Genomic DNA, 48542 nt, shown 5'->3' on the forward strand with positions numbered 1-48542 from the left:
GTATGTGACACAATTCACAAACCAATTAAAACCAATAGCGACCAAATTCAGAGATAGCCCATACCCGCCTGAATATCCAGGTCCATGATGTTATGTAGAGATTGTGACACAATTCACAAACATCCGCATGCTGAGTGCCCAAATAGGTGACCCGGCCAGCCTTCTTCGGGCCAGCCAAATGGCGGTCGAGGCTTTTGGGGAAACTCAAGTTTGCATTTTCCGGCTCGATTTGCTACCTTCGCCACATGCCCATTCCAACCCAAAAGGACATCTTATGAACGATACGCTCATAACTTCGGCGGCCGGAATTCTGGCCATTTTGGCCGGTGTAACCTCGCTGTTTTTCTTCCTTGAGAAAAAGACACAGTGGACGTTTTTCAACTATTTCCCGCCGCTGATTTTTATTTATCTGATGCCGGTCGCCTTCTCCAATTCGGGCATTATCCCGACTCAGTCGCCGGTCTACGATTTCATGGGCAGCACTATTTTGCCGATGTTTTTGCTCATTATGCTTTTGGAGGTCGATATCCTGGCCACAATTCGGGTCATGGGGAAGGGCGTATTCGTGATGCTGATTGGGACGCTGGGTGTTGTGATCGGCGCGCCTATTGGATTCATGCTGGTGAAACATGGCCTGGGACCCGAAGCCTGGCGAGCCTTCGGCGCGCTGGCCGGGAGTTGGATTGGCGGGACCGGAAATATGGCGGCGGTGGCCATTGCCTTCGATCTTGATGAAAGCACGCTCGATTTTGGCTACGCGGTGATTGCCGACAACGGCGTATATCTGGTTTGGCTACCGATTATGCTGGCCTCGAAAAGCCTGGCCGGCAAGTTCAACAAGTTCACCGGCGTCTCCAAAGGGCGACTGGAGCAGATGGAAAAAGCCGCCGCCGAGCTGACCGCCGATAAAGGGAAAGCTGAAATGAGGCACTATCTCTATCTGGCCTTTTTCGGGTTCGGCGTGACCGCAATTGCGACCTGGTTGGGGCAGATGCTGCCGCCGGTGCCGCCTGTGCTTTCGGCCAATACCTACAAGATTTTGATTGTGACCTTTGCCGGGATTGGCTTGTCGTTTACTCGGGCCAGCCGGATTCCCGGTTCTCACGCTTTGGCTATGGCGCTGGTCTATTTGTTTGTGGCTCGGATGGGGGCCAAAGCTGACTTGTCCAGCCTGGATGAGTCGGTTTTCTGGTTCTTGCTGGGGGCGTTTGTCTGGATATTCATTCATGGTGGTTTTTTGGTTGGAGCGGCGAAATTGTTCAAAGTCGATGTCCACACGGCGGCCATTGCTTCGGCGGCTAATATTGGTGGAGCGGCCTCGGCGCCGATTGTGGCGGCCCACCATAAACCGACTTTGGTACCGGTCTCAATTCTGATGGCCTTGCTGGGTTACGCAATCGGCAATCCGATGGCGATCCTGGCCGGGACACTTTGCAGGCTGGTGGGGTAGGGGGGGATTCAGTTAGTGTGGCGTCAATAAGAGAGCTTAGATTGCCGCGTCGGACACAAGGTGCCCTCCTCGCAATAACGGAGCATAGCATGTCGAGGTTTATTAGACAACAAAACACGCCAGAGTCGTCATTGCGAGCGAGTCCGCCCACGGCGGATGAGCGCGGCAATCTCATGCTAATCCTCAACTGGGAGACTACATGCCCAAAAAATACTGGCTGTTAAAATCTGAACCGGACTGCTTCTCAATCGATCATCTGGCCGATGAGCCGAACCAAACCACCCACTGGGACGGCGTCCGCAATTATCAGGCCCGAAACATGCTCCGCGACGATATCAAAAAAGGGGACGAGGCGTTCTTTCACTATAGCGGCTCCAACCCGCCCGGAATCGCCGGGATCGTGAAAGTTGTCAAAAGCGGCTACCCAGATCACACCGCCATGGACCCCTCAAGCCAACACCCCGACCCCAAGCACACCAAAAACAACCCGATCTGGTACATGGTCGACGTTAAGTTTGTCCGCAAGTTCTCAGAAGTAATCTCACTCGCTACGCTCAAACAGACGCCCGGTCTGGAAGAAATGGAAGTGTGCAGGCGAGGGAGTCGGTTGTCGATTCAGCCGGTGCGTCCGGAGGAGTGGAAGATCGTGCTGAAGCTGGCCAGGGGTTTCGACCTACAAGACTGAAGTTCATCCTTCGACTCCGCTCAGGATGACACGGGCAAGCCGTGGTTTGCGCGCTACGCGCGGTGGCATCTACAGAAGTGTCAACCAGTGGTCTCGATCTCCAAGAATCTCTACTCAAGTGATCTGTAAGGCATGTGGAGCTCTGAAAGGTGGTTTGCCTAACAAGGCTGTCCGCAGCACTTTTTGAACTTCTTGCCGCTACCGCATGGGCAGGAATCGTTGCGACCGATTTTCGGGGACGGACGTACAAACGGCTCAGGTTCATCCGGGAGTTCAGACGGCCAAGGATCTTTTGTGGTCAATAACTCATCATCAAGAGCATCCACTCGCGCGCCGAATTCCGGGTGATCAAAATCGATATCCTCACGGAGTCGGACCAGCACTTCGCTACTATCAATGTAAGCGCCGACCATCGGGTCTCTCAGGCGGGCATAGAGCCCCCGTGGGTAGATTTCGAACTCGTTCAGATGTCGCGCAGTACTTCGGACATAGCGGTCAACCAAGGGCAGGAGTTCACGATCACCGTAACTGCCGATATAAATCAGGGCTAAGACTGTGTTGTAAGAAAAGAAACGTTGAAGGGCTTTTGTGATTCTCGGGTCACGCACTTCTATCTGCGACAGGATGTCCAGCCAGGCCGATGCCCGATCCGGATCGCTTTGATCCTCTTCGTATTTGGCATAGACGGGCTCAAACACCGGGGGACCGATCTTGGCCAGAGCCAGGAGAGTGGAGTCATACATGTCCAGCTCATCATTCTCCCTCACGCTATCGAGAATCTTGACGAGTATGTCGATGGCGGCCTCGGCCTTCAGCGCGCCGAGAATGCGACATCCCTGAATGCACCCTCTTTCAAGAGCAGAATCCCACGGTTCGTTTTTAATGGCCATCCGATGACACGCCTGTAGTTTGGCGATTAGAAACTGGATACAATGATCCCGCTCCGGGTACTCTCTCAGCTTCCTCAGGGATGAGTCTTTCGGGTCCTTGACGCTGACTGCTCGGAACAACTGCTCGAGCTTGGTGTTTTTTGTATCTGTCATAATGGTTCTGTCCTCACAAATTCTCGACGCCCAGTGCGCAATCTAATCAGATCAGATGCGCCCAGCAACCGTCAATTCACTCCTCAACCTGGCCGACCATGGGGACGAAGCGGACCTCATAGAGCGTGCTGCGCTTGAGGCCGTCTGATTCCCTGGTCAACCTGGTCAGAAACTGGCGGCCATAGGCATCGGTGGTCAACGGAATAATAATGGTGCCGCCAACCGCCAATTGCGCTATCAGAGGTTCTGGTAGTTTGGGCGCTGCGGCCGTGACGATGATGCCGTCATACGGTGATCTCTCCGGCCAGCCGAGAAAACCATCGCGAACGTCGGTGTGCACGTTGCGACAGCCGAGTTTTTTCAGGATACGTCGCGCCTTGTCGGTCAACTCGGGAATGACCTCGACCGAGTACACTTCCTTGGCCAGGTCGGAGAGTATTGCCGTCTGGTAGCCACAACCGGTGCCGATTTCCAATACTCGTGACGTATCTCTTAGCCTCAACGCCTGGGTCATCGAGGCAACGATGTATGGCTGGGAGATTGTCTGGCCGTGTCCGATCTGCAACGGACCGTCCGAGTATGCTTCGTCCTGTCGTTTGGGCGGCACGAAAAGATGACGTGGAATCCTGAGCATGCTGTTCAGCACGTTCGTGTCCGTGATGTCACGGCTCTTCAGTTGGTCATCGACCATTCGGCGACGCTGTTCGTCGAAGGAGATACTGCTGTTGTAGCTTCGTCGTTTTTTCATGTCTTGCCTGCCGGGTCATTATACGTGATGCAGGCTGGAGTTGTCAGGTGGAAAAATGGAGGCAGGCACCAATCGTGATTTCGACCTGCTCAAGACTAAAGAAGAGCTTGACTGATTCCGAAAACGGCATTACTTAGGCTGATACTGCTGGGGTAGTTCAGTTGGTTAGAACGCCTGATTGTGGATCAGGAGGTCGGCGGTTCAAGTCCGCCCCCCAGTACTTACTTATCCTGAGAATCAGCCCCCTACCCACCCTGGGATAAGTCCGCCGGCCTTCACTTTAGCCGCTTCTTTGCTGCTCCAGAAGGATCAGTCGGGCAGTCAAGGAATCGCCGCACCAGCCGATAAATCCCAGTGTAAACTATTTCGCGATATCGCGATACACGCATGCGGACAACATGACAATAGACAACCAGGCCCAACGCAGTGCTCACCATTTGCAGCAATCCGGTTTTGTGCCGACCTGTTGTGCTTCAGATGAAGCTCAGGCTGCATCTTCTTCAATCGAAGATCTGGAGCATTACCTGGCAAGCATGTCGGTGCGTTTGGCCAGAATCGATCACAATCTGGCCGGGGACCACTTCCGGTCGGATATTGAGGCCATCGGCCGAATCGTTGGCGCCGATGCCGCCTATCTGACCTGGCTTGACGACAAGCAATCTTCAGTCTCTGAGAGTTCCGTTTGGTCAAGTGATGACCGCTTGCCGTTCTCGGCGGAAGCGGGGATGGCGATCGACGATCTTCCGTTCTCACTGACGAAATTTCGATGGTTCGACCGACAGCACGAGCAGGAAGCAATCGAGTTAATGACCTCGGGAATGAAGGATCGTGAACGACTGTTCCAACAGACCGCAGTTAACTCGCTGGTCAACATTCCGCTGGTAAACATCAGGGGTGCAGTCGGTGCTATCGGCTTTGTGACCTGGTCACCGTCTGAACCGTGGTCGGAGAGCACCGTGTCCCTTCTGAGGCTGGCCGGTCAGACCCTGTTGGTTACACGTGAACAGATACTCCTCCACGGGAACCTGACCCAAACCGCAGACAACTTCCGAGCCATGGTGGACTACGCCCACGACTGGGAGGATTGGATAGGCGCAGACGGTCGTCCCCAATATATCAATCCAGCCGTCGAACGGGTAACAGGGTATACACCCGACGAGTGTATGTCCATGAAGGGCTATCCGATGCCACTGATTCACGAGGAGGATCGTGGCAAAGTTGCGACTGAGTTCAGTACGGCCATCGACGGGTCTTCGGGCACAGATTACAGATTTCGCATACGCAAAAAGGACGGAACCGAATGGTGGATGACGGCATCCTGGCGACAGATTTCCGACAAAAACGGAACTGCCTGCGGTTTTCGCGTGAGTCTCCGGGACGCATCGCGGCAGGTAGAAAAAGAGCGGCAACTGGCTGACAGCGAAAAGACGCTGCGAACGCTGATTGACTCGATGGTTGATTCAGCCGTTCTGTTCGATACCAAGGGGTCGATTAAGGCAGTTAACGAGGTTTTCTCCGGACATTTCGACACCACCCCGGCCGACATGATCGGCAAAAATCTCTTTTCACTACTTCCGGCTGAAATAGCAGAAGATCGCCGTCGCCTGGCCGATCAGGTCATTCGTACCGGGCAGAGGGCTCATTATGAGAGCAATGTTTTCGGCGTGTGTCTAATGGTAACCGCCGTTCCGATCCTGGATGTCGAGGGAGGAGTGACCGGGCTGGTGGTTTTTGCTCGGGATGTGACGGAATTCAAGGCAATTGAAGAAGAACTCATGAGGTCGCAGGATCGTTTGGAGAGGCTGGTCGAAGAGCGCACATCGGAACTGGCTGCCGCCCACGAAGCACTTTGTGTCGAACGAGCGAATCTCGAACAGAAAAATCTGGCCCTGCAGGAATTGCTGTCGCACATTAAGAACGGACGAACCGAAGTCGTGGATCAGATTCGCACCAATATCGACAAGATAGCCGTGCCGATTCTGGAAGCTGTGGAAGCGTGCAGCAATCCCTCCACCTGCCATTCGATCTCCTTGTTGAGAAACTGTCTGGATAACATCACCTCTCCTTTCATCAGTGAAATAGAAAAGTCATGTTCACGACTTACGCCCAGAGAGCTGGAAGTATGCAACATGGTCAAAAACGGTTTCTCCAGCAAACAGATAGCATCTGTGTTACATATTTCCCCGCAGACAGTCCTCAGACAGCGCAAGCTGATACGCAAGAAACTGAGCATATCGGGTAAAAAGATCAACCTGGAAACATTCCTGAGATCACAATCGCCCGAACTACCCGCTGTCGGCGACGAAGAGCTCACCTCAACTGCCTGACACACATTCTGTTAGTCTCCTTTGGGGTACGTCGCTTGCCCCAAAAACACCCTTCTGTATACCCTCAAGCGGAAACAGCCTGTTTCGATAACCCCAGCAAAGGGAATCGAACATAGAAACAATCTGCACACGCCGAAGACGGCGGTGTCTACGCGGACAACAGGAGGTACGAATCATGAGAGCAAAGCATTGTATGACGATCAGTCTGCTCTGCCTGCTGGCCCTGGCCACGACGGCGATGGCCGAGAAGCCTTCGATTGACTTGGATTGGTACGGGTATGTCAAACTTGATGCATCCTATGACCAGAATCCGACCAGTCACGGCAATTTTGTCATGTGGGTTAAGCCCCAATCACTTCAACAGGATAACTCGCAATTCAACATGACCCACAAGTCGACTCGCTTTGGGTTGAAAGCAGCTGGCAAAGGTTACGAGCGCGTAACCGTAGGCGGTAAGTTGGAGTTCGACATGTATGGAAGCGGCGGTACGGAAAACAAAGCCATGTTGCTCCTGCGTCATGCCTACTTCACGGTGAAGGCGGGTCGTGTTATGTTGTTGGCCGGGCAGAGTTGGGATTTGATCTCACCGCTGAACCCGTCCACGCTCAATTACCCTGTCATGTGGGGTGGCGGCAACATCCAGTATCGACGCCCGCAGGTCAGCCTTTTCTACACCATGGCGTCTAACGAATCGACCAATGTGACTGCCGCGGCCGGTTTTTTCCGCACCATCGGCAGCGACTTGACGCCAACCTTCTCTCTGGCCACGGGCGAGGCGGCTGATGGCATCGATGACGGCACCGATGCAGCCGTGCCGTCCTTCCAGGGTCGGTTGGACGTTAAACATAAGTTCGAGTCCGGCACCTCCCTGCGTGTAGGCGTTTCGGGCCTCTGGGGTCAGTTGAAGTCGGAGACCAACCAAGGCAACTCCGAAAAATATGAATCTTCAGGATTGATGGGCCACTTGATGGTCAGTCTGGCCAACGGCGCAGGTTTTTCAGGTGAGTTTTTCTCAGGTTCCAACCTCGGGTCCTACTTCGGTGGCGTGTTGAACGGCAATCGGATCGATGGTCTGAAGGCCAAAGGTGGTTGGGTATCAGCTTGGGTCAAGCCGCACAAGAAAGTGAAACTCACCAGCGGATTCGGTATGGACGATCCGGACGATGCCGATCTCGGTCCCGGTAACCGTTCCAAGAACCAAGCCTTTTTCGGCAACCTGAAGTACACGTTGGTGCCGGCAGTCACGCTGGGCGTTGAAGTGTCACAATGGGAAACGAGCTATCTGGATGCCGACGCAGCCAAAGCGACGCGCGTTGAATCATCCTTCATTTTGAATTTCTAAGGACGACAAAGTCCTGTTTGAAGACATGTGAAAAGAAAGGTAAGACTGATGACTCCTACAAAATGCTTTCTGATTGCAATTGCCGTGATATCCCTGGTTGCCATTCCGGTATTCGGCGGCGAATCCGTGAAGCTGGGATTGAACTATCCCAAGACCGGTCCCTACCATGTACAGGGTCTTGATCAGTGGCGGGCCGCCAATATGGCCGTCGAAGAGATTAACGCAGCCGGTGGGATTCTCGGTAAGCAGGTCGAGTTGGTCTGGACGGACTCAAAGTCCAATGCCGACGATTCCAAAGCCCATGCCGTCGATCTCATCGACAACCAGGGCGTCAAGATGATCTTTGGCGGCTCGTCCTCGGGCGTGGCCTGCGCTGTGGGTGACGTCTGCCAGGAAAAGGGTGTGCCTTTCTTCGGTACCCTGACCTATTCGACCGCGACAACCGGCAAAAGGGGTCATCGCCACACCTTCCGTGAATGTTACGACGCCTGGATGGGTGCCAAAGCTATTGGCGATTACCTGAACTCGAAGTTCGCCGGAAAGAAATACATGTACATTACGGCCGATTACACCTGGGGTTGGACCACGGAATCGTCGGTACGTAAGTTCACCAACACCGATGACAAAGATGCGCACAAGGGTGTTCTGACACCCCTTGGCACCAAGGATTTCGCCAAGCAGCTTTCACTGGTCAAGATGATCAAGCCGGACGTACTGGTGCTGGTGCTGTTCGGTCAGGATATGGTTAACGCCATCCGGCAGGCAACCTCGATGGGGCTTAAGAACTCGACCCAGATCGTAGTTCCGAATCTCACACTTGGTATGGCCGAGGGTGGTGGCCCGAAGGTCATGGAAGGCGTTATTGGAGCTCTTCCCTGGTGCTGGCAGGTTCCTTACAAGTATGGATACGACAAAGGCAAGAAGTTTGTCGAGGCTTTTGCGGCCAAGCACAACAGGTATCCGAGTACATCCGGAGCCTCGGCCTATACTATCGTTCATCAGTACAAAGAAGCCTGTGAGCGGGCCGGTAGTTTCGATGCACCCAAAGTTATCACCGCCTTGGAAGGACACGAGTATACTTCGCTGAAGGACAAACAGTGGTGGCGGAAATTCGATCATCAATCTGTTCAAGCGGTTTTCGCAGTAAAATGCAAACCGCAGGTTGACGTCATGAAGGATAAATTCCACCTGGATTACTTCGAGATTCTCAGTCGGGTCGAAGGTGCCGAGGCCGCCATCTCCAAAGCGGAGTGGGAAGCGGTCAGAGCCCAGAACAACCTGCCGAGCAACCTGGAGCCTCTAAAGTCCATGGCCACTCGGTAAGACTCCCCGCGCCCTCGGAAGCCGGCAGCATTTGTCTCCTCCCCGCGATGCTGCCGGTTCCTGAGGCGCAAACGAGATGATAGGACTGTACGCGGTCACACACCCTGCAGGAAAGAGGAAGAACAAGATGAATATTCTGAATATTCGCAATCAGATACTTGGAACCGGTTTGGTGAGCCTGGTTGTGCTTGTGGGCGTGATTGCGTACTTCTATGGCTTTGCCAAAAGTGAATTCACCGGAAGTAGCCAGGACCTGGTCGGACTGATAAACCAGCGTTTCGCCGACGAAATGGATCGTGGCTTTGCGACCGATGCCAAAACTTTCAATGACTGGACCAAGGACGACGTCTTTGGTATTGCTATTGAATTCAGCACCACAAAAGAACTGACCGGCGAGTTCGAACGTTGGCTCATGAACGCCCCCGGCTTTTCTCTGATTGTCCTGGTTGACCAAGCCGGCGTGGTACTTGAGGCGACCGGATCAAGCGCTCTTTCCACGTCGGCAAGCACGTTGGCCGGGAGTGCGCTGTCGGACTACGCCTGGGCAGGCAGACAGACCAAAAAACGATCGACATTCGGTACCAGCACGGTTCTGGCCAACCTCGGCTCTGATGCCACTAAGACCTGGTCGTTTTATTGTCCGTCGTACAGTAGCTCGGGAGAGCGCAACGGTGCCCTGGTTGCCTTTACCGATTGGTCCAAGACTCAGGCGCAAGTAAGACGCTGCACCGAGGCTTTGGCCGACAAAGGGTATTCAAGCGCCAGGTCGGCCATCATTTTCCCGGGCCAAAGCGGCTCTCTGGCCTCCTACGAATCGGCCAACTCAGAAAGTGCAAGCCAGGATGAGACCTCTATGCTCACAACCTGGGCGGACAACGCCGCCGGTTTTGCAGTTAACACCGGCAGCATCTCAGGCGAGGATGTCTTTGTCGGTCAGAGCCCGTTGTCGGGACCGACTTTGTCGGATGACGACGTATCGGCGACCGGACCGGTATTGCTGACAGTCGTCCCCGAAGAAGAGGTCATGGCCCAACTGAACAGTCAGCTGATAAAGATCCTCCTGTTAAGTATGTTGGGAACGGTCCTACTGATTGGTATCAACTATTTCATAGCCCGCCGGATCTCGCGTCGAATCACCCTCGGTTCGGAAATCGCCGAAACGATGGCCGCCGGTGATGTAAATCAGACTATTGAGATCCACGGCAACGATGAACTGGGAGCGCTGGGTGCTTCCTTCGCCAAACTGGCCGCCTACATGAAAGAGATGTCGACAGCCTCGGAGAGGATTGCCGACGGCGACTTAACCGTGTCGGTGCAACCGAAGTCCGAAACAGACCTGCTGGGCAATTCATTCAAGAAAATGGGTTTGAATCTGACTATCATGATCCGTCAACTGACCGAAAGCGCCGGCGAGGTGGTTTCGGCTGCCACCGAAATCTCAGCTTCGTCGGCCCAGATGTCCCAGGGGGCCAAACAACAGACCGACCAAATCGACCAGGTATCTACCGCCATTGAAGAGATGACAGCCACCATAGTGGAGTCCTCGAAAAACGCCGGAGAAGCCTCCGAAGGCGCCAAAAGCGCCTCCGAAACAGCCGACACCGGTGGCGAAGTGGTCGGTAAGACAATCGACGGCATGCAGCGCATCGCCGGGGTAGTTCGCGAGTCTGCGGAATCGATCTCCAGGTTGGCCTCGTCGGTTGATCAAATCGGTGAGATCATCGGTGTCATCGACGACATCGCCGACCAGACCAATCTGCTGGCGCTCAATGCAGCCATCGAGGCCGCCCGCGCCGGCGAACAGGGTAGAGGCTTCGCTGTAGTCGCCGATGAAGTGCGCAAGCTGGCCGAGAGAACCGGCACCGCCACCGGTGAAATCACCGGTATGATCAAAGGTATCCAGTCGGAAACCGATCAGGCCGTCAACTCCATGGAAGCCGGCATTCAGGAGGTGGACAAAGGCAAGGAGCTGGCCGACAAAGCCGGCAACAGCCTCAATGAAATCGTGTCCATGTCACAGCAGGTTATGCGAATGATCAATCAAATCGCCGACGCCGCCTTAGAACAGTCCACCGCCGCTGAAGAGATAGCCAAGAGTGTTGAGGATGTGTCGTCCATTGCCAAAGAGACCGCGGGCGGCGCCGACCAATCGGCCAGCGTGGCCGAACAACTCAGCCGTCAGGCCGATCACCTCAAGAGCATGGTAGCAAAATTCAAGGTGGAACATTAATCGACTGTCTTGAGAGGTTGACAGCAGCAGTGAAATGACAAGCAGCGAGGACATGATGCCCACAGATGTAGAAGACAAAGTCGGCAGCCCAGTCTGCACCCAAGGGGGTACGAAACCACCGACATCCAGGCCTGGTCGGCTCAGCGTCAGAATATTACTCAAAGACCTTGATAAGGCGCTGAAGGCCAAGTCGTCGCATAGTGTCGCACAGGCCGCGCACGCCTTGGCCGAGCTTGCGCTCAGAACCGGCAGGATCGAGTTCTTCAGAGTGGCCTTGACCCTGGAGACGATGGGCACCTACGACGAACTTGATGGAGCACCGGCAATGAGGGCAAGGCTGGACCAGGTGATCGCGCGGTAGGCCGAGTCCCTTCTTGTCATTCCCGCGCCTTCTTGTCATTCCTGCGCCCCTTTGTCATTCCCACGCCCCTTTGTCATTCCCACGCAGGCGGGAATCCATCTTCTCTTGTAGGTCAGGTCTCTCTTCTCTTGGAGACCTGACAGAATTCATGTGCGCGGCAATCTCATGCCTCGACTCCGCTCGGCATGACAGACGCACAGCGAACTGAGATTGCCACGGTACGTCCGCCGCGGCGGACACCTCGCAATGACGACTCCTGTGCTTTTCAACAAGTAGGTCAGGTGCCCTCTGCTCCTGACAACGATCTACTCACACACCGGCGGCGGGCCGCCGCCGAACATAAAGTCCACCATATAAACAAGATCGGCGATGTCGATGGCACCGGAACCATCCACATCGGCCGCTGCTACAACCGGCGGGGGAGGGCCGCCCGCAAACATGTAGTCAACGAGATAAACCAGGTCACCGATGTCCGGGTCGCCGCCTGAACCATCGATATCACCGCAGATAAACAGCGGACTAACCCAGATGTCGAAAGCTCGTTCATGGAAGTCGCCGGCTTGGTCCTCGGCATGAGCGGTGAACGAAAAAGTCCCTGCGTCACCCGGCGTCCCGGAGAGCATGCCTTGGGCCGAAAGTGTGATACCGGTACCGCTGAGATCGTCAAACAGATCGCTCCAGGTGAACACACCATCGCCACCGGCGGCGCTAAGAGTCTGCGAGTATGGTTCGTTCACAATGCCGTTCGAGAGTTGTTCGGTGATGATTCGCGGATCACATGTGGATTGGGTGATACGGAAGGCATCGACGGCTGCCTCAACTCTGGAATCGGCCCCCAGGTCTTCGGCGTGAAATACAAACTGAACCGAGGCCGGCATCGGCATGATTTCGTCCAACTGGAATCGATACAGCTCCCAACCGCCGTCGGCGTTTTCCACCGGCCCCAACTGTTGCAGCAAGGCCCAACTCTGACCGCCATTGGGGGAGACATGGACCCGGAAGTCGTCGCTGTAGGGATTCGCCTCAGAAGAGTTCGAGAACCAGATGGCGTACTCCACCTCGGCTCGTTCATAGGTCAGGTCGATTATCGGTGAGTACAGATTTGTCACGCCGTGATCGACATCGTACAATCCGTCCTGTTCGGTGAGGTAACACATGCTTCGATCAGGGAGATTGTAGTAGCCGGAACTATCATAGTCTCCCTCCGGGGCGCCCACCCCGCCGTCCGGAAAGGCACGTTCCCACATACCGAATGTGGCGTCGCCGACAACCGTCCAACCGAGATCAAACTGGAAGTTATCATGGAAAGCCACGTCAATCTCGGTCACAACGTTCTTGATTATCGGACTGGCCGTATCGGGGTGATACGCCACGCCACTTTGCACGCCTTCAGCGCTGAAGTAGTACTTCACCACGCTGTGGCAGCTCTGCCCTGGAATGGTTGCGCCGAAGTCGGCGCTTCCCAGGTCATTCAACGGGATGGAGACGAACGGTCCATCGTCCACAGAGTAATGCAGTTGCCCGCTGAATGGCACAATCTCCTCACCAGAATAGGTTGACAAGGCTACGACCATCTGAGTGTCGAGGCCGGGGTATATAAGAGGCGGATCATCAAGTGGATGTTCGAACACCAGCGTTGGTTCAGCCCAGTAAGTGGCGGCGGCCACAAAAGCCGTGGCCAGGCTGGCTTTTGTCATTCGGGTGTAGTAATCCAAATCCATGTACTCAATACTGTCGTTGGGACTATGGTACACTGGAGACAAGCTACCTTCAGAGATTTCCATGGCGTCATAACCGTAAATGTAAAAGAAGAAATGGTCCGACCCTTTTGGACCATAAGGTTCGGTTACGTTAGCTGCAATGCTGATGTCTTCCAGAGAATCGGCCAGCGTTCCCCAGAGTTGACCGTATGGGTTGGTGCCGAAGGGGAAGGGAAGTACCATAGCCTGGTCCATACTGCCAATGGAAGCGATCATATCCATGTTCAGCATTATCACGATCTGGTCGCCACGGGAAGCTGCATCTGCCGCGTAATGTTTGGACCCGCACAGTCCCACCTCTTCAGCGTCAAAGAGTACGAACTTGATCGTCAGGCGGGTATCGATATTATTTAGGACGCGGGCAATCTCAAGCACGGCGCAAGTACCGGAGGCGTTGTCGTCGGCTCCCGGTGAGAAGGGCACGGCGTCACGGTGGGCGCCGATAACGATCTCCCGCGAAGGCACTTCGGTCCCCACTTTGACGCAGACGACGTTCGAGTACTTCACGGTATCTTCTTCCCAATACCTGGTCTCTGCAAAGCCTGAGTCTATAATTATCGAGTCGTAGCCGAACTCGGTCAATTTGTCGACAATCCAGAAGCGACTTCCGATGTTGGAGCTGGTTTCCACAACCCGGGTCCAGTACGAAGTTAAAGTTACAACATACGATTCAAGCGAGTCCTGATTGACCAGATCAATCAGCGAGTCAAGGTCCATAACTTCATTCAGCCGATCCATGTCGAGCAGTCGTGGCTCGCGATAGACAATCGGTAAATTTTCCTTACCCAACCAAGCCAGACCGGGCAGTTCATCACCGGTTGGTAGCAGGGCCGGATCAACATCGAAGAGCCGCATGCCGTCTGCTTCATGAAGCACCTGGTAGCGGTTCCGGTTCGAGTCGTCACGGCGGATGTCGATGGCGAGTTTTGATCGGTTAACGTCGGATGCGACCAACTCAATCGTCAGACCGGACTGCGATAACCGGTCCAGACCCTTGTCATCCGCCAACACCAGGTAGCCGTTGGTGACGCGCAGTACGGCGTCTACTTCGCATGCAGTCAACTGCCGCACAGCTTCGTGGCTGTCGACGACAACCATGTATAGGTCACCGGCGATAGCCGTTGGGCAGACCGCTGCCACGAGAGCCGCCAAAAAGAGCACCTTCTTGAACATAACATCACCTCTTGTATAGGATCAATCAGAGGGTCAGGATGGTGCCGTCGTTATGGGGATATCAGTCGATTCAATCTGCCAACCTGACCGACTGCGTGGACAAGCGGTGACGCCTGTCCGTCAGCACTTACCAGAAGTATAGCCCGATCGTTCCATGATGTCAACTGATTCTCGCCGACAATCGCGGACGGAGAGTCCCCCGACCAAACGAGAGTTATCATAGCCTTATATTTCTCAAGCGTATCCCAGTTTGATACGTACATAATGGCAAGGCTAACAACTGGCGTATATGCATCTAAAGGTGAGCGGCCGAGGCTCTTTGGTTGGGAAGGAGTACCGTCAATGGCATAGTCTTTACATAAGGCGGTCGACGGATCGACGGTTTTATTGTGCGCGGCAACGATGCAATCGAATCAATAACTTCAGATGGAGAAATAGTATGAGAAGCCCAAGAAGATTAGTCCTTTCCGATGAACTCATAGCTAAACACAGTATGGTGACAGACCCTCCACCCCAGGATTCTCTTTTCTGGAAGATGTGGAACGCCTGTACGCAGATCGCTGCCGATGCTCTGGCCACCGGCTACATACAAGGAATCAAGGCGGGCAATCTTGATCCTGTCAAGTATGGCGCCTTCATGGTCAGCGACGCCTACTACTGCTTCAACGGAGCGCAGGATTACCTGGCCGCTGAAACTCGCACCAGCGATCCCGAACTTAAGGCCTACCTGTTGGCCAAGTATTCCAGTTACCAAAAATACAATCAGACGTTCCCGGATATATGGCATGTCAGGGACGCCAGGGGGGTGGTCCCGCTGGACATCTGCAAAGAGTACTCAGCGTGGGAGTCGACTGTCGCCTCCCACGAAGACCCGGTCTACACCGTTGTGGCCTTGCTTCCCTGTGAATACATTTGGTACTGGCTGGCCAACCAATTGGCCCCGCCCACGCCGGGCAATCTGTATGCTGAATGGATTACCGACAACGACTCGCCCAAGGGTGCCTACGCCATGGGTAACTACCTGGTCAAATACATGGCTGAAAACCCGGGTGTGATCGATGAAACCAAGGCAATCCAGCTTTACACTCAGGCGATTACCTATGAACAGAAGAACTTCGCGGCGGCGACCGCATAACCCAAACCATTAAGGAAACCAATCATGGCACAAAAAACTTACAACATCGACTCCTTCCCCACGGGAGACTACATGTCCTGGTTCGTGACGACCCAGGCGGCTTTCAAGGTCAACGCGAAACTGTTCGACAGCAGCAAGACCTATTTCGACGCGTCCAAGCAGAGCACCAATATCGCTCCACCGCTGGCGCAGGGAGCGGACACCATCACAGGCAATAACCTGCAACTGACTATCGACGAGCCGCAGTCGACCAATATGGATGCCAGTATCAACACCTACAACATTACGACCAGCAACGGTACGATAGTCGGTTACGGGTACTCCATCTGTATTGAGGACCAGGACGACCAGGACTACAACGACGTAGCCATCTCTCTGGTGGCCTGGAAGAACAAGGGGTAACAGCGGCTCAAGTCTTAGGGACAATAGTAGTCGAGTACTCTCCGACTCTCGACTGTCTTGGAGCCTCGCAGAATCATCGGTATCGACTGGTACCGGTGAATGAGTAGTATAACCGTTTCAATCCACAGGAGATCGTCATGACCACAACTTTATACGGTCACGCCATTCCCATCACGTTCCTCCATATCGCCGACCACACCTATGTTACGAGCAGCGATGGCAGGCGTTGGCATTGCTGGGGCAGGGATGAGGGTGGAGAAGTAATCTGCTCCGGTGCTGGAAACTCAGATATTGCCCAATGTGATTCAACACCGGACAGTCACGCCGATATAGAGTACGGGGCCACCGGAGTGTGCCATCAAACGGCCAACCGAATACTGTTTCCGGCCAGTGTGAATGTCCGAAAGGCGAGGATGTCAAGCGTAACCTACAAAGCCTACGGCGTTCTGGGAAAAGACCACTGGTATGACTCTCCCGGATACTGTCCTAAGTTCTTGGCCAAAGCCGCCGCCTGCGCCCGGTCTCACAAAGATGTAGCGGGATCTCCGTTCGCCGCAGCCGGCGCCGGTGATAGTGGCAGCGTCGACGAAGAGAAACAGGCGTCGTTCATGAGAGAAATAGTCGATCTCCATGCACCGGCAATCGAGAGCTTTCACATGGTTCTCAAAAGAGAAGTGCCTGCCAGAGACGACTCTGATCTGAAGGCTGACATCTCGGCCGGAGAACTCAGGACTATGGTGAAGTATTTCTTGCGCGATGGATACGATTCAACGAAAGTTGCGCAGTTGGTGGATGTGCGGGCCGCCCTGCATGAAAGAATGAAGGATGCCTCGGCCGCGATCCTGTCCGCCGACGGTTCTCCGGAGAGCCTGGCCGAGAAGATCAACGCCGAGATAATACGAATGCAGGTCGAGATGAAGGAAGTGTTGGGCGAGGATGACTTTACCGAATTCTTCGGACATTCAGATACCGATGTCCTGGCCGTCGACCCTGAGCTGTTGGCCGCATCCATGAATCGATAGCCTTTCGAAGTGATGAAGGATTTAGTGGCATTGGAACCGATGCCATGATACCTTATAAGGCGATCTGGCCCAAAAAGGTAGAACAGGCAGAAGACATGCGCTATGGACAACGCCTTACTGAGGATGAATACGACCGCAAACTTTCCGAGATTCATCAGGAGTTGGCATCCGATGCATCACGAGTTCGTCCGGAGGATTTTGCGGCCAGGGAGTTCGATTTATTGGTCGATCACAAGTTGGGTGTGGATTTTCCTGAAGAAAAACGGGTTAGTCTCAGAGAGGCCTCGATGCGTATCCATGAGCACCAACTACGATTGACAAAACGTTTTCGGGACGGCGAGTTCTCGCCGCAGGAATTCGCCGTTGAGATAGGGCGGGCTATCCCGGCCATGATGGCCAAGGAGTATTCGGAGATTCTGTCTCCTGATGAGCTTGAACAATTGCTGGGTATTGTTGACGGTCAGGCACCAGAAATGCCCATTGACCCGACCATGATATCCCCAACGCAGGACATTCAGGAGCCCGGTCCGGAGGACACTTCGTAGCGTCCGCGCGGTGTTCCTCGGGTATTAGAAGTTATTCTTGGCGTCGGTGATGAGTGTGGCAGCCTACCCACACACCGGGGCCGGGCCGCCGTTGAACATATAGTCGACCACATAGACCAAGTCGGCGATATCTATACCGCCGGAACCGTCGACATCGGCTGCTTCCATCATCGGCGGCGGAGGACCAGCGGTGAACATGTAGTCAACCAGGTACACAAGATCACTGATGTCGGGTCCAGCCCCATCGTTGTTAATATCGCCGCAGACATAATCGACCACGAACTGTTGTTCGACTGCAAACTGAGAACCCTCGAAGTTGTTATCGATCGCCTGAACGCTCCAGAAATAGGTTCCGGCGGGCAGACTGTTGAGTTCCCATGTCAGGTTCTGGAATACATTACCCATGGCAACTACCCGGCGATAGCCTGTGGATGGATCGGCTGTTGGGGAGACGATATCAACCCCGCCCGATGTTGTTCCAACTCTCACGTTGTATGTAAGTCCGGTCGAGCCCGTTTCCAGATCGGATGCGGCCAGCCAGTTCAGCGTGACACTGTTGCCAGTCACTGTCGATTGAAGTGAGGTTGGGGGCGACGGCGGCGTATTGGCCGTCGTCACGTCATTGCGGTACAGCTCAGTGCCGAAATTGCCGGCATGCAGGGATGCTACCACAAAGTCAAGATCACCGTCGCGGTCGAAGTCACCCCAGGCCAGAGAGCCGCAACAGCCGAGATTAAGAGTGGTATCTAAAGGCGTAAAGGTAGAGTCTCCTTCGTACTTGTGAACACCGTCGATCCACGACGCATTGACCAGGACATCCAGATCACCGTCGTTATCACAATCACCCCAGGCGATAGAACTGCTCTCACCAGCGTCGGGTATGTTGGCGTGGATGTCGGTGAAAACATCGGAGCCGTCGTTGCGGTAAACGAAAGCGTGAATCATACCTCCGGTGCTGTCCAGTCCATCGACCAGAATGTCGAGATCGCCGTCACGGTCATAATCCCCCCAACGAGCCTGCCCGTCAAAAGTGCCGAAGTCGCCAATCCACAGGTGTTGGAACAGATCGTCGCCGTCATTACGGAAAACTACCGTCCGAGTATCCCAGAAACCGGCAGTGCCGGTGGTCAGGATGTCCAGATCGCCGTCGCTGTCGTAATCACCCCACTCGATGGAGCCGCGACTCAAACCCATTAGCCCGGCCTCAATATCTGTGAAAAGATCGCCCCCGTCATTTCGGTACACTCGGGCGATGTCCCTGGTCGGCCATCCGGCGTAACCCATTATGGCAAAATCCAAGTCGCCGTCATTGTCATAATCGGCCCAGTCGACTGCTCCCTGGTAGACACCAAGAACACTGATGTCGACCAATGTGAATATGTCGTTTCCGTCGTTTCGATAGACGACCGTCAGCCGGTCTTCGCCGATCTCAATGTTTGTGATGATGAAATCCAGATCACCGTCGTTATCGTAATCTCCCCAATCGACGCCGCCTTCGCTGACTTCGATGAACCCGGCGTCGATGTCGACGAATTCACTGTCGTCGTTGCGATACAGAATTGTCACATCGCCACCGCCCCCGTTGATCTTCCCGGTCAGCAGGAAATCCAGGTCGCCGTCGCCGTCGTAGTCGCCCCAGTCGGATGAGCTGCGAAACACATCGGCAAACAGCGGATCGACCGGAGTGAATGTCTGAGCATATACCGTTGCGCAGCAAGCCAGCGTTGTCAGCACCAGCATGGCTACCGAGCCGAGAGTCTTCATGGAAAAACCTCATCCTATATGGTTTTGTTCAGACGACGGTGTCGAGTCAACGATGAACTTGGTTGAAATGTACCTACGTTATCTATGTTTGTTAACATAGCATTGTTCGGGAAGTTCCTGGGTTCCAAAAGAAAGCGGAGAGAGTGGTGAACCGCCTCCGCCGGGCTTGTCATGGAATTGGTTTAGCGTTGTAGCACAGGAGTCTTGCGCACCCGACCGGAGAGCTACTCACACACCGGCGGCGGACCGCCGTTGAACATAAAGTCGACCACGTAGACAAGATCAGCTATATCAATGGCGCCGGAACCGTTAACGTCGGCTGCTTCCAAAACCGGTGGGGGCGGTCCACCGGTGAACATGAAATCGACCAGCCAGACCAAATCAGAGATATTCATACCGTCTCCGGCGTGATCGATGTCACCACACTCGTAACCGGGCAGGACCATAAACGAGTAAGTGGTCGCGGGCGGGTTGGCCGGATTGCTTGTCACGCCACCGATGCTGTCTTCACAATAGATGTAGTAAGAGACCAGGGTCGATTCGGCGATAGGCGCCAGGACGGCACCGAACAAACTGTCACCGGCCAAGCCGTCGTCGTGAGCACCATCGTCCAGCAATGCGATGGACTCATACCCGTTTCCGGTGTCTACATACAGTTCGGCAACCATCAGTCCGGAGTCGGCGGCAATGATTGCTGTGACAATCACCGAGTCGTCGGATCGCGGAGCCAATGGCGCGTGCGATGCTGCTGCTATACTGACGGGATACAACTCAATGGGTGGACCGGGCGTCAAGTCACGACCCTGCAAGCCGGCGTAATCGGCCGATATCCGCGTACATCTGAAAACATTGTTGCCATCAGCGGCCTCACCTTGCGCCACCGGTCCGGCGTTGCCAACCGGACTGATATACTCCCACACGATCTCGCCGGCTGTAGTTACTTCAAAGAGCCGACCTTGCGGGCCGGAACAGATGAGAGTGTTGCCGTTGGGCAGACGCTGGGCGCCGGAAATAAACGAAGCATAGAAATCACCGGTGGGGTCAGCAATATAGAACCACGAAGCTGCGCTTGGGCCATGAGCGACGCCGGGCGCGGGCTGGGGGTAGTGACCGTTGCCGTCGACGGTGGTTTCTATCTCATCCACCGTGGACCACAGCCGACCCTGCCCGCCGTTATTGAACAAAAGAACATTGCCCTCACCCGGAAGACCAGGCGGTATCCACTGTGCGTCGTGTTGAAGGAACAGTTGCTGATCGAGCTCCGTTCCGGCATCATAGCCTATTGGGTTCCCCCAGCGATAGAGGAAATCACCACCCATGCCGCTGTTGCCGCCTGAGTGCGAGGCTGCTTCCTCGGTGGTGGTACTGTGGTCGATTATCCATATCTCGCTCGGCCTGCGACAACTGATTATGATCTGATCCAGAACCGGGTTGTACTGGACCGAATTGGCGTGAATCCAATCGTCATCACCGTTCAACGCAAAATTGATGTCCATCAGTTCCGGGTGATCGGCCACGACACCGTAGTTCAGTTTGGTTGCATCAAAATCCTGTATCAGATGGTCCCACAAGTGCCATTCCCAAACTATGTTTCCGCCGCTGGGATATATCGGCTCAACCTCGACCACATGTGTCGGCCACAGTTGCAGAATGCCCGCATCCATGATCGAAGAATCTCTTCCATTGGCGATAGCCTCTTCCAGGGTCAGGAATTCCCAGGCCAATAGGAGGACGTTGCCGTTGGGCATCGGTTCGATATCGTGGTGTTGCTTGACCGTTGAGTCGCTATAGATGTATTCCCAGAGCAGGGTGCCGTCCCAGTCAAGTTCCCTGATCAGTCCACCGCCGCCGACAGCCGGTGAACGTTGAGGCATAAGCAGGTGCCCGTTCTCCAAAAGGTAAACGGAATTGCCGGGGGAGAACTCTGTAGTCCAGGAGTGTATCTGCCGTCCGTGCATGTCGATCAGATAGGTAGCCTCAGCGCGCAGGGGTGAGTACAAAGTGTAACCGTCATAAGCTGCCGAATCGTGAATATACAAGCCGACTGTTTGGTCCTGTGCCGTAGCTTGACCGATAAACAAGTTGAAAAGAACTGCGGCAGCTAACACCATCCCGCCAATCGACAATAACATTTTCTGCACGATCCTATTCTCCGTGACTTTAGAAGTTCCTGACAAGCAATCTCTGTACGGGTCTGTTCATATCCACCGATGAGAATAGTCGACGGTGCATGCACGTCATCGTAGTAGCAAGCAATATAGAACGGAACTCGGTTTTGTCAATGTCTAGTTCAGGCGCGGCTTTATGTTGGGCCTGTAAGTATTTACATGACAAGAACGTAGGCGCAGTTGCACGTTTGGGCGGTTGGCATGAGTAAGATCACGGCCAAAAGTGTACACAAGATTACATCGCGCACGGAACTGACGGTACCCCACCCAGAGGCTTTGCGTCGGGTCGGATCATTGGTGCTCACAGGGTGAAGTTCTCCCGGTTTGGTGGACACCAAGAGAAGAAAGACCTGAGCCACTAAAGACAAATCGGCGCCGGTCCGCCACCGAACATGAAATCCACCAGGTAGACCAGGTCGGCGATGTCTATCGCCCCGGTGCCGTCAACATCGGCTGCTTCCAGAACCGGTGGGGGAGGCCCCCCCGTGAACATCCAGTCAACCAGAAAAACCAGGTCGGAAATATTCACATCGTGGCCGTCACCGTCGATGTCGCCACATATTGGGATTGCACCGGATTCCACAGCCACGAAGTAGGTCGTCGTTGGTGGGTTGGGTGGGTCGGTCGTGATGGAACCGGCGTTGTCGGTAACGCTGAGATAGTAGGTACAGCCGGTCGAATTCAATAGCGGCGGAATCACGGCTGCGAACAGACCGTCGCCGGTCAGAGAATCGTGATGATTGCCGTCATCATAGAGAGTGAGTGTCGAGTATCCACTTCCGATGCTATAATGAAGTTCAGCCGTCTGGATTTGAGAGTCGGCAACTATCCAAGAACTGATCACGATTGAATCATCCTGAGCGGGGACCAGCGGGAAATGGGCAGTACTTGAGATGTTTGTAGGATACAGTTCCAGCGGTCCACCCGGTGTCAGGTCGCGCCCCTGCAAGCCGGGGTAATCCGGAGCATAGCGGAAACACCTGAAAACACGATTGGTGGCCACCGTATCGCCCTGCGCCCCCGGTCCATCGACGCCGACCGGGTTGATATACTCCCACACCTTTTCCCCATCCGACGTTACCTCAAAAAACCACCCATGAATGCCGGCGCAAATAAGGGTGTTGCCGTTGGCCAGGCGCGATGCGCCGGATAGAATCGTCGAGTAGAATTCATCGGCGGGATCGGCGCCGTAAACCCAGGATGCTGCGGCCGGACCGTGCGCCTCGCCGGGTGCGGGCTGGGGGTAGTGGCCGTTAACGTCAACGGTGGTCTCGATCTCATCCACTGTCGAGTGCAGCCGATCCTTGCCGCCGTTGTTATACAAGAGAATTCTGCCTTCGCCCTGCAGACCGGGGGTAATCCATTGGGCATCATGCTGAAGGTATAGCTTCTGGTCTTCTTCGGTACCTCTGTCGTACCCCTGAGGGTTACCCCAGCGGTAAAGGATGTCACCGCCCATACCGCTGTTGCCGCCTGAGTGCGAGGCTGCTTCCTCGGTGGTGGTACTGTGGTCGATGATCCAGAACTGGCTGATTTGCCGACAACTGATAATAATCTGATCCAATTGCGGATTATAATCGACGGCGTTGGCATGAAGCCAGTCATGACCGTCACTGATGGCGAAGTTTATATCCACCAGTTCCGGGTGATCGGCTACGACCCCGTAGTTAGCCTTGGTTGAATCGTAATCCTGAATCAGATGGTCCCAAAGATGCCATTCCCACACGATGTTGCCGCCTGATGGATAGATCGGTTCAACTTCAACGACATGTTCCGGCCAAACTTCAACTATCTCGGACTCGAACAGGAGCGAATCCCTGCCGGCCGCAATTGCTTCCGGCTTACTCTTGAACTCCCAAGCCAGCAGGAGTACATTGCCGCTGGGCAGAACCTCAAAATCATGATGCTGTCGGACGGTCGAATCAAAATAGTTGAACTCCCACAACACTGTGCCGTCCCAATCGATCTCACGGATCAGTCCGCCGCCGCCCGGGACGACTCGTGACGATCTCATTAGATGTCCGTTTTCAAGCAGATAGGCACAACCATTGGGGATATACTCAGCTTCCCAAGCGTGTACACGACGGCCGTACATGTCAATCAGGAAGGTGGTCGTTGAGTGCAGCGGCGCAAACAGCGTGTATCCATCAAAAGCGGCGGAGTCGTAGCGGAACAGTCCGAGGGTCTGTTCTTGTGCCTGAAGGGGTGAGACAAGCCAGCCGGACGACAACCCGATACTCAGCACCGCCAACATGAATAACATCTTGAAAAGCTGAGCTATGTTCAATTTCATTTGCAAAGCGCTCTTAGTGCGTGACCGGCTCACAGGTCGGGTTAAGGCGTCGGCAGCGGGAATTGGACCATACCTATCACACCTGGAAGTTACCTGCAATATAGTCGACTTCCCAAGCCTGTCAAGACGAGGCCGAAGCTGCCCTTGAGATATTCCACTCAAATCAATGTGTTCGTGCATGTTATCCCGGGGTAGCTGTTCCATCCTTGACAAAAAGTCAATCGCGGCTATATTGATTTCGTTAACACGGTTGGTGTCCTGAGAGATCAAGTTGCTCTCGCTGAGTTGATGCCGATCACTTTGATACTTCTATGACGGTGATTGTTCCAGTCTGAGACCGCGCCCGAGACACACGACCAACAAAACAGTTGGCAGATCCATTCAAGCCGATAGGCCGGCATAGGTACAACCGAGGCCAGGACCGTTACCGCGAAGACCGAAAGATTGAGAGGCTTATGGTTTCGACAGGTCTGAAATACACGTGGCTACTCAGTATGTTTCTGGTCATCGCCATGCCCGGGGCCGTGCTTCAAGCTCAAGATCAGACAATCGGATTATTCGTATATGATTCTGCGGCTTACGAGGGCTATACGTTTTGGTCGCCGCAGCGTAACGTGAACACATTCCTCATCGACATGTATGGACGCATGGTGCATACCTGGGCCTCTGAGCATCCCCCCGGGAATGGCGTCTACCTCCTGGAAGATGGCAGTATTCTCCGGCCCGGCCGGGTGTTGGCCGACGGCAGCAGGGTCATTCAGAGGATAACCTGGGAGGGGACACTCGTCTGGGAACTTCCTTTCACCGATTCTCTGTACAGTCAACATCACGACATCGCACCGATGCCCAACGGCAACGTGTTGATCCTGGCTTGGGAGTACAAGACGATGGAGGAGGCCATTGCGGCCGGGCGCGACCCCGCCCTGTTGACCGAAAGCGAACTGTGGCCCGAGCATCTGGTCGAGATAGAGCCGGTCGGCTTGAACGGTGGTAACATCGTTTGGGAGTGGCATCTCTGGGATCATGTTATACAGGATTTGGACTCGACCAAGGGTAACTACGGAGTCGTAGCCGAGCATCCGGAACTGATCGATCTGAACTTTGCCTTAAATGGCAACGCCGACTGGATTCATGCCAACGCCATAGACTATAATGCCGAGTTAGACCAGATTCTGATATGCAGTCGCAGTTTTTCGGAGTACTGGATAATCGATCACAGCACTACTTCGGCTGAGGCTGCCGGTCACACCGGTGGCTACAGCGCTATGGGTGGGGACATACTATACCGTTGGGGTAACCCCCAGACCTATCGGGCCGGATCGGATTCGGATCAGGTTCTGTTTGTCCCGCACAACGCTCAATGGGTCCCTCCGGGTTCGCCGGGTGAGGGAAACATATTGGTCTTCAACAACGGTGGTGACCGCCTCTATTCCTCGGCCGATGAGATTGAAACTACCGTGGACGGAAACGGACTTTACCCGCAACCGGACTCCGGTATTGCCCACGGCCCGGCTGAAATGTTCTGGTCCTACGTAGCCGATCCTCCGGAGGAGTTCCACTCGGCTTTTCTCTCCGGTGTCGAACGAATGCCCAACGGCAATACCCTGATCTGCTCCGGTCGTCCTGGCATCTTGTTTGAGGTCACGGCCGACAGTGATGTCGTGTGGCAATATGTCAACCCGGTGGACAAAAACGGCCCACAACCGCAGGGTAACATCCTCACTCAAAACCAGGTGTTTCGCTGCAGCCGATTCGCTCCGGACTATCCGGGTCTGCACGGTCGTGACCTGACAGCGGGCGCCGCTTTGGAAATCTATCCAATTACCATATCGGGGACGGCCCACAAACCCCAGCTGCCGACTGTGTGGGATTCAGTAGTAATCACGACAACGCTGACCGCCGACTCCGGCCTATTGGCCGCACAACTGTACATCGATACCGGCGACGGCTACAACGTGCAAACTCTGTTTGACGACGGCAACCATCATGACGGGCTGGCCGGTGATGATCTGTTCGGCGCCGTCTTGCCACCGCTCCCGGAGGGTCTCAGGGTACGCTATTACGTTAACGCTTTGGACGGTGCCGGTCTACTCACCAACGATCCCTCCAACCCGCCCGCGACTGTGTTCTCTTACCAGGTCGGTTATCGCTCACCCTATATTTTCATAAACGAATTCATCACCAACAACGCCACTTGTTGTCCCGACGAGCATGACGACTATGATGACTTTATAGAGTTGTACAACTCAGAACATCAGGATGTAAACCTGACCGGGTTCTATCTCACCGATGACAAGTCCAGCCCGGTAAAGTTCCTGATTGGTGACACGACGATAGCTGCCGGTGGTTTTGTTACTTTCTGGGCCGACAACCAGCCCGGGCAGGGGATTACTCACACCAATTTCACACTGGAGTTTATCGGCGGCGAGATCGGGCTGTACGACACTGATTCACACCGCAACGATCCGGTCGACACGACAACATACGGCCCCCAGGAGACCGATGAGTCCTACGGCCGACTGCCCGACGGAGGAGTCAACTGGACCAGGTTCCTGGTTCCCACGCCCGATACGGCCAACATTGGATTCCTGTGCGGCGATGTGAACGGTAGTGTAGAGCCGCCCGACATTTCTGATCTGGTCTATTTGGTCGATTATATGTTTCTGGGTGGGCCGCCGCCGCCCATGGCCCAGGCGGCCGACATGGACGCAAGTGGTGGACCGCTGGACATTGCCGACCTGGTATACCTGGTCGACTTTATGTTCCAGGGCGGACCGGAACCGATTTGCTTCTAACACCGCCGGTCAACCACTCCAAAAACGCCCTCGTTCACTTCTGATGGCACTGGATGCATAGATTCATAGTCGGATCGAGGGGCAGGTGTTTTTCATAGTCCGCGCCGTGCAACTGGTGGCAACTCAGGCAGGTCATCGCTTGCCCCGTCCGTCGATCTATGGCTTCGGCGCCGATCGGGTGAGCCGACTGGTGGGCGCCGGAATGGCACGACTTGCACAAGTCGACATCCAGACTCTTCAACAATAATGAGTTCTCGGAGCCGTGCGGCTGATGGCAGGCGGAACAGGCCTGTGCCTCGTGGGTGATATACTGATCTTTCGGTTTGTCAAACTCCGGTTTCTGGAAATGACAACTCATGCAAAGATCGACTTGCTTGGCAGCCAGCAGAGCGTCTCCGTTGGCAGCGTGTGGGTTGTGGCAATTGAGGCATGAGAGTTCGTCATCCAGATTGTGATGATAACTTTCGGCCTTATCATTGCCCATCTGTCCGTGACAACCGGCGCAGAGGTCCCTCACCGGGCTCCTGATGGCGAACGCCGCCGTGGCATTGGATGCATGGCACGCCTGGCAGTTACCCTCGGCGAATGGGGCATGCCGGTTGGCCCTCAACAAGCCGGGCATAGATGAAGCATGTGGATCGTGGCAGGCGACACAATTGGATGAGGCGATTCCTTCCGACTCATGTTTGGCCGTAAAACTCTGGTCGACGGCGTGACAACCCAGACACAGTTGGGGCGCCGCACTGGTCAGCAAGCGGCCGTTGTCGGAACCATGGGGTGCATGGCATGCGGAACAGCCGTCCGACTTCAGAGGTGCGTGAACAACCGCCGCCTCGCTCCAGGCCGTGGCCGATTGGTGACAGGACTCGCAAAGAGCGGACCTGGCGCGGTGCAACTGGGAAGGGAAAGATGAGGCGTGCGGGTCATGGCAGTCCAGGCAGGAACCGGTTTTGGCCGGCGGATGAATCGAATGTTTCTCAATATCGGCGCCGACATCCTCATGACAAGATAGACACAATTCAACAGCATCGTCGGCCAACAGGGTCGCATGGCGCGAGGCGTGCGGGTTGTGACACGCAGAACACCGGCCGGATGAATAGGCCGTGTGAACATGCTCACCGGCTGCCAATTCCTCCATGTCGGCATGACACTGGTAGCAAACATCGGGTTGGTCGACAGTGACATTCAGAACTTGAGCCACTGCCGCGCCTGCCATGAATGTTGTCAAGAAAAGGGTCAATATCCAGCTGCAGGTTTTCATTGTTCGTCCTCCTCGGCAGAAGGTGCTTCATGGCAGATAGTACACTCACCTTCGGCAAACGGGCTGTGCGAGTTGCGTTGCATCATGCCCTCATCCGGCGACGAATGGGCGTCGTGACACATTCGGCAGTCGAGTTTATCGCCCGTCAGACCCAGGTGTTTGGTTGTGAAATCGGATGTCTCGCCGTCGTGACAAGTCAAACAGAGATCGGCCACCGGTTGCAGCATGAGTCCTTCCTGGACGCTGTGGTGCGGTTGATGGCACTCCAGACAATCGCCTTCAGCCGCCGGTGGATGGGCTGTTTCAGATTCCAGTCGCTCTGCCAGCGTTTCATGACAGGTCAGGCAGAGTCGCTGGGGGCGATCGAGCAAAAAGGCCTCAATCTTGCTGCCATGCGGCTGGTGGCATTCTGTGCACTGTCCTCTCATAACCGGTTCGTGCGCGGATACCATGCCGGCGGCATCGGTTGCATAATCGTCATGGCAACCTGAGCAGACCTCACTTTGCTTTTCGACCAGCAGGTTCAGGTGGTTGGAAGAGTGTGGTTGGTGGCAGACATCGCACGCTCCCTCCTCGTAGGGTGCATGAAGAGCGTCGCCATTGGCCTCGGCCATGGCCGACTGGTGGCACTCGAGGCACAACCCGTTGCGGTCATCCAGTAAGAGCGAGGGACCGGCCGAGGCGTGCGGCGCGTGGCAACTATTACATTGTCCAATCTTTATCGGCGCATGAACACTCTTGTGGGTCAGCCAGGATTGCGGATCGTCGTGACAATCGAGACAGAGTTCGAAGCGATTCTTCACGGTGAGCGCGCCGTGATCCGACCCGTGCGGCGAATGGCAGTCGGTACAGGAGCCACCCTCAAAAGGTGGATGTACATTGTCGAGTTCCTGCTCGTGTCTCTGTTGCTCGTGACAGCCCAGGCACCCTTCGGAGACGTCCCCGGCAATCAAGCCCTCGCTGTTGCCATGAGCGACATGGCAAAGCGTGCAGTCCTCCCCGGCCGGCTGGTGGCGTGAACTCTTGACCAATTCCAGCGAGACATCGTCATGGCATTCGACACACAGTTGACGCGGCTTTTTCGATACCAGGGCGGCCCTCCCTGAGCCGTGAGGATTGTGGCAGGAAAGACACTCACCACCCTCGACCGGTGCATGGACCCCCTCCGGCGCGACATCTGCCATATCATGACAAGATTCGCAAAGAACCTCGGCCTCGTCAATCAGTCCCCACGGCTGGGCGGCATCCGGCGACTTGTGGCAGGCTTCGCAGTCCCCGCCCACGACCGGATCGTGAATGCTGTGGGTAAGTAATTTGTCGGTATCAGAACTGTGCGGTGTGTGGCACTGGCTGCAGTCTGAGTCGGCCACCGGATAGCCTGAGTGAGCCTTAAGGAATGAGCCGGACGAAGCGTCATGGCAGCTCTTACAAAGTCCTTCATGAGGCTGGTTTAACAGGTACGCATGATCGGCGCCGTGGATTTCGTGACATGAGGAGCAACCGTCCTCCATGGGGGCGTGCCTGTGTTGTCGTTCAAATTGTTCACGCCCATGACACCCCAAACAAGTCTCAATTGCCGGTCGGTCAAGCAGGTTCGGGTGCGAAGCGGCGTGGGGATCATGACAATCCAGACATGCCCCTTTGGCCACCGGCGTATGAACGTGCGACCGCTCAGCGCCTATCTGATCGGATTCGTGACAACCCAGACACAGGGCCGAACCATCCCGTTTGAGGCGCAGGATACCTATCTTACCGTGTGGTTTGTGACACGAGAGGCATTCGTTGTCGGCAAACGGTTTGTGTTTGACCGAGCCTTCGAAATCATTGGATGGATGGCACTGGAGACAGTCACCCTTTTTGGCAAATCGTTGGCCCTTCTTGACCTGACCCCAACTGTGAGGTGTGGCCGCCAGTAAGGCAAAGACCAGAGCAAGAACCATGCTTGGAAGGATGCTCGTTCGTAAGACAACTCTCGGTCTAAAACGGTTATATGAATTGTAATCGTTCATAGTTGTATCAACAACACTCTACAGGTCAATTGTCTTCGCCGAAATATGCGGCTATGGCCGCTTCGTCGTATACTATCTCGGAGGCATCTTTGAGTGACGCCAGCAAGTTGTCGAGCAATTCATTGAATTTGCGCTGAAACATCACTTCACGAATCTGACCGTCGACGTCGTCCATACTCTTGACTTCTCCGTCGCGGCGTCCGATGAGTTTGAAAATGACCCAGCCCTCGGCCAAAGCGAAAGGTTCACTGGTTTGTCCCAGACTCAAAAGCTCTAAGGCCTCGGAGACAGGACGCGGAAATGTCTTGAGACTCAGCCATTGGTTTTCGTCGTGATCGTCCCCATCCTTGCGTCCCAGCCGGGAGGCGACATAATCGAAATCGGCGCCGTCAGACAAAAAACCAGCTCCCTTTTCGGCATCGGCTCGATCCTTTAGTTGAAGTACGGCCAGCCGGACTTCGCCCGGTTCGCGGAATTCTTCGAGATGTTGATCGTAGTAGTCCTTAAACTCCTCACGATTGAAAACCATCTGTTCAACGATGTTCTCATTGAGGTATATCTGCACCAGCAGGCTGTCACGCAACGTCGCGATATGTTGGAGTATGGAAGGCCGGTCCGGAAAACCCCGCTCGACGGCGGCAGCCATCAAGCGCGACTGGTGAATGGATGCTTCCAGCGCCGTGGCGAGTATCTCTGAAAACGTCTGGTCGCCTGAGTTCATGGCGGCATGGGATATCTCACGTCGCAGGGCTTGCTCCGAGATAACTTCGTTTAAGGCGACGCGAACCACACTACGCTCCGAACCGCGCAGAAAATCGCCGAGAAAGACTTTGGATGAGTCGGCTTGTATCCGGGCAAGTGCACCGGTATCCACAACCTGGGGGTAGTGTCCGGCCAGGCTGTCCAGAAACTGATTCCAGGCCGACGCTTTGCGTGCATTGGTGAGAACCGTCTTGATTTCCTTCTCAAAGTAAGCTCTTTCGGCAGGGTCGGCCTCGCTGCGCTGCTCCACTCGGAGAAACATGAAAGCATCACGGAACCTAAAGACCTCCGAGAACTCTCCGGCGGCCAGGTCGAGGGCCGCTTCGCGCACTTCCATAACCACATCTTTCCAGTGTTTCAGGTTGTGCAATCCCCCTAAGAAACGGCGCGAATCCAGCGAAACTTCTCGGGCGATGCTGTCCATCGAGGCGCCCGCTTTGACCTGTGCTAACAGACGTTCGGCCTCGGTGGCCGTGGTGACGCCGATTGTCCGCACCTGCATTTTCCAATAGAAGCGTTCAAACTGTTTGGTGATGTCGTCTTCGGACAGCTCAAGAGCGGGCCTAAAAGTTTCTCTCACAAACAGTCGACGAGCCTTCTTGCGTTGTTCATCACGCAGTCGTTCCACAAAGTCTTCCTCAGCGTCCATCCCCATAGCCTTTGCTTCCTGCATGATCAAACGATCATTGACAAGTTTCTCAAGCAGCTTTCGGTATTGGAACGACTCTTTCTTTTGGACAGACATGGCGCGGTGAGATGTTACCAGCAACCTGTCCATATCTTCGGAGTCAATCGTATCACCATTGACTACGGCCAGGCGCACGGCGCCGGCTCGGGGAGAACTGTAGGCCAGACTACAGGCGGCGAGTATCACAGCAAATAACAGCAGTGTTCTCTCTGCTATGCCTGCTCGGCGGTATAGAGTCAATCGTCGTTCAAGGAGTCTGTTTGTGTTCATTTTCGATTATCCTGGATTGAAAGCGTTTCATGGTATCTTTGAAGGCGCGGCGAAGCAGCCCGCCCAGTGTGTAACATCGTCCTAATCCAAAGGCCACTTCCGTTTCGGCGCCGTCAAGTTCGGCTGAATGAACGGCCAGTATGCGTCCGGAAGCGGCATCGATCATCCTGGCGCCAAATCCGAATTCCGGTTTGGAAGATGGTGAGCCGCCCCGCGCCGAGGTGAAACGGTCCACCTGTCCGGTAATGACAAAGTCCACCTGGAGAGTCTGGTGCAACCTGGCCAGTTGCTGATAGTCGATAGCCCCTACCGGGAATCCCAGGCTGACCGTTTGTTCGTAGGCCGCGCCCGGCTCAAGCACCGAGAAGCCGCGATCAACCAACTCAGCCAGCATCGAGTTGGCCACGATAAACCCGGCTTGACGATTGTCGGCGATGTTTTCAAACGGCAGGACCACTATTCGTGGCGAGGATGAGTCAACGATCACCGCCTCCGGCCACAGAAGCGGTGCATACAATTCGGTCACGGCTTGCGCGACCACTTTCACGGTCAGGCTGTCGGCATTGCCGATCCGCCCGGTTCCGAAAAGCCCGTAGCCGCCGGCGGTTGCGGCATGACTCACGGCCGAGCAAACAATCATGTCATTCGGAGACACCAATCTCAGCGACAGACCAAACTCCGGATTCTCACCGCGGCGGCAAAAATCGACCGAGCCGGTCAACAGCAGATCGGAGCCGGTTTCCTGCTTGATAATTGCGGCATCAGCCGGAGCGATGCGACCGGCAGAACGGATACGATGCCGTCTGAGAATCGGGCGCAACTGGTGGGAATCGACGACTTCTATTTTGAGATTACGTAGGTTGGTATAGATAGCTTCAACAGTCAGGTCGTATGATCGGGTGTCGTCGGTGAAGTTGGCAGGGGAGAGGACCACCGTTTTCAGACCGGGTACGGGTATGGGCGTGGTTGATTTCACGGTGTCGGCACGCCCTCCCGAGGCGCAGGCCGGTAGCATCAACAAGGTCAGTATGATTCTTTGTGCAACGCTGACTTTCACGATAACTACTCCACCAATGTCGAAAGCACTTTCTTCACGCAACGCCGCATGACTTCACTTTGCGACCTTCCTCCGGCGCCGAAGAGCGAGGCCCAGAAACCACGACCGCTCTCGGTATGAGTGGCCGACCAGACAGTTTCGCCGGTTTCTGTTTCCACCATGCGCACGACCAAAGTGACGACATGTTCAGGCGCAGATCCACTTCGAGAGGCCGAGGTCTCATTGACCGTACCCAGAAACAAACCCTGCACCCCAAGCGCCTGACCTACCGCTATGATCTGATCTTTGGTCAAATCGCCGGTGCGCACGGTGGCTTGTTCGTTCAGGACGCGAGTAACTTCGCCCGGCTCGACCACGTCGAAGCTCTCCGACGAGAGAAGTTGTGCGATAAAGTATCGGCTGGCCCGTGAGGCGGCGCCGCGCTCGTTGGTCAGGTTTTCAAACGGCACTACCGCCACCCGCTCCACATATCCGAAGTTGTATTCCGGGTGCAAAAACAAAGTCGGTCGAAGCCCCCCACAGCCGGCCAGTAGCGCCGCCGTCAGCATGACTGACAGCGCGAGTATTCCAGGTATCTTTTTTCTCAGCATCAGGTTGCTCCTATATCAAAACCCGGACCGCAGGCCCATCTGTAGCGTCCTGGTATGGCGGCCGGCCGCCCGGCTGAAATCGTTATCGTTATAGCTTACATAAACGCTGCTTCGATTGTTCAAGCGACAATTCAATCGTGCGCTGTACCGCTGCGAGCGATAGCTGTTGTCGTCCTCGGACAGACGATAGATGAAACTGGCGCTGAGGGCCCGACTCATATTCCAACCGGCGCCGATTTCCTTGGTGAGATAGCTGGAGCTTCCTCGTGACCAATCCAGGTCTCCGCGCACAGACAGCTTGGAGGTCAGGCGCAACCTGAGACCCACCGAATACTGATCACGCAGAAAACGCCCGTCCGTTTCCTGGATCGTGGATGCCTGGTGCGTATAGGCCAGGGTCGCTTCAATGGAACGCGTGGCGCGGGCGTCGATGGAAAGCCGACGATCCCAGGTGCCGGTAGTGTGGCCGAGCGCGTGTCGGCGGCCCCGACCGTAACCGATCTCGCCGTTGAGCCTCAATCCGTTCAATGGTGTCGCGTTGACGTGAGTCATCAGTCGTTGGTTTTCGCTGTCGGCGTCGCCGTCGGCAAACGAACGGCGGTCGGTGGCCGACCATGACCAATCGAAAGTGGGCAGCGGACTGTACTTCAGGTTATACGCTATTGAATGATCTCTGAGATCGGCGATCTCTCCCCGGGTGATCTGAAAACTGTGCTGCCACCTGAGGCCGTGAGTAAGTTTATCCGTCTGCAAGCACTGTATCGATCCCGAATGGTAAATGTTGTGGCGGCTGCCCCGAAGTCCGACCGACGGTTCTCGTTGGTATGACAGGTCGGCCATACTCGACAACCGGTCGCTGATCTTGTAAGTGCCGGCGAGATTGATCGTATGAGCGGTGTGTTGCTGGGCGATAACACCGGATGTCGGTACTTCGGCCACCGCCTGAATCTCAGTAACAAGCACCCGGCCGGCCTGGTTGAAACCAGAACTGACCGCTTTGACATAGCGAGCCACAACGGCAGGGAAGACTATCTCGTAACGCTTGACTGAGGCATCGAAGCGAATCTCCGGGTTTACCGCATGAGGCGCCCAGTTGAAGTTGTCGACCGAGGTGTACACCTGCCATGCTAGCTGATCGTCGGATATCTTGTTGGTGTAAATATACAACGCACCGACCGCTCTCGGCGTACCGAGATGGACGCCCAGGCTTTGATTCACCATGCCGGTTCCGATATCGATCAACGGCTGGGCCGGCTGCGTAAGGTCGCCGTCGTTCAGAGCCGGGCGAGTTTGCAGCTGACCGATTTCGACAGCTTCACGATCGCCATACAGTCCGGATGAAATCGGAAGTACGTGCAACACCGTTCCTTCCACAGGCAACTCATCCTTCTGCGAACGACGGTTGAAAGAATAATCTGCAGACAGTCTCAGTCGCCGGTCATTCATCATTTTCGAATAGGCCAACCGCAATACGTGCTGGGTCTGCGTTGTTCTAAGTTTGGAAACTTGGTTTTCGGTTCGGCTGAGAGTAACTCTGTAATTGGAGCCAAAGGAACCGTGCTGGTAATCTACGGTACCGTTTAATCTTTGATCCAGGAGGTTGCGCCCGGCCACGCCGGGCACGCCGTATAGATGATTGTAATCGTAGCGGCCTGAGATCAGGGCGAATCTTCGTGCACGAGTCCGGAAGCCGACATCGAAGGTCTCGTTGGTAAGGCGGTCGGTGGCCGTGGTGCCGTCGGCCACGCGCCTGCGACCATTGGCGCTGATACTGACGGCGGGATGGTTATACAGTACCTGAACTGTTGGCTGAGTTTCCTTCTTCCACAGCCCGATCTGCTGGCTGCGTTCGAAAGAGAAGCGGTAATAGCGGTATGATGCCCTGAGCGTCAGGAGGGGGGTCATATTCCGATACCAAGTACCGGTGAACTCCTGCCTGATTGTGGACCTTAATTCCTCATTTGACCTTGACCTAACGCCGGACAGACTTATATTTCCGGAGAGGTTGTCCGATAGAATAGCGTGAGACGATTCAGCCGTCACTAATTGCAGGCTGATCAGAACGATAAAACTGAGGATTCTCGTGAGCCATCGATCAGAAACCGTGTTGGCGCCCAAGGCGGACCTTGCCGGTCGTTCGGCAGTCAGCTTTTGGCGCGCAATCCGGCCGCGATTTGGGCTGCTTTCAATCGGCAGCGAACAGTTGTGGAATCTCGCTTCTGACAATTTCGGTCTCGACAATCCTTTTTAACCGGTCAAAAACGCCCGGGCTTACGCCCGGGCGCGCTACCACGGTGCGAGACCAGCCGAAAGGCTGTTGTCTCGCATCGTCCTTTATGGCGTAATGTGGTCGTCCACATCCTTCACATGACACTTGTTGCAAAGTGAACGCTGATTCGGGTTGCCATACGCATTCGGAATGGCGTAGGAACCGGACTCATGACCGTCCTCATCCAACAAGGTTACACTGAAATCCCAGCGACCTGCGTTCGGTGCCGACGTGGCGTGGGCGCGATGGCAGGTCAGGCACATCACTTTACTGGTGGCCGTGGGACCGACAGTAGAGTTGGTGGCCGCACCGGCGTCTTCAAACGGTACTGCCGCCAGATATGCCGTCAACTGGCTTCCACCGAGTTGATCGTGAGTGCCGTTGTACAGGTTATAAGCGGTCGCAAGAGTACCGCCGATCGCTGCATCCGACTTATGGATCAACTTGGTGTTGTTGGCATGGAAATCACCGTGACAGTTACCGCACCAGCCGCTCATACCGGATTTGTAAGCGGTATGATTGCCGTTAGACTCGCCGCCGCCAAAGAAGAGGCTGGGGCCTCCCGCGGCGTCCGGAGCGTCGTTGGTGAACGTATACAGGCCGTCCTGTACCGTCCGGCCCTGCCCATAAAGCATACGGAAATTGGTGTTTCCGTGCGGGTCATGGCAAGAGGAGCAACCCAGCGCCGAAGCCGGGAAAGCTCCACCGGGACCGGCGGCCAATGTAGCGTCGGCGGCAATACCGCGCGAAGGAGCTACAATGTTGTGACCGGCGGCATCACCCGGGATGGCTTCGGCCCAGGAACCGTCGTCCAGCGTATCACCACCGCCATGGCCGTCGTTCAAATTGTCTTCCAGCAGAAAGACAAAGTTACCGGCGCCGATCAGTCGCGGCGGAGCCAGCGGATCATCACCAAAGACAGAGCCCAGGTGATCACCGTGGCAGGAAAGGCAAACGTCACTCGGGGTGGCATCCTTGAGCAGCCAGGCATTGCCGTTGGGGCTGTCCGGATCCACCAGAGTGCCGTCTTCGCTGTTATGCATGGTATGACATCCGTTGCAGTGCGCCACTCCAGCATCGTGGAAAGCAAAGGCGGAGCCGGCAAGCATAAAGCAAAGGCCAGCTGCTAACATCAGAAATGTCCGCACTTCAGTTACCTCCAAAAATAGCAAGTTTCCCCATTGGATTATGATTAGACTCCGGGGCAGAGACTAACATTCTCTCATAGTATTGGTTTTTGTCTTCGTTTGTAGGGGTACCTCCTTTAACGTGTAGGGTTGATTGCAACCACCCAAGAAAATAGGTGTTCAGATTCTCAATATCTACATCCCCCTGATCGGAGTCGCTTGGTGTGACAGACTTCCGGATGAACTCCGGAGTGCGACAAACCTGTATTTTGTTTTGGAATATCTGCCCAATGTAGACGAGACCAAGTTGATCCACGTCCAGCAGCGTCGGGTGGTAGAACCAGCCGGGATTGTTGCCGCGACCGCCGAACTCCCCACGGAACTCGCCGTTCAGGTCGTAGCAAACCACATTAAATCGATGTTTGTCCAGAACCATCACCAGACCGTCACTCAAAACGGCGGCCACCGGGAAATTCAACTCGCCAATACTGGTTCCCTTGTAACCGACTGAGCGCAATTGTCTGCCATCAAGGCTGTGCATGTACACTCGTCCCAGTGAACCACAGGGAATGAGAATCCGGTCAGCCTGAACGCGCAACTTGCCCAGCACCTGGCGCCGCCTCACATCCTCTTCCATACTGGTCAGCAGTCCGAAAGAACGCCGGGTCACACCCTCAGGGTCCAGAACGACCACGCGAAAAGCGATCTCATCGAGGACAAAAAGCTCACCTTGGGGACCGATATCAAAGCTGCCGACCGACCTCCCGCTGCTGTCGAGGCCTTCCGGCAGCTGCACCTCGCGCAGAAAGAGCCCGTCGAAATCGAAAACGAAAAGTTTCCGGCCTTCTTTGGTGGTTCCCAACACCCAAATGAACCCGTCTGAATCTACGGCCAGATCGACCGGCGTGGAGAAGTGCCCGGCGCCTGAGAATTCAAACCGAAAGACGCCCTGGCTGTCGAAAATGGCGACACGGTTGTGACCGGGGTCGGCCACGAGGATTTCGTTAAACTGTCGGTCGACATAAACCGCTGATGGACGCAGAATCTGGTTGGAGCGTCCGGGGGTCTGCAGATTGCGGATGTATTCGGCCGGAACCGATTGGGGTTGGGTTTGGGCGCTTGTGGGTGGGGGGTAGTATGAGAAAAAAATCACAAGCAATATGGTAACTTTTCCGATCATGATACTTCTCAATCCAATCATCAGGCCCGTAAATAAGAGAATGGGGGTCGCGATTCTCCTGTGGAATGGTAATTCAAACCACCGGAGTGTTCATTGATATTGCGATCTATGTAGCTGTAACGCTGTGTAGTACTGCTTGTTGAGCCATTGGCTACGTAGTTTGTTCCACGTAGCGTGGTGAAAGCAACTGAAACCGTGGTAGCATTATTCCAGTTCATGACTTTCCGTCCTTAATCACTGTCTTGTGAATAAAATAACAAACTAACTATGCAATGTCAAGCATTTCTCAATTTTATTTTCAGGAAAAGTGAAATAAAGGGAGATTTGCTCAGATTTGTATCAGTTTCAGCCGGATGCAGCCAAAACGCCTGCTCCCACCACGAATCCAGCTATGGCTCGAAAGCCAGGGTCTTGTCGGATTGGTCGTGACACCCAAGACAGAGGTCATAAACAGCGTCAAACTTCACCAGACTGTAATCGGCTCCGGAAGTCAAGGAATGGCATGACTGACACTGTATTTCGTCTTCGAAAAGTCGGATGCGAGGGTCGATCGGGTCTTTCAGCGATCTGTTTTTGCCGGCGGCGACTTCACACTCAATTGGATGGGAGGAATGCAAGTTGATGGCGACAGCCTGACGACTATCGTCGTATGGCGCCTTGGAATGTGAACCGTCGGTGTGGCAGGCCAGACAAGACTGGGAGGGACTTTGGTCGCTTGGCCTTGGGTTTTCCGCATGGTAAAACCCCACCGCGGCATCCCGATGCGCCTCAGACAAGTTAGTCAGAGAACCGGATGAATTATGGCAGGAACGGCACTGGTATCGCCCGCCTTCATTAGCCGGTGATGCAAACATTCGGTCACCTGCTACCAGCCTGGCCGTCTCATGAAAGGAATGGCATTTAGCACAGTTCATGTCATTCCGGCTGTGAAACTGTTCGGCCAGGCTCCCCGGCTCTGATGCACTATTAGTATGGCATGAGCGACACTGGTTTTCTCCAGAGACAGGGGTGGCATCGGCAGCACTAACTTGCCAGTGACAACCCCGACAGGATGCCTGCTGATGCGCTATCGGCGCCGATGCCTGGGTCCTCGTCGCCGCTTGGGGTGAGCGCTGTCGGTCTGTGGAACTGGTGGCAGTTGACAGACCTATGATGAATACGGCTAAGGCCGTTAGTAATCGTGGCCGCATAAAGTCTTTTATCGGCCTTTGACTTCGTAAAGAGAATACTGTGCGACCAGACAATCTGTTTGACCGTGGCCGATGTTTAGAATCTGCACAGGCGCGCTTGTTCTCTGTGCTTCGCGCGCTTCGCATTAATAAGATAACGTAAACACAAAGACACGGCTTGACCGCTCGTTCTCCGAGTGGGCTCGAACTGACATGGTTCGGCGGACACAAGGCCTGCCGCTACGCAACAGAAAAGACACCTCATGTTGAGCGGAGTCGAACCATCAGCGCCGTCGAGGGGCGAACATTACTAACCATCGCATTAGGGGCGGCCTTGCGCCGTTCCGATGAAAGCTGCTGGTGGATAAAACAAAAGAAGGACAGCACTGATAAGTGCTGTCCTTGATCTTTAGCCTTGGCTGTAGATTCTCGACTACCAGCCGCGACGATCTCTGCCGCCGCCGCCGCCGCCGCGACCACCACCGCCGCCACGGCCACCACCGCCGCCACCGCCACCGCCACGGCCACCGCCTTCGGTGCGGGGGCGCGCTTCGTTCACGTTCAGGGTGCGTCCGTTTAAGTCTGTGCCGTTTACGCCACTGATGGCAGCCGTTGCTGCCTCCTGGTCGGGCATCTCCACAAAGCCGAAACCTCTGGACTCGCCTGAGTACTTGTCCTTGATGATGTTAACGCTGGAGACTTCTCCGAAGCCGGCAAATGCTTCGCGCAACTGATCGTCGGTCGTATCAAACGACAGGTTGCCAACATAGATGTTCATGCTGCATTCCACTCTTCGCTATCTCGACACCGCCCCCTATCCTTCGGGGACTGAGCACGCCGAGATAATCCTGTTAAAGCGCACTATTGCGGGTTGGCTCCATACACAGCTTCTTCAGGGATTTGTTTGGGAAGAGCAAAACCTAGACAAAAGCGATCACGGATACCATTCTTGATGGCCCAGTATATCAATTTGGCCGGGTAATGTCCAACAAAAAATGAACCTGTTTTGCTCCAGGTCGATGGGGAAAGACAGTCTCAAAAAGTGTTTCGTTGGATTCCGGTTTTCCACGGTCGGCTGTCGAGTCCCGCTAAAACCACGTCTTTCGACGTTTTCAGGAACCGGATGCTTGCGATCACTCATCATACGCTATTGTAATCCAAGCACTCGCGACACTGGGTTTTTTACCGAAAGTATTTGTTGCCAAGAGGATTGTAACTGTCAACATTATGGGCCAAGACAGAGATGATGACAGAGGCGGTCTTTTTTGCTTAGATAGAGGTGTCAGGCCCTTTTGAAGTACTTTTGACCTGTGAGTCATCACTCTCGCGTGGTCCTCCCCGTAGGAAGGGATGGCGTGTAGGATGATCTATTTGAGACTTTATTCGCACAGGATGAACTATAAACAACTGAATCATAAAACCAATTGATCACAGGAGGTGCATCTAAATGGTTAACGTCAAACGGTTCGCGTTGGTGCTCGGGCTGGCCTGCTTGGTGCCGGTCATCACGGTCTCGGCCGGCATGGAGCCGGGAGAGTTCAAGTTGGGTGGAAAAGGGTACTTTTTCTACAATCACTCTATGAGCGATGGCGGGGCAGGTCAAGACAATGAATTCGACGTCTCACGTCTGTATTTTGGAGCCAAGTTCCAGATTTCGGAGAAGTTCATGGCCCAGTACATGACCGACATCGCTCACGAGGGTGGCGGAGAGTTTGAGTCGTTTGCCAAGTATGCCTTGCTTGACTGGAAAATGGATGCTTTGAGCCAATGGAACGGTCACTTGGTGTTGGGCTTGCAGTCCACTTACAACTGGAAGATCCCCGAAGCCGCCTGGGGTTATCGCTCCATTCGTTACTCACCCATGGAGTCATTCGGGAAATACTTCAGTAGTGCTCGTGGAGACTACGAAGACATGCTCGAAGCTTGGGCGGATAGCCTCTATGATGAGGACACATCGGCCGACGACGCCAAGGCGGACGAGGTCATGAGTCAAATGAACAATTTCCACGATGTCTCAACGAGTAAAATGGCCTCCTCGGCCGACCTCGGCGTGGCGCTTAAACTCAAGCCTACTGACAGACACTATGTGTACTTGATGATTCGCAACGGTGGCGGCTACAAAAAAGCCGAGACCGACATGTACAAGAACTACCAGGCGCGGGTCGGATTTTATCTCCTCGAGAACAAGGAATTGCATTTTTCGGCGATGGCCGAGCTTGAGCCGATTGAGGGACACGACAAGGACGGCGCGGTGAAGAGGCGTCAGAACCTTCAGTGGGACCTGATGGCTGCCTACGAGCAGAAGGGCAAATTCCTCATCGCCGGCAACGTAAACGCCAAAAAGTTTCCGGGCGTGATCGACGACATTACTGCTACCTGCCTTTCGGGTTTCGGCAACGTCTATCTGGCTGCCAATAAGTTGAAGGCGCTGGGGCGTGTGGATTTGTACAAGACCGGCTTCAACGATGCTCAAATGAATCCCGCAATGCCGAAGATGGAGTCCAACGCCACTCTGATCATTGCCGGACTGGATTGGATGCCCGACAAAAAGGTTCACATCATGCCGAATGTGCAGATACTATCTTTTGAAGGCGAAGGTGATAGCGTGAAGGACTTCTACATTCATGTGGAGTTCAAGTTCTAGTGTGACCAAAGACACCACTGGAAAGCTAAGAGCAACTCCGGCGGCACTCGTCGCCGGGGTTACTCCGATGGTGAGGATTGTTGATAAAGCCATGGTAGCTCGTTGCGGTGGGTCTTGCCGATTCGCTAGAGCGAATCTGTGTGACCCGCCGCTGTTGTCGAACAAAGAGAAATGTGTCGAGTCACAACCCCGCCTGCGGCGGTGCCAAGACCCGACACAACGGTTCGAGGGTTCTTCGACAAGCCCGGCGGTGTCGGCATCCTTCGAAGTTGCGAAACTGGCCCCGTCCGCAGTGAAGGTTGCTGTGCAGTCCAACGCCGTGCCGGTCATCCCGTGGGATAGTATGGGTATGGGTACAAACCCGACGAGGAGATAGTCCCGCGGGTGATGGTTTTGTAAGGTATAAGTGGCAGCGTGCCACGAACGCTTTGATGACACTGACTGGAGGAATAGATGAAAATCAAACGAAGGGAATTCCTGAAAGCAGGTTCCGCCGCCGCCGCCGCAGTTACATTGGGCGGGCCGACTTTGAATGCGCTCGCGGCTGAATCGGTGAAAAAAGCAATGGGCATAAGCTACGGCCAGTGGAAACCAAGTACTTGTCTTGGTTGCACCACATGGTGCCCGGTGGAGATATTCGTTCAAGATGGCCGAGCTGTGAAAGTACGAGGCAATCCACACTCCAAGCAGAATGACGGCTACGTCTGCCCGCGCGGTCATCTGTCTTTGCAGCAAGTTTATGATCCGGACAGGGTCAAGGTGCCTATGATCCGCACCAACCCGACAAAGGGCAGAGGCGTTGATCCGAAGTTCGTACCGATTTCATGGGACGACGCCTTGAACATGATTGCCGATAGGATGATGGAACTGCGCAATGCTGAGGAGCCGGAAAAATTCGCGGTGCTGCGCGGCCGCTATACCTATATGCGTGACACCATATACAGCGCCTTGCCCAAGGTTTTCGGTTCACCCAACGGCATTTCGCACAGCGCCATTTGTGCGGAAGCCGAGAAGTTCGGCTCCTATTTCACTGAGGGGTACTGGGGATATCGTGATTACGATCTCAGCAACTCAAAGTACATCCTGGTTTGGGGTTGCGATCCAGTGAGCAGTAACCGGATGGTGCCTGCCTCGATCAGACGACTTGGTGACTGTCTGGACAAGGCTACGGTAGCAGTCGTCGATCCCAAGCTCAACAATACAGCGGCCAAGGGGCAGGAATGGTTGCCGGTCCTGCCCGGTACCGACGGAGCACTGGCCGGAGCTATTGCCCACGTGATCCTCACGGAAGGGCTATGGCACAAGGAGTTTGTTGGAGATTTCACTGATGGCAGCAATCGGTTTGCCGCCGGCGAGACAGTTGATGAGTCCACCTTCGCTGAGAAGGAGACTCACGGTTTGGTCAAGTGGTGGAATATCGAACTCAAGGACCGAACTCCAGCCTGGGCCGAGAAAGAAACCGGTGTGCCAGCCAAGCAGATAATCCGTGTCGCCGAGGGATTGGGCAAGGCAGCCCCTAATGTTGTCGTCTGGATGGGTCCCGGCGCGGCTATGCATGTACGGGGCGCTTACTCGGCCATGGCCGTTCATGCGCTGGCCGGTCTGTTGGGCGCGGTCGACAATGAAGGCGGCAGCTTGGCGGGCGCTAAGATTCCGGTCAAGAAGATACCCTCTTACAGTAAGTATCAGGATGCGTTGGCCAAGAAGCACTCCAAGATGCAGAAAATCGATCAGCGTGGCTACAAGCGGTTTCCAGCTCTGAACAAAGGTAAGTCGGGTGGCGGCGTTGTCACCAACAACGTGGCTGACGCTCTGCTGGCGGGAGACCCTTATGACCTGAAGGTAGTGATCGGTTACATGAACAATTTTGTCTTCTCATGCACGGGAACCGAGCGCTGGGAGAAAGCCATGGAAAAGGTCCCGTTTACGGTTCATTTGACCACCCATGCTTCCGAGTTCAGCCAGTATGCCGACATTGTACTTCCCTGCACAGTCAGCAAGTATGAAAAATGGGGTTACGAGAAGACCAAGGCCAATCGATATGCAACCGCCACATTGTTGCAGCCGGTTATCGATCCGGTGTGGGACGTGATGACTGACGAGACCGAGATTCCCTGGCTGATTGCCGAAAAGCTGAGAGAAAGAGGCTTTTCCAACCTCTACGACTACTATCACAATGAGTTCGCGGACGTGGAGACAGGCATGAAACCGAGAAACGCAAGGGAGTTCACACTTTCCAGCCTGAAACTCCAGACCGCGCCGCTCTGGGATGGTAAGAAGGATGTCGGTGGGGACAAGATCGACGGTTGGGATCAGTTTGTCAAACGCGGCATGTGGAACTCTTCCCCCTATAAATACAAGAAACGATGGGGTGGACATTTCGGCAAAACCACTACCGATGAAAAGACAGGCAAAGCAAGCACAAGCGGCACGGTTACACACAAGTTTGAGTTCTACAGTGAAACGTTGAAAGTCGCCCTGGAAAAACACGCCGGAAAACACAACACCGATGTGGACGATATCCTAAAGGTGTGCAATTATACCGCCACGGGCGAACTTGCATTTGTGCCTCACTATGAACCGCCGTTTCGGGACGGTGATGTCGAGGAATACCCGTTCGCCTTTATTGACTACAAGTCCCGCCTTAACAGGGAAGGTAGAAGCGCCAACTGCCCGTGGTTCCATGAATTCAAACACGTGGACCCCGGCGATGCCGGCTGGGACGACGTCCTAAAGATCAACCCGGTTGACGCCAAGAAACTCGGTATCAAAACCGGAGATCAGATCAAAGTATCCTCTACCGTGGGCAGCATTGATTGTTCCGCCAAGCTTTGGGAGGGTGTACGCCCCGGCACCGTTACCAAGGCATACGGCCAGGGTCACTGGGCGTATGGCAGGACAGCGGCTCACGATTACGCAGCGGGCGTTCCCCGAGGCGGCAACAACAATACGATCATTGCGGCCGAGTATGACCGGTTGAGTGGATCAACTGTGCGTAACGGCGGCTTTACGGGCGTGAAAGTCGAAAAGATCAAGGGTTGAGGTTAGGAGGATATGACAGTGACGCAATTCGCGATGGTGATAAACTTGCAGAACTGCGTGGGGTGCGGTGCCTGCGCGCTTAGCTGTAAGACTGAGAATAATACCGCTCTGAGGAAAAACGGCCAGACGCACAACTGGGCCGATTTCATTCATGAAACGACCGGCAAATTCCCTGACGTAAATTACCGGACTTTACCCGTGCTCTGTAATCACTGCTCGGCTGCACCCTGCGTGGAAGCATGCCCTGTTGATCCCAAGGCGATGTACAAGACGCCGGAGGGGATTACTATGCACAACGATGAACGTTGCATCGGATGCAGAGCCTGCCAGGAGGCCTGTCCGTATAGCTTGGACGAAGTTGCCGCGGATGGCGGTTACAGTGTGATCAGCTACAATGAAGAAGATGGACCGGACCCGGCTTTCTACAAGAGTAGTAACGCGATTATCCCCGGTTGCACTTCATCCGGTATAGATACGGCGCGTGCCGCCCGCGCAACACCGCCGCATCGGAACCGATATGGTCACACAGACTACGAAGATGTACGCCGACAAGGTATAGTTGAAAAGTGCGTTTTCTGTGACCACAGGGTAAAGTACGGAGATGCGCCTTACTGCGTGACAGCCTGTCCGGCCGGCGCCAGGGTTTTCGGCGATCTCAATGATCCGTCAAGTAGTGTCGCAGAACTGCTTAATCAGCACAAGAGCTTTGTTCTGAAACCAGACGAAAAGACGGAGCCCAACGTGCACTACATCAGGGAGTATAAGAAAGGTTAGTTGATTTGTGCGCCGCGGCCCTAGTGAAGCACTGTTTCACTTGGCCGCGGCTCGAACGACTACCCCTTAAACCATGCAGTTAGAAAACAGCCGGAAGCTCAAACAACAACGGACCGATTGTTACCGGTTGCTGGCCGCGCTCTTCTATCCGCCGCAGCGGGAGGTTCTCCTTAGTGAAAGTGTGTGCCAGAACCTTGCATTACTACTCGATGCCGTGTGCCCCGAAGCCGGACGGTACGCCGGTGAAATGCTACAGTGTCTTGAGAAAAGCAGCGATAGTGAGTTGGCGGTTGAGCATGCCGCTCTCTTTGTCGGCCCTTTCGAGCTCAAAGCTCCGCCCTACGGTTCAGTCTACCTGGAAGAGCATCGAAGAGTATTGGGTGAGACCACTATGGCAACGCTTGCAATGTATCGGGAAGCAGGCTTGAAGTTGGATATAAGGGAGCCTGCCGACCACATCGCCGTTGAACTTGAGTTTATGTATTTCTTGGCTGTCAGGGAAGTCGAGGCGTTGCTGTCTGAGGATCAGGGCCGGCCTGATGTGTGGCAGAAGAGACAAGCTGAGTTTCTCCTGGGGTACCTGGGACGCTGGACCCCCGACTTTTGTAGTAGCATCAAAAACGGCACGCAAAACGAATATTATCGGGCACTGGCGAATTGCCTCGCTGCTTTTATTGCCTGTGAGTGTGAAAAGGTCAAGCAGCCGGCCAACGCCGGGAGTCGGTCGGAATGACCTCGGACGGGGAGGAGTAGTACTGGAACAACCGTGACCAAGCCGTCAGATGCAAGGATCTATGAATCTCGCGCCGTTGTTTATGGTGCCATGACTCGGTTGTATCTTGCTCCGCCGGAGCCTGAGATACTGATCGATGTCGAACGCACTGGTTTTCTCCAACTCATGTTAGAGGTCGGTGGGGAAGAGGCTGGAGTTGGTTCGTTGCTGGTCGATTCGGATGAGTTGTCTGCCGAATTCACCCGGCTCTTTTTGGGACCGGGGCATCATGTATCCCCGCATGCCTCAGTCTACCGAAAGGATGAACCGCAATCGGGCGAGCTATGGGGTCATAGTACAGGCGAGGTCAAGCGCTTCATGGAGCACTACGGCCTAACTTTGCACCAATCTGCAATCATCCCGGACCACATAGCGGTTCTCTTTGAATTCATGCAGCAAGTACAGATGAAGGTTCACGAGCTTATGACATCTGACCGGCCGGAGTCGGAGACCAAAGTTGAGATCGATCTGGCCGTCCAAGTAGAGCGAGATTTCTTTAATAACTACATCAGTGGCTGGATTGACTCTTTTCTGGACGCGGTAGAAAAAGCCAACCCATGCCTTTTTTATGCCGTTTTAGCCCGGTTTACACGCCTTTTCATGGCCAACGAAAGGTCGGACCTCAGCCCGGATTCCTGCACGCACGGTTCTACCAACTAACAGTGCTGCCCAGGTTTGCCGGTTCCGGTTGCTTGGTAAACAACCGTGCTGGAGGGACTTTTCTGACATCGGGTATTAGCGATTCCTTAGCCCAAGGCTCAAAGCAAACGCCAAAGATGCCGATACGACTTGAATAAGTAGTAGGACGTACCAGTTTGCGAATTCTGAGGACCAAGTTGTGACTGATTCCAGAAAACACCCCCGTGGATACACCGATGGATACTTAGTAGTGTGGAATGATAAAACAGGAATGCCGATCGGTCGCCTGCGCAATCTGACCATTGACGGTTGTATGCTGATCTGTACGGACCCTGTTAAAACACCGGCGGTGATACACTGCCGCATGACTTTGCCGGACATAATCGAGGGCATCCGCGACCTTACCTTCATTGTAGATGGAAAGTGGTGCCGACAAAACCAACGGGCCGGATGGTATGAACTGGGCTGCGCCTTCGTGAATCTTAGTGTCAAGGGCTCGAAGATCATCAATCACCTGGTGGAAGAGTGGATGATCATCGGCGAAACTGCCGATGCCGCCTGTCGCGGCACCATTCCCCGATAGCCTCACTTTGCGGCCGCAAACTCAGCCGCCACCCAGCGCGATCCACAACAGCACAACGATTATGGCCACCATTATCGAGCGCATGGCAACAACCAGCACCTTGAAGTTTCTCTCATGGAAGTCGGCCAGCCAAATCAGGTGCAGTTTTTTCAATACCAGGATTCGAAACTTAAGCATCTTTGGCGCAATTGGGATCAGGACCGCTGTGATTGCGGTGACTATCAACATGACCGTCTGCTCTTTCATCTCACACCTCCGGGTTGGTGGACTCATCACTTATACGCACATTGAGGAGGGTTATTCATGGAAAGGCGCTATGTGTGCGGCAAGTGAGAGCCACTCTTTACACGAGAATCGCCTGAGCCGCGTAGGGGGCGGCCTTGTGTCGCCCCTTGGTTCCGGCGGAGACAAGCCCCGCCGCTACGCGATAATAACAACGCCTTTTGGGACAGCCTGGCCTGTCTGCCCCATGTTCCGTCCCAAACAAGGTTTGAGACGGCCACCCAACCAACCTCATCCTGAGCGGAGTCGAAGGATGAACGAACGTTCGACTCACAGCGCTCAAAATGGGTTTGTTTTGCGGAAAAACACTTTTTCTGATCCGCCAATTCATAGGTGTGGCAGATAACTGGCCATAAGTTGAACGGGTACAAGCCAGTGTCATGCCGAGCGGAGTCGAGGCGTGAGCGCCGTGAAATGGGTTTATCCGGGGAAACATCACACTCACCCCACAAGATCGATGGTGAAAGCGAAGCGGGTATGGGTATGGCGTGTTCTGTTCTGCGCTGATAGTCATAGGGACATCCTTTTTCAATCAAGGCTGGACCGCGATTTGCGGCAGATTGGTAGGGTTGTTGTGAACGGGGGAGCGGAAGCGCGGGGTCTCACGTTGCCTGTGGTAACGAAGGACCCCGCGCAGCAGTATATACGTGGTGCACGAGGACGTACACCACGCACGGGTATGATGGAAAATGACAAGATGGATTCCGGGTCAAAGCCCGAGATGACAGAATAACAAATCCGGAATGACAGATCAGTGTTGCAGGTGGCGTTGGACGCCCCCCCCCCCCCCCCCCCCCCCCCCCACCCCCCACACCCCCCCGCGGGCCCACCCCCCCCCCCACCACCACACAACAAACA

At 54.7% G+C, this 48542-nt stretch carries 34 protein-coding genes, 1 tRNA gene and 1 pseudogene; 19 read left to right on the plus strand and 17 right to left on the minus strand.

All coding sequences use genetic code 11. The annotated features are described in order from the left end of the window. Nucleotides 1-274 precede the first annotated feature (274 nt). Together OEV49_16595 and OEV49_16600 are read left to right on the plus strand one after the other, a co-directional pair. A complete protein-coding gene (locus tag OEV49_16595) occupies nt 275-1450 on the plus strand; it encodes a DUF819 family protein (protein ID MDH3892684.1) in 1176 nt (391 codons plus the stop codon). Nucleotides 1451-1649: 199 nt separating this feature from the next. Next, nucleotides 1650-2135 (plus strand): EVE domain-containing protein, encoded by a 486-nt coding sequence (locus OEV49_16600; protein ID MDH3892685.1) that lies wholly within the window; start codon nt 1650-1652, stop codon nt 2133-2135. A 158-nt stretch (nt 2136-2293) separates the two neighbouring features. On the opposite strand, the pseudogene OEV49_16605 reads toward OEV49_16600, so the two are convergent. Further along, nucleotides 2294-2407: pseudogene (locus OEV49_16605) on the minus strand (SEC-C metal-binding domain-containing protein). Nucleotides 2408-3254: 847 nt separating this feature from the next. Continuing rightward, a complete protein-coding gene (locus tag OEV49_16610) occupies nt 3255-3926 on the minus strand; it encodes a protein-L-isoaspartate(D-aspartate) O-methyltransferase (protein ID MDH3892686.1) in 672 nt (223 codons plus the stop codon). Between the two features lie 146 nt (nt 3927-4072). On the opposite strand from OEV49_16610, the gene OEV49_16615 reads away from it, so the two are divergent. The 6 genes from OEV49_16615 (at nt 4073) to OEV49_16640 (ending at nt 11509) form a co-directional block, all read left to right on the plus strand. Further along, nucleotides 4073-4146 (plus strand) — tRNA-His (locus OEV49_16615). Between the two features lie 178 nt (nt 4147-4324). Then, entirely contained in the window at nt 4325-6253 is a 1929-nt protein-coding gene (locus OEV49_16620) for a PAS domain S-box protein (GenBank protein ID MDH3892687.1), read from the plus strand. 175 nt (nt 6254-6428) lie between these two features. After that, on the plus strand, nt 6429-7595 hold the full coding sequence (locus OEV49_16625) for a hypothetical protein (protein ID MDH3892688.1): 1167 nt from the start codon (nt 6429-6431) through the stop codon (nt 7593-7595). A gap of 48 nt (nt 7596-7643) precedes the next feature. Beyond that, entirely contained in the window at nt 7644-8918 is a 1275-nt protein-coding gene (locus OEV49_16630) for a substrate-binding protein (protein ID MDH3892689.1), read from the plus strand. Nucleotides 8919-9045: 127 nt separating this feature from the next. Further along, nucleotides 9046-11148, plus strand: a complete 2103-nt coding sequence (locus OEV49_16635; protein ID MDH3892690.1) for a methyl-accepting chemotaxis protein — start codon at nt 9046-9048, stop codon at nt 11146-11148. A gap of 34 nt (nt 11149-11182) precedes the next feature. After that, the gene (locus OEV49_16640; protein ID MDH3892691.1) at nt 11183-11509 is read left to right on the plus strand and encodes a hypothetical protein; all 327 of its coding nucleotides are present in this window, start codon (nt 11183-11185) and stop codon (nt 11507-11509) included. A 305-nt stretch (nt 11510-11814) separates the two neighbouring features. Here the strand turns inward: OEV49_16640 and OEV49_16645 are convergent, their stop codons facing one another. Continuing rightward, complete coding sequence (locus OEV49_16645) at nt 11815-14442, minus strand: M28 family peptidase (protein MDH3892692.1); 2628 nt, start codon at nt 14440-14442, stop codon at nt 11815-11817. A gap of 439 nt (nt 14443-14881) precedes the next feature. Between OEV49_16645 and OEV49_16650 the strand changes: the two genes are divergently transcribed. The 4 genes from OEV49_16650 to OEV49_16665 all read left to right on the plus strand — a co-directional run bounded on the left by OEV49_16650 (nt 14882) and on the right by OEV49_16665 (nt 17546). Further along, nucleotides 14882-15577 carry a TenA family transcriptional regulator gene (locus OEV49_16650; GenBank protein MDH3892693.1) on the plus strand — a complete coding sequence of 232 codons (696 nt, stop codon included), beginning with the start codon at nt 14882-14884 and terminating at the stop codon, nt 15575-15577. A gap of 24 nt (nt 15578-15601) precedes the next feature. After that, nucleotides 15602-15979, plus strand: a complete 378-nt coding sequence (locus tag OEV49_16655) for a hypothetical protein (protein ID MDH3892694.1) — start codon at nt 15602-15604, stop codon at nt 15977-15979. A 137-nt stretch (nt 15980-16116) separates the two neighbouring features. Next, nucleotides 16117-17001 (plus strand): hypothetical protein, encoded by an 885-nt coding sequence (locus OEV49_16660; GenBank protein MDH3892695.1) that lies wholly within the window; start codon nt 16117-16119, stop codon nt 16999-17001. A 44-nt stretch (nt 17002-17045) separates the two neighbouring features. Beyond that, nucleotides 17046-17546 (plus strand): hypothetical protein, encoded by a 501-nt coding sequence (locus OEV49_16665; protein ID MDH3892696.1) that lies wholly within the window; start codon nt 17046-17048, stop codon nt 17544-17546. 63 nt (nt 17547-17609) lie between these two features. On the opposite strand, the gene OEV49_16670 is transcribed toward OEV49_16665, so the two are convergent. The 3 genes from OEV49_16670 to OEV49_16680 form a co-directional block, all read right to left on the minus strand. Further along, a complete protein-coding gene (locus tag OEV49_16670; GenBank protein MDH3892697.1) occupies nt 17610-19310 on the minus strand; it encodes an FG-GAP-like repeat-containing protein in 1701 nt (566 codons plus the stop codon). Between the two features lie 224 nt (nt 19311-19534). Then, nucleotides 19535-21442, minus strand: a complete 1908-nt coding sequence (locus tag OEV49_16675; protein MDH3892698.1) for an aryl-sulfate sulfotransferase — start codon at nt 21440-21442, stop codon at nt 19535-19537. 394 nt (nt 21443-21836) lie between these two features. Next, nucleotides 21837-23771, minus strand: coding sequence for an aryl-sulfate sulfotransferase (locus tag OEV49_16680; GenBank protein MDH3892699.1), 1935 nt, complete (start codon nt 23769-23771; stop codon nt 21837-21839). A 455-nt stretch (nt 23772-24226) separates the two neighbouring features. On the opposite strand from OEV49_16680, the gene OEV49_16685 reads away from it, so the two are divergent. Beyond that, entirely contained in the window at nt 24227-26566 is a 2340-nt protein-coding gene (locus OEV49_16685) for an aryl-sulfate sulfotransferase (GenBank protein ID MDH3892700.1), read from the plus strand. Nucleotides 26567-26600: 34 nt separating this feature from the next. Here the strand turns inward: OEV49_16685 and OEV49_16690 are convergent, their stop codons facing one another. From OEV49_16690 to OEV49_16735, 10 genes are all read right to left on the minus strand, one after another. After that, complete coding sequence (locus tag OEV49_16690) at nt 26601-27827, minus strand: cytochrome c3 family protein (protein MDH3892701.1); 1227 nt, start codon at nt 27825-27827, stop codon at nt 26601-26603. After that, a complete protein-coding gene (locus OEV49_16695; protein ID MDH3892702.1) occupies nt 27824-29836 on the minus strand; it encodes a hypothetical protein in 2013 nt (670 codons plus the stop codon). The genes OEV49_16690 and OEV49_16695 overlap by 4 nt, the downstream gene beginning before the upstream one ends. 25 nt (nt 29837-29861) lie before the next feature. Beyond that, nucleotides 29862-31556, minus strand: a complete 1695-nt coding sequence (locus OEV49_16700; protein MDH3892703.1) for a peptidyl-prolyl cis-trans isomerase — start codon at nt 31554-31556, stop codon at nt 29862-29864. After that, on the minus strand, nt 31534-32613 hold the full coding sequence (locus OEV49_16705; protein ID MDH3892704.1) for a hypothetical protein: 1080 nt from the start codon (nt 32611-32613) through the stop codon (nt 31534-31536). The genes OEV49_16700 and OEV49_16705 overlap by 23 nt, the downstream gene beginning before the upstream one ends. Before the next feature lie 5 nt (nt 32614-32618). Beyond that, on the minus strand, nt 32619-33203 hold the full coding sequence (locus OEV49_16710) for a CsgG/HfaB family protein (GenBank protein MDH3892705.1): 585 nt from the start codon (nt 33201-33203) through the stop codon (nt 32619-32621). A 15-nt stretch (nt 33204-33218) separates the two neighbouring features. Then, nucleotides 33219-35108, minus strand: coding sequence for a hypothetical protein (locus tag OEV49_16715; GenBank protein ID MDH3892706.1), 1890 nt, complete (start codon nt 35106-35108; stop codon nt 33219-33221). Nucleotides 35109-35537: 429 nt separating this feature from the next. Further along, nucleotides 35538-36605, minus strand: a complete 1068-nt coding sequence (locus OEV49_16720; protein ID MDH3892707.1) for a hypothetical protein — start codon at nt 36603-36605, stop codon at nt 35538-35540. 16 nt (nt 36606-36621) lie between these two features. Further along, entirely contained in the window at nt 36622-37779 is a 1158-nt protein-coding gene (locus OEV49_16725; protein MDH3892708.1) for an NHL repeat-containing protein, read from the minus strand. A 389-nt stretch (nt 37780-38168) separates the two neighbouring features. Beyond that, the gene (locus tag OEV49_16730) at nt 38169-38633 is read right to left on the minus strand and encodes a hypothetical protein (GenBank protein ID MDH3892709.1); all 465 of its coding nucleotides are present in this window, start codon (nt 38631-38633) and stop codon (nt 38169-38171) included. Nucleotides 38634-39381: 748 nt separating this feature from the next. Further along, nucleotides 39382-39726: an RNA-binding protein gene (locus tag OEV49_16735; protein MDH3892710.1), complete on the minus strand. Its 345-nt coding sequence runs from the start codon at nt 39724-39726 to the stop codon at nt 39382-39384. Nucleotides 39727-40395: 669 nt separating this feature from the next. Between OEV49_16735 and OEV49_16740 the strand changes: the two genes are divergently transcribed. The 6 genes from OEV49_16740 to OEV49_16765 all read left to right on the plus strand — a co-directional run bounded on the left by OEV49_16740 (nt 40396) and on the right by OEV49_16765 (nt 47402). Further along, nucleotides 40396-41592 (plus strand): hypothetical protein, encoded by a 1197-nt coding sequence (locus OEV49_16740; GenBank protein ID MDH3892711.1) that lies wholly within the window; start codon nt 40396-40398, stop codon nt 41590-41592. A 453-nt stretch (nt 41593-42045) separates the two neighbouring features. Beyond that, entirely contained in the window at nt 42046-44634 is a 2589-nt protein-coding gene (locus OEV49_16745; protein MDH3892712.1) for a molybdopterin-dependent oxidoreductase, read from the plus strand. A gap of 12 nt (nt 44635-44646) precedes the next feature. Next, complete coding sequence (locus OEV49_16750; protein ID MDH3892713.1) at nt 44647-45408, plus strand: 4Fe-4S dicluster domain-containing protein; 762 nt, start codon at nt 44647-44649, stop codon at nt 45406-45408. A 73-nt stretch (nt 45409-45481) separates the two neighbouring features. Continuing rightward, a complete protein-coding gene (locus tag OEV49_16755; GenBank protein ID MDH3892714.1) occupies nt 45482-46141 on the plus strand; it encodes a molecular chaperone TorD family protein in 660 nt (219 codons plus the stop codon). A gap of 33 nt (nt 46142-46174) precedes the next feature. Beyond that, nucleotides 46175-46840 carry a molecular chaperone TorD family protein gene (locus OEV49_16760; GenBank protein ID MDH3892715.1) on the plus strand — a complete coding sequence of 222 codons (666 nt, stop codon included), beginning with the start codon at nt 46175-46177 and terminating at the stop codon, nt 46838-46840. A 178-nt stretch (nt 46841-47018) separates the two neighbouring features. Next, the gene (locus tag OEV49_16765; GenBank protein MDH3892716.1) at nt 47019-47402 is read left to right on the plus strand and encodes a PilZ domain-containing protein; all 384 of its coding nucleotides are present in this window, start codon (nt 47019-47021) and stop codon (nt 47400-47402) included. Between the two features lie 21 nt (nt 47403-47423). Here the strand turns inward: OEV49_16765 and OEV49_16770 are convergent, their stop codons facing one another. Continuing rightward, complete coding sequence (locus OEV49_16770; protein ID MDH3892717.1) at nt 47424-47648, minus strand: hypothetical protein; 225 nt, start codon at nt 47646-47648, stop codon at nt 47424-47426. Nucleotides 47649-48542: the final 894 nt, after the last annotated feature.

This window comes from Candidatus Zixiibacteriota bacterium (assembly GCA_029860345.1).
Lineage (GTDB): Bacteria > Zixibacteria > MSB-5A5 > GN15 > FEB-12 > JAJRTA01.

Bases quoted from the DNA above. Each gene is read 5' to 3' on its own strand.
- OEV49_16595 (MDH3892684.1), top strand. From the start codon at position 275: ATGAACGATACGCTCATAACTTCGGCGGCCGGAATTCTGGCCATTTTG.
- OEV49_16600 (MDH3892685.1), top strand. From the start codon at position 1,650: ATGCCCAAAAAATACTGGCTGTTAAAATCTGAACCGGACTGCTTCTCA.
- OEV49_16610 (MDH3892686.1), bottom strand. From the start codon at position 3,926: ATGAAAAAACGACGAAGCTACAACAGCAGTATCTCCTTCGACGAACAG.
- OEV49_16620 (MDH3892687.1), top strand. From the start codon at position 4,325: ATGACAATAGACAACCAGGCCCAACGCAGTGCTCACCATTTGCAGCAA.
- OEV49_16625 (MDH3892688.1), top strand. From the start codon at position 6,429: ATGAGAGCAAAGCATTGTATGACGATCAGTCTGCTCTGCCTGCTGGCC.
- OEV49_16630 (MDH3892689.1), top strand. From the start codon at position 7,644: ATGACTCCTACAAAATGCTTTCTGATTGCAATTGCCGTGATATCCCTG.
- OEV49_16635 (MDH3892690.1), top strand. From the start codon at position 9,046: ATGAATATTCTGAATATTCGCAATCAGATACTTGGAACCGGTTTGGTG.
- OEV49_16640 (MDH3892691.1), top strand. From the start codon at position 11,183: ATGACAAGCAGCGAGGACATGATGCCCACAGATGTAGAAGACAAAGTC.
- OEV49_16645 (MDH3892692.1), bottom strand. From the start codon at position 14,442: ATGTTCAAGAAGGTGCTCTTTTTGGCGGCTCTCGTGGCAGCGGTCTGC.
- OEV49_16650 (MDH3892693.1), top strand. From the start codon at position 14,882: ATGAGAAGCCCAAGAAGATTAGTCCTTTCCGATGAACTCATAGCTAAA.
- OEV49_16655 (MDH3892694.1), top strand. From the start codon at position 15,602: ATGGCACAAAAAACTTACAACATCGACTCCTTCCCCACGGGAGACTAC.
- OEV49_16660 (MDH3892695.1), top strand. From the start codon at position 16,117: ATGACCACAACTTTATACGGTCACGCCATTCCCATCACGTTCCTCCAT.
- OEV49_16665 (MDH3892696.1), top strand. From the start codon at position 17,046: ATGATACCTTATAAGGCGATCTGGCCCAAAAAGGTAGAACAGGCAGAA.
- OEV49_16670 (MDH3892697.1), bottom strand. From the start codon at position 19,310: ATGAAGACTCTCGGCTCGGTAGCCATGCTGGTGCTGACAACGCTGGCT.
- OEV49_16675 (MDH3892698.1), bottom strand. From the start codon at position 21,442: ATGTTATTGTCGATTGGCGGGATGGTGTTAGCTGCCGCAGTTCTTTTC.
- OEV49_16680 (MDH3892699.1), bottom strand. From the start codon at position 23,771: ATGAAATTGAACATAGCTCAGCTTTTCAAGATGTTATTCATGTTGGCG.
- OEV49_16685 (MDH3892700.1), top strand. From the start codon at position 24,227: ATGGTTTCGACAGGTCTGAAATACACGTGGCTACTCAGTATGTTTCTG.
- OEV49_16690 (MDH3892701.1), bottom strand. From the start codon at position 27,827: ATGAAAACCTGCAGCTGGATATTGACCCTTTTCTTGACAACATTCATG.
- OEV49_16695 (MDH3892702.1), bottom strand. From the start codon at position 29,836: ATGAACGATTACAATTCATATAACCGTTTTAGACCGAGAGTTGTCTTA.
- OEV49_16700 (MDH3892703.1), bottom strand. From the start codon at position 31,556: ATGAACACAAACAGACTCCTTGAACGACGATTGACTCTATACCGCCGA.
- OEV49_16710 (MDH3892705.1), bottom strand. From the start codon at position 33,203: ATGCTGAGAAAAAAGATACCTGGAATACTCGCGCTGTCAGTCATGCTG.
- OEV49_16715 (MDH3892706.1), bottom strand. From the start codon at position 35,108: ATGACCCCCCTCCTGACGCTCAGGGCATCATACCGCTATTACCGCTTC.
- OEV49_16720 (MDH3892707.1), bottom strand. From the start codon at position 36,605: ATGTTAGCAGCTGGCCTTTGCTTTATGCTTGCCGGCTCCGCCTTTGCT.
- OEV49_16725 (MDH3892708.1), bottom strand. From the start codon at position 37,779: ATGATCGGAAAAGTTACCATATTGCTTGTGATTTTTTTCTCATACTAC.
- OEV49_16730 (MDH3892709.1), bottom strand. From the start codon at position 38,633: ATGTTTGCATCACCGGCTAATGAAGGCGGGCGATACCAGTGCCGTTCC.
- OEV49_16735 (MDH3892710.1), bottom strand. From the start codon at position 39,726: ATGAACATCTATGTTGGCAACCTGTCGTTTGATACGACCGACGATCAG.
- OEV49_16740 (MDH3892711.1), top strand. From the start codon at position 40,396: ATGGTTAACGTCAAACGGTTCGCGTTGGTGCTCGGGCTGGCCTGCTTG.
- OEV49_16745 (MDH3892712.1), top strand. From the start codon at position 42,046: ATGAAAATCAAACGAAGGGAATTCCTGAAAGCAGGTTCCGCCGCCGCC.
- OEV49_16750 (MDH3892713.1), top strand. From the start codon at position 44,647: ATGACAGTGACGCAATTCGCGATGGTGATAAACTTGCAGAACTGCGTG.
- OEV49_16755 (MDH3892714.1), top strand. From the start codon at position 45,482: ATGCAGTTAGAAAACAGCCGGAAGCTCAAACAACAACGGACCGATTGT.
- OEV49_16770 (MDH3892717.1), bottom strand. From the start codon at position 47,648: ATGAAAGAGCAGACGGTCATGTTGATAGTCACCGCAATCACAGCGGTC.